The 57421-nt window shown below is 40.1% G+C and carries 62 protein-coding genes, 1 tRNA gene, 1 other RNA gene and 1 pseudogene (2 of these 65 cut by a window edge); 43 read left to right on the top strand and 22 right to left on the bottom strand.

Annotated features, from left to right (window positions below; genetic code table 11):
* A protein-coding gene (locus WA352_RS10190; RefSeq protein WP_241288964.1) for an XRE family transcriptional regulator crosses the window boundary here: on the bottom strand, positions 1–92 show its beginning. The gene continues 568 nt to the left of window position 1, outside the view; 92 of the gene's 660 nt are visible here — the first part of the coding sequence; the start codon lies at positions 90–92; its stop codon lies beyond the left edge, outside the window.
* A 99-nt stretch (positions 93–191) separates the two neighbouring features.
* Between WA352_RS10190 and WA352_RS10185 the strand changes: the two genes are divergently transcribed.
* From WA352_RS10185 to WA352_RS10095, 19 genes are all read left to right on the top strand, one after another.
* Entirely contained in the window at positions 192–392 is a 201-nt protein-coding gene (locus WA352_RS10185) for a DNA-binding protein (protein WP_241288966.1), read from the top strand.
* 43 nt (positions 393–435) lie between these two features.
* Positions 436–609, top strand: a complete 174-nt coding sequence (locus WA352_RS10180) for a hypothetical protein (RefSeq protein WP_275573222.1) — start codon at positions 436–438, stop codon at positions 607–609.
* On the top strand, positions 596–886 hold the full coding sequence (locus tag WA352_RS10175) for a helix-turn-helix domain-containing protein (protein WP_336142423.1): 291 nt from the start codon (positions 596–598) through the stop codon (positions 884–886). The genes WA352_RS10180 and WA352_RS10175 overlap by 14 nt, the downstream gene beginning before the upstream one ends.
* Before the next feature lie 9 nt (positions 887–895).
* Positions 896–1801, top strand: coding sequence for a DUF3102 domain-containing protein (locus WA352_RS10170; RefSeq protein WP_336142421.1), 906 nt, complete (start codon positions 896–898; stop codon positions 1799–1801).
* A 3-nt stretch (positions 1802–1804) separates the two neighbouring features.
* Positions 1805–3571 carry a transposase family protein gene (locus WA352_RS10165; protein WP_336142419.1) on the top strand — a complete coding sequence of 589 codons (1767 nt, stop codon included), beginning with the start codon at positions 1805–1807 and terminating at the stop codon, positions 3569–3571.
* 2 nt (positions 3572–3573) lie between these two features.
* Positions 3574–4758 carry an ExeA family protein gene (locus tag WA352_RS10160; protein ID WP_336142418.1) on the top strand — a complete coding sequence of 395 codons (1185 nt, stop codon included), beginning with the start codon at positions 3574–3576 and terminating at the stop codon, positions 4756–4758.
* Between the two features lie 98 nt (positions 4759–4856).
* Positions 4857–5069: a TraR/DksA C4-type zinc finger protein gene (locus tag WA352_RS10155; protein WP_336142417.1), complete on the top strand. Its 213-nt coding sequence runs from the start codon at positions 4857–4859 to the stop codon at positions 5067–5069.
* 4 nt (positions 5070–5073) lie between these two features.
* Entirely contained in the window at positions 5074–5328 is a 255-nt protein-coding gene (locus WA352_RS10150; RefSeq protein ID WP_336142415.1) for a hypothetical protein, read from the top strand.
* A complete protein-coding gene (locus tag WA352_RS10145) occupies positions 5325–6020 on the top strand; it encodes a hypothetical protein (protein ID WP_005203934.1) in 696 nt (231 codons plus the stop codon). The genes WA352_RS10150 and WA352_RS10145 overlap by 4 nt, the downstream gene beginning before the upstream one ends.
* Positions 6017–6634 (top strand): DUF3164 family protein, encoded by a 618-nt coding sequence (locus WA352_RS10140; RefSeq protein ID WP_005203932.1) that lies wholly within the window; start codon positions 6017–6019, stop codon positions 6632–6634. Before WA352_RS10145 ends, WA352_RS10140 begins: the two co-directional genes overlap by 4 nt.
* 10 nt (positions 6635–6644) lie before the next feature.
* Positions 6645–6776 (top strand): hypothetical protein, encoded by a 132-nt coding sequence (locus tag WA352_RS10135; RefSeq protein WP_005203930.1) that lies wholly within the window; start codon positions 6645–6647, stop codon positions 6774–6776.
* A gap of 6 nt (positions 6777–6782) precedes the next feature.
* A complete protein-coding gene (locus WA352_RS10130) occupies positions 6783–7055 on the top strand; it encodes an HU family DNA-binding protein (RefSeq protein ID WP_336142411.1) in 273 nt (90 codons plus the stop codon).
* Complete coding sequence (locus tag WA352_RS10125) at positions 7056–7241, top strand: hypothetical protein (protein WP_336142409.1); 186 nt, start codon at positions 7056–7058, stop codon at positions 7239–7241.
* An RNA gene (locus WA352_RS10120) (hammerhead ribozyme type II) lies at positions 7241–7309 on the top strand. Before WA352_RS10125 ends, WA352_RS10120 begins: the two co-directional genes overlap by 1 nt.
* A gap of 69 nt (positions 7310–7378) precedes the next feature.
* Positions 7379–8104, top strand: coding sequence for a DUF2786 domain-containing protein (locus tag WA352_RS10115; RefSeq protein WP_336142408.1), 726 nt, complete (start codon positions 7379–7381; stop codon positions 8102–8104).
* On the top strand, positions 8101–8328 hold the full coding sequence (locus WA352_RS10110) for a hypothetical protein (RefSeq protein ID WP_336142406.1): 228 nt from the start codon (positions 8101–8103) through the stop codon (positions 8326–8328). The genes WA352_RS10115 and WA352_RS10110 overlap by 4 nt, the downstream gene beginning before the upstream one ends.
* Positions 8328–8540: a hypothetical protein gene (locus WA352_RS10105; protein WP_336142404.1), complete on the top strand. Its 213-nt coding sequence runs from the start codon at positions 8328–8330 to the stop codon at positions 8538–8540. Before WA352_RS10110 ends, WA352_RS10105 begins: the two co-directional genes overlap by 1 nt.
* Positions 8537–8980 (top strand): gp16 family protein, encoded by a 444-nt coding sequence (locus tag WA352_RS10100; RefSeq protein WP_336142403.1) that lies wholly within the window; start codon positions 8537–8539, stop codon positions 8978–8980. Before WA352_RS10105 ends, WA352_RS10100 begins: the two co-directional genes overlap by 4 nt.
* 12 nt (positions 8981–8992) lie before the next feature.
* Positions 8993–9442 carry a Mor transcription activator family protein gene (locus tag WA352_RS10095; protein ID WP_005203905.1) on the top strand — a complete coding sequence of 150 codons (450 nt, stop codon included), beginning with the start codon at positions 8993–8995 and terminating at the stop codon, positions 9440–9442.
* Between the two features lie 138 nt (positions 9443–9580).
* Here the strand turns inward: WA352_RS10095 and WA352_RS10090 are convergent.
* Positions 9581–9760: pseudogene (locus WA352_RS10090) on the bottom strand (metalloprotease); the annotation flags it as partial.
* A gap of 90 nt (positions 9761–9850) precedes the next feature.
* Between WA352_RS10090 and WA352_RS10085 the strand changes: the two are divergent.
* Both WA352_RS10085 and WA352_RS10080 read left to right on the top strand, forming a co-directional pair.
* Positions 9851–10171 carry an MGMT family protein gene (locus tag WA352_RS10085; RefSeq protein WP_336142401.1) on the top strand — a complete coding sequence of 107 codons (321 nt, stop codon included), beginning with the start codon at positions 9851–9853 and terminating at the stop codon, positions 10169–10171.
* A 97-nt stretch (positions 10172–10268) separates the two neighbouring features.
* Entirely contained in the window at positions 10269–10781 is a 513-nt protein-coding gene (locus tag WA352_RS10080; protein ID WP_336142398.1) for a hypothetical protein, read from the top strand.
* Between the two features lie 71 nt (positions 10782–10852).
* Here the strand turns inward: WA352_RS10080 and WA352_RS10075 are convergent, their stop codons facing one another.
* The 6 genes from WA352_RS10075 to carA all read right to left on the bottom strand — a co-directional run bounded on the left by WA352_RS10075 (position 10853) and on the right by carA (position 17478).
* Positions 10853–11290, bottom strand: coding sequence for a universal stress protein (locus WA352_RS10075; protein WP_004801609.1), 438 nt, complete (start codon positions 11288–11290; stop codon positions 10853–10855).
* 235 nt (positions 11291–11525) lie between these two features.
* Positions 11526–12146 carry a CatB-related O-acetyltransferase gene (locus WA352_RS10070; RefSeq protein WP_336142396.1) on the bottom strand — a complete coding sequence of 207 codons (621 nt, stop codon included), beginning with the start codon at positions 12144–12146 and terminating at the stop codon, positions 11526–11528.
* A 60-nt stretch (positions 12147–12206) separates the two neighbouring features.
* Complete coding sequence (locus WA352_RS10065; protein WP_336142394.1) at positions 12207–12422, bottom strand: hypothetical protein; 216 nt, start codon at positions 12420–12422, stop codon at positions 12207–12209.
* Between the two features lie 99 nt (positions 12423–12521).
* On the bottom strand, positions 12522–12998 hold the full coding sequence (greA, locus tag WA352_RS10060; protein ID WP_004651928.1) for a transcription elongation factor GreA: 477 nt from the start codon (positions 12996–12998) through the stop codon (positions 12522–12524).
* Positions 12999–13090: 92 nt separating this feature from the next.
* The gene (carB, locus tag WA352_RS10055; RefSeq protein WP_336142392.1) at positions 13091–16324 is read right to left on the bottom strand and encodes a carbamoyl-phosphate synthase large subunit; all 3234 of its coding nucleotides are present in this window, start codon (positions 16322–16324) and stop codon (positions 13091–13093) included.
* A gap of 14 nt (positions 16325–16338) precedes the next feature.
* A complete protein-coding gene (carA, locus tag WA352_RS10050; RefSeq protein ID WP_336142390.1) occupies positions 16339–17478 on the bottom strand; it encodes a glutamine-hydrolyzing carbamoyl-phosphate synthase small subunit in 1140 nt (379 codons plus the stop codon).
* A 361-nt stretch (positions 17479–17839) separates the two neighbouring features.
* Here carA and WA352_RS10045 point away from each other — a divergent pair, with 361 nt between their 5' ends.
* Positions 17840–18418 carry a hypothetical protein gene (locus tag WA352_RS10045; protein WP_004801599.1) on the top strand — a complete coding sequence of 193 codons (579 nt, stop codon included), beginning with the start codon at positions 17840–17842 and terminating at the stop codon, positions 18416–18418.
* 55 nt (positions 18419–18473) lie between these two features.
* Here the strand turns inward: WA352_RS10045 and WA352_RS10040 are convergent, their stop codons facing one another.
* Together WA352_RS10040 and yhbY are read right to left on the bottom strand one after the other, a co-directional pair.
* Entirely contained in the window at positions 18474–19010 is a 537-nt protein-coding gene (locus tag WA352_RS10040) for a DOMON-like domain-containing protein (protein WP_033134314.1), read from the bottom strand.
* Between the two features lie 5 nt (positions 19011–19015).
* Positions 19016–19342, bottom strand: a complete 327-nt coding sequence (gene yhbY / locus WA352_RS10035) for a ribosome assembly RNA-binding protein YhbY (protein WP_004651934.1) — start codon at positions 19340–19342, stop codon at positions 19016–19018.
* 228 nt (positions 19343–19570) lie between these two features.
* Here yhbY and rlmE point away from each other — a divergent pair, with 228 nt between their 5' ends.
* The 7 genes from rlmE (at position 19571) to WA352_RS10000 (ending at position 27373) form a co-directional block, all read left to right on the top strand.
* Positions 19571–20221 (top strand): 23S rRNA (uridine(2552)-2'-O)-methyltransferase RlmE, encoded by a 651-nt coding sequence (gene rlmE, locus WA352_RS10030; protein WP_004801593.1) that lies wholly within the window; start codon positions 19571–19573, stop codon positions 20219–20221.
* A 136-nt stretch (positions 20222–20357) separates the two neighbouring features.
* A complete protein-coding gene (ftsH, locus tag WA352_RS10025) occupies positions 20358–22253 on the top strand; it encodes an ATP-dependent zinc metalloprotease FtsH (RefSeq protein WP_004801591.1) in 1896 nt (631 codons plus the stop codon).
* A gap of 133 nt (positions 22254–22386) precedes the next feature.
* Positions 22387–23238 (top strand): dihydropteroate synthase, encoded by an 852-nt coding sequence (gene folP / locus WA352_RS10020; protein WP_336142387.1) that lies wholly within the window; start codon positions 22387–22389, stop codon positions 23236–23238.
* 93 nt (positions 23239–23331) lie between these two features.
* Positions 23332–24090: an SIMPL domain-containing protein gene (locus WA352_RS10015; RefSeq protein WP_004801588.1), complete on the top strand. Its 759-nt coding sequence runs from the start codon at positions 23332–23334 to the stop codon at positions 24088–24090.
* A 145-nt stretch (positions 24091–24235) separates the two neighbouring features.
* Positions 24236–25876, top strand: a complete 1641-nt coding sequence (locus WA352_RS10010; protein WP_241305733.1) for a vWA domain-containing protein — start codon at positions 24236–24238, stop codon at positions 25874–25876.
* An 85-nt stretch (positions 25877–25961) separates the two neighbouring features.
* Positions 25962–26870, top strand: coding sequence for a pyridoxal-phosphate dependent enzyme (locus tag WA352_RS10005; protein WP_336142383.1), 909 nt, complete (start codon positions 25962–25964; stop codon positions 26868–26870).
* A 188-nt stretch (positions 26871–27058) separates the two neighbouring features.
* A complete protein-coding gene (locus WA352_RS10000) occupies positions 27059–27373 on the top strand; it encodes a DUF5713 family protein (RefSeq protein WP_004801585.1) in 315 nt (104 codons plus the stop codon).
* A 34-nt stretch (positions 27374–27407) separates the two neighbouring features.
* On the opposite strand, the gene WA352_RS09995 is transcribed toward WA352_RS10000, so the two are convergent.
* Positions 27408–29009, bottom strand: coding sequence for a CocE/NonD family hydrolase (locus tag WA352_RS09995; RefSeq protein WP_336142381.1), 1602 nt, complete (start codon positions 29007–29009; stop codon positions 27408–27410).
* Between the two features lie 123 nt (positions 29010–29132).
* Positions 29133–30083 carry a DMT family transporter gene (locus tag WA352_RS09990; RefSeq protein WP_336142379.1) on the bottom strand — a complete coding sequence of 317 codons (951 nt, stop codon included), beginning with the start codon at positions 30081–30083 and terminating at the stop codon, positions 29133–29135.
* Between the two features lie 402 nt (positions 30084–30485).
* On the opposite strand from WA352_RS09990, the gene pnuC reads away from it, so the two are divergent.
* Entirely contained in the window at positions 30486–31058 is a 573-nt protein-coding gene (gene pnuC, locus WA352_RS09985; protein WP_336142377.1) for a nicotinamide riboside transporter PnuC, read from the top strand.
* 43 nt (positions 31059–31101) lie between these two features.
* On the opposite strand, the gene WA352_RS09980 is transcribed toward pnuC, so the two are convergent.
* Together WA352_RS09980 and WA352_RS09975 are read right to left on the bottom strand one after the other, a co-directional pair.
* Entirely contained in the window at positions 31102–32244 is a 1143-nt protein-coding gene (locus tag WA352_RS09980) for a glycerophosphodiester phosphodiesterase (protein ID WP_336142375.1), read from the bottom strand.
* 172 nt (positions 32245–32416) lie between these two features.
* The gene (locus WA352_RS09975) at positions 32417–34030 is read right to left on the bottom strand and encodes a phosphoethanolamine transferase (protein WP_336142373.1); all 1614 of its coding nucleotides are present in this window, start codon (positions 34028–34030) and stop codon (positions 32417–32419) included.
* A gap of 329 nt (positions 34031–34359) precedes the next feature.
* Here WA352_RS09975 and WA352_RS09970 point away from each other — a divergent pair, with 329 nt between their 5' ends.
* The 3 genes from WA352_RS09970 to WA352_RS09960 all read left to right on the top strand — a co-directional run bounded on the left by WA352_RS09970 (position 34360) and on the right by WA352_RS09960 (position 39768).
* A complete protein-coding gene (locus tag WA352_RS09970; protein ID WP_336142371.1) occupies positions 34360–37467 on the top strand; it encodes an efflux RND transporter permease subunit in 3108 nt (1035 codons plus the stop codon).
* Positions 37468–37758: 291 nt separating this feature from the next.
* Entirely contained in the window at positions 37759–39096 is a 1338-nt protein-coding gene (gene mgtE / locus WA352_RS09965; protein ID WP_336142369.1) for a magnesium transporter, read from the top strand.
* Positions 39097–39174: 78 nt separating this feature from the next.
* Positions 39175–39768, top strand: a complete 594-nt coding sequence (locus tag WA352_RS09960) for a DUF4112 domain-containing protein (RefSeq protein ID WP_336142367.1) — start codon at positions 39175–39177, stop codon at positions 39766–39768.
* A 58-nt stretch (positions 39769–39826) separates the two neighbouring features.
* Here WA352_RS09960 and htpX read toward each other — a convergent pair whose 3' ends face one another.
* The gene (gene htpX, locus WA352_RS09955) at positions 39827–40732 is read right to left on the bottom strand and encodes a protease HtpX (protein ID WP_033134302.1); all 906 of its coding nucleotides are present in this window, start codon (positions 40730–40732) and stop codon (positions 39827–39829) included.
* A 217-nt stretch (positions 40733–40949) separates the two neighbouring features.
* Entirely contained in the window at positions 40950–41810 is an 861-nt protein-coding gene (locus WA352_RS09950; protein WP_336142364.1) for a lytic transglycosylase domain-containing protein, read from the bottom strand.
* 498 nt (positions 41811–42308) lie between these two features.
* Here WA352_RS09950 and ttcA point away from each other — a divergent pair, with 498 nt between their 5' ends.
* Both ttcA and WA352_RS09940 read left to right on the top strand, forming a co-directional pair.
* Positions 42309–43214 (top strand): tRNA 2-thiocytidine(32) synthetase TtcA, encoded by a 906-nt coding sequence (ttcA, locus tag WA352_RS09945; protein WP_004801563.1) that lies wholly within the window; start codon positions 42309–42311, stop codon positions 43212–43214.
* A gap of 196 nt (positions 43215–43410) precedes the next feature.
* Positions 43411–43794, top strand: coding sequence for an SCP2 sterol-binding domain-containing protein (locus WA352_RS09940; RefSeq protein WP_004801562.1), 384 nt, complete (start codon positions 43411–43413; stop codon positions 43792–43794).
* A gap of 56 nt (positions 43795–43850) precedes the next feature.
* Here WA352_RS09940 and WA352_RS09935 read toward each other — a convergent pair whose 3' ends face one another.
* Positions 43851–44960: a transglycosylase SLT domain-containing protein gene (locus WA352_RS09935; protein WP_336142361.1), complete on the bottom strand. Its 1110-nt coding sequence runs from the start codon at positions 44958–44960 to the stop codon at positions 43851–43853.
* Positions 44961–45333: 373 nt separating this feature from the next.
* Here WA352_RS09935 and greB point away from each other — a divergent pair, with 373 nt between their 5' ends.
* The 3 genes from greB to WA352_RS09920 all read left to right on the top strand — a co-directional run bounded on the left by greB (position 45334) and on the right by WA352_RS09920 (position 47382).
* The gene (greB, locus tag WA352_RS09930) at positions 45334–45822 is read left to right on the top strand and encodes a transcription elongation factor GreB (RefSeq protein WP_005202026.1); all 489 of its coding nucleotides are present in this window, start codon (positions 45334–45336) and stop codon (positions 45820–45822) included.
* Between the two features lie 96 nt (positions 45823–45918).
* Positions 45919–46008 (top strand) — tRNA-Ser (locus tag WA352_RS09925).
* 168 nt (positions 46009–46176) lie between these two features.
* Complete coding sequence (locus tag WA352_RS09920; RefSeq protein ID WP_005150469.1) at positions 46177–47382, top strand: tyrosine-type recombinase/integrase; 1206 nt, start codon at positions 46177–46179, stop codon at positions 47380–47382.
* A gap of 202 nt (positions 47383–47584) precedes the next feature.
* Here WA352_RS09920 and WA352_RS09915 read toward each other — a convergent pair whose 3' ends face one another.
* On the bottom strand, positions 47585–48331 hold the full coding sequence (locus tag WA352_RS09915) for a hypothetical protein (RefSeq protein ID WP_005150471.1): 747 nt from the start codon (positions 48329–48331) through the stop codon (positions 47585–47587).
* Between the two features lie 269 nt (positions 48332–48600).
* Here WA352_RS09915 and WA352_RS09910 point away from each other — a divergent pair, with 269 nt between their 5' ends.
* Positions 48601–49701 (top strand): ComEC/Rec2 family competence protein, encoded by a 1101-nt coding sequence (locus WA352_RS09910; RefSeq protein WP_005150472.1) that lies wholly within the window; start codon positions 48601–48603, stop codon positions 49699–49701.
* A 157-nt stretch (positions 49702–49858) separates the two neighbouring features.
* On the opposite strand, the gene WA352_RS09905 is transcribed toward WA352_RS09910, so the two are convergent.
* From WA352_RS09905 to WA352_RS09895, 3 genes are all read right to left on the bottom strand, one after another.
* Entirely contained in the window at positions 49859–50122 is a 264-nt protein-coding gene (locus WA352_RS09905) for a Txe/YoeB family addiction module toxin (protein WP_005150473.1), read from the bottom strand.
* Complete coding sequence (locus WA352_RS09900; protein ID WP_004671839.1) at positions 50106–50369, bottom strand: type II toxin-antitoxin system Phd/YefM family antitoxin; 264 nt, start codon at positions 50367–50369, stop codon at positions 50106–50108. Before WA352_RS09900 ends, WA352_RS09905 begins: the two co-directional genes overlap by 17 nt.
* A gap of 343 nt (positions 50370–50712) precedes the next feature.
* A complete protein-coding gene (locus tag WA352_RS09895; protein ID WP_005150474.1) occupies positions 50713–50979 on the bottom strand; it encodes a helix-turn-helix transcriptional regulator in 267 nt (88 codons plus the stop codon).
* 203 nt (positions 50980–51182) lie between these two features.
* On the opposite strand from WA352_RS09895, the gene WA352_RS09890 reads away from it, so the two are divergent.
* Positions 51183–52034, top strand: coding sequence for a hypothetical protein (locus WA352_RS09890; RefSeq protein WP_005150475.1), 852 nt, complete (start codon positions 51183–51185; stop codon positions 52032–52034).
* Between the two features lie 260 nt (positions 52035–52294).
* Here WA352_RS09890 and WA352_RS09885 read toward each other — a convergent pair whose 3' ends face one another.
* The gene (locus tag WA352_RS09885; protein ID WP_228129549.1) at positions 52295–53038 is read right to left on the bottom strand and encodes a hypothetical protein; all 744 of its coding nucleotides are present in this window, start codon (positions 53036–53038) and stop codon (positions 52295–52297) included.
* A gap of 275 nt (positions 53039–53313) precedes the next feature.
* Between WA352_RS09885 and WA352_RS09880 the strand changes: the two genes are divergently transcribed.
* The 3 genes from WA352_RS09880 to WA352_RS09870 all read left to right on the top strand — a co-directional run.
* A complete protein-coding gene (locus WA352_RS09880; protein WP_017402191.1) occupies positions 53314–55680 on the top strand; it encodes a hypothetical protein in 2367 nt (788 codons plus the stop codon).
* Positions 55681–56274: 594 nt separating this feature from the next.
* Positions 56275–57201, top strand: coding sequence for an inovirus-type Gp2 protein (locus tag WA352_RS09875; RefSeq protein WP_005150481.1), 927 nt, complete (start codon positions 56275–56277; stop codon positions 57199–57201).
* Positions 57202–57265: 64 nt separating this feature from the next.
* Positions 57266–57421: the beginning of a hypothetical protein gene (locus tag WA352_RS09870; protein ID WP_005202028.1), read on the top strand. The gene runs 804 nt beyond the window's last position; 156 of the gene's 960 nt are visible here — the first part of the coding sequence; its start codon is at positions 57266–57268; its stop codon lies off the right edge, out of view.

The following is a 57421-nucleotide window of genomic DNA, read 5'->3' as shown; positions in this document are numbered from 1 at the left end:
CTTTTCTTGGTTGTACCCGCTAACTCTGCAAATGCTGGTTGTGTATATCCCAGTCGTTCGCGCTCTTCTTTAAGTCTTGCCCCGATAGTCACAAAAAACACTCCAAATATATTGACAGGTAACGTTTTAGTTACTAATGTATCCCTTATGGTTCTACTTAAATCTATTTAAGCCACACAAGGAAACAAATCATGCACCTTAAAACTCCAGAACAGGTAAAGAAAGAGTTCGTGGATAACGGCATTCCTGTATCAACTTGGGCAGAAACACATGGCTTCACATCTCAAGAAGTTTACAAGGTTTTAAATGGGCAATCTAAAGGCAACTATGGTCGTGCTCATAAAATTGCTGTTGCACTGGGTTTAAAACCACAACCAAAAGTCACAGTTTAGTTACTTCGCACATTCTTGCACATTTTTGCACAAGGAAAAAGAGATGACACAAAAAGAAAAGAAAGAAACGGTTCTGACGCACATTTTGATCTTTGTCATTGTCTTCGGCTATTTCGGTTGGTTCATGGCAGAGCTAGACAATCAAACGCTTCAACAACAGCTCACATCACTCAAATACAACAACGAGACTAAGGAGCTAAGCCATGAGCACCGTTAAATCAGCCTCGAAAGTTCTCAAAGTTTTAAAAGCCTTACGTGGGCATAGCTTACAAGGCGTAAGTAATCAAGAGCTTGCAAGACAATTAGACGAGTCACCAGCACAGATTCACCGTCAATTACAAACCCTTGTTGCTGAAGGCTTAGCCAAGCAAGAAGAAGACGGTTCATACACATTAGGTACGGCAGTTGTTCAGATCGCCAAGGCACATGACACCGAAATAGAACGTGCAAAGGCACGTATTGCTGAAATTGAACAACGCACTAGAGTTTTTTAAGAGGTCATCATGGATTTAGAACACGCAGCAGAAGTCATTCCTTCTGATTTTGCAAAGAAAGTTGGTGGCTTAGCCACATCTCTTGGCTATGAAGGTGCTTTAACAGTTGGCGCACTTGAAGATGAAATTCGTTTTTACCAACAACGTTCAGTTGAAGCAGTGCTGGAGCTTGGTAAACGGCTTTTGATTCTAAAAGAAATCACTCCACATGGAGAGTTTACCAAACGCATTGAAATGCTTGGTATTAGCAAACGCACAGCACAGCGTTTTATGTCTGTTGTCCTAAAATTTTCAAAAACGACATCGATGTCGCTTTTAGAAAAATCAGGCAACGGATCAAAATTGCTTGAGTTGATGGTTCTAGATGATGATGACATTGATGTCATTGAACAAGGTGGAAGCATTGGTGAAGTTTCTCTAGACAGCATCGAAACCATGTCAGTACGTGAGTTAAAAAAAGCTTTACGTGAGGCAAAGGCAGATGCTGAGAACAAAGCTCAATCTCTTCAAACCAAAGATCAAATCATTCAGAAGAAAGATCAAAAAATAAATGAGCTTGATGAGAAAGTCACCAAAGCTTATAGCCCACCTGAAATACAAAAACGTGAAGCGACTGAAGCTGAGCAGCTACGCCAACAGGCATTGCAACTCATGCAAAAAGCAGTGCTTACGTTTTTAGATGCAGCAAACCAATTCAATGCAGACATGAACGCAGCTGTTGATTCATGCATGGATTCATTTGTAGTCGAGCAATACGAAGCAAATATCCGTATGACTTACCAAAGTATGGCTCAACGTTGCAATGAAGCTGGACTACCTATCGACTTTGCACAAATGGTCACACCAGATTGGCTGTCTGAAGTCTTATTGGAAAATGAAACTCTAAACACTGAGCTTCAAGGAAGTGAGGCTTAAATCATGGCTGCCAAAATAGATACTGTTGAATTGGCGCAAGCCGAATATTTAAAGGAAGTTAAGCAAAAACTGGAGACTTCAGGTTTTGGCAGCAAGGATGAAATTGTTTCTGAAGCAGCGGCATTTTTGTCGATTGGCCGTAATGAGCTTTATCGCCGACTTAAGGCAATTGGTTACACCACTGGTCGCAAAACCCGAAGCGATAAAGGTAAAAGTGTAGTCGACGCAGATACAGCAAAGCTTATTGGTGGTTTGGTTTATGAAGCAACCCGTGCAAATGGTAAGCGTACAACCAGCATCAAAGGAGCTTTAAAAATTGCACAGGCAAATGGTGTTGCACCCGATGTGAGTGCGGCAACCATTGGCAGACGCATGAAACAAGAGTTCTGTCATCCGACTATGCTTGAAGCGCCTACACCACATCAAAACCAACGTAGCTTGCACCCAAACCATGTATGGCAGTTGGACGCATCAACCTGCATTTTGTTCTATCTTCCAAAAGAAGGTGGTGTGCGTGATATGCACCCTAGCGAGTTCAATAAAAACAAGCCAGAAAACCTAAAACGCATTGAGAAAGACATGGTGACTCGCTATGTGATCACGGATCACTACAGCGGTAATGTCTACCTTGAATATGTTCGTGGAAGTGAGTCGGCTCAAAACCTGATCAACATTATGTTGAATGCTATGCAGCGTCGAGACAATAGGAATCCTATGCATGGCGTACCAATGATCATCTACACCGACAAAGGTAGTGCGATGACCAGTGGCTTATTTACGAATTTACTTGATCGTTTGGACATCCAAATTATTGACCACGCTAAAGGCAATGCACGCGCCAAAGGTCAAGTTGAGAAGCACCAAGACATTATCGAATGCGAGTTTGAAGGCCGTATTAAGTATATGAAAGACAAGATCACAACCTTGTCTCAACTCAATGCCTTCGCCTCAAAATGGACTGCTCATTTTAATGAGACCAGTGTTCATTCTCGCACGGGTAAAACACGCAATGCAGTATGGCAAACAATTAAGCCTGAAAAATTACGAATCGCTCCGCCAATTGAGCTATGTAAAGAGCTAGTCACTACCAAACCAGAGTCTAAAACTGTTACAGGCAATTTACGTGTTAAGCACACAATTAACGGTTATGGCTCATATGAATATGACGTAAGTCATGTATGGGGCGTGCATGTCAAAGCAAAATTTGATGTGGTGGTGAATCCATTCCGTGCGCCTTGCATTGACCTGTTAGGTACAGATGAACATGGCAATCCAATGGTCTACACCATTGAACCTGATCAAATGGATTTAATTGGTGGCTGGAATGAATCTGCGACAGTCATTGGTGAAACACCACGTGCCAAAGCTGACAGCCAACTAGACAAAGTACGGAAAGAAATTCGCCAAAAAGCATACAACGTCAACACAGATGAAGAAGTTGAAAAAGCCATCAAACAACGCAAAGGCGCTTTTTCTCACATCATCGATCCGATGGCAGATGTAAATCAAACCGTAGTACCAGATTACTTGCCACGAGCTGGTGAGCAAATGACTACGCCTGATCAACGTCGTCAAGTTGCACCAGTCAATTTAATCCAAGCAGCAAAACAAATTCGAGGCGTTGTCGGTGATCTATGGACACACGACCACTATAAGGCACTTCAAAAATCCTTCCCTACAGGTGAAGTGCCGCAGGAAGTCATTCCAGAAATCATTGCAGGCATCCAAAACGAATCCACGAAACCTAAATTACGTGTGGTTGGAGAGTAATCATGAGCGAATTAAAACAACTGCTTAAACAACACAACGTTGCCCAAAGCTCACTCTGTAAACCACTAGGAGTCAGCACAGCTACGGTCAATATTTTTGTCAATCACGGTCAACGACCAAAAAAGAACCCTGACCAATTCCAGTCAAAGTTCATTGAGCTTTTAGAAGCTAAAGGAATTGCATCAGATCAAATTTCACAAGCATTAACTACTGCACAGACTCACACCAATAACGACCAAGCCTTGGACAGTGAGTGTGCAGCAGACCCATCAGAGGACGAGCAACTTATGCTACTACGTAAACAGACTCTAACACCAGCAGCTAAGAAACACTTCAAGCTGTTTAAGAATCCATTCACTGAAAACATCCGTAGTTCAGATGAATTATTCATCAATGCCGACATTAATTATGTTAGCGAATCAATGTGGCAAGTCATTAAAGGAAACTCTTCCTTTATCGCAGTTGTCGGTCAGTCAGGATCAGGCAAGTCAACTTTACGTCGTGGGCAAATTGACCGCATTGAACGTGAGCGTGAGCCAGTCATTGTAATTGAGCCTTATGTGCTTGCGACTGAAGACAATGACATTAAAGGTAAAACCCTAAAATCACTTCATATTGCTGAAGCAATATTGGCAGCTTTAGCACCAAGTACAAATGCAAAACGTTCGCCTGAAGCACGCTTTCGTCAAATCCATGAGCTACTCAAAGAAAGCATGCGTGCTGGGCACCGTCATGTCTTGATCATCGAAGAAGCGCAAAGCCTACCAATCCCAACACTAAAGCATCTTAAGCGATTCCTTGAACTTGAAAATGGCTTCACACCTTTAATCAATATCATTTTGATTGGTCAAGATGAACTCAAAATCAAGCTTGCTGAGAACAATCCAGAAGTCCGAGAAGTTGTACAGCGTTGTGAAATTGTCACGCTTGAGCCGTTCACACAAACCAGCCTAGTTGATTACCTCAAACACCGCTGCAAGTCAGTAGATCGCAAGCTTGAGGACTTTATTGATGAATCTGGACTGGATGCTATCTGCACCAAACTTACTCGCAATGTTGGGCGTAAAAATCAAAATGAAAGCCTTTTATATCCTTTGGCAGTTGGCAACCTGATCACAGGTGCAATGAATGTGGCGGCTGAGTTAGGTGCACCAGTGATCACTGGTGATCTAGTGATGGAGGTTTAATCAAATCATGAAATTTAATTTAAGAAATTTACTGGTTTTGAACCTTTTGATTTGGATTGGATTAATCACTGTAACTGTTGCAGTGATTGGAGGTTGTAATGGCTGATTTTGCAGATGTCGCAGCAGATATTGCTCAAACCGATCTTGACCACGCTTTACACAATGCAAAGCGTGTGGAATTTACAAGCTACTTCGATTGCGAGGAATGCGGTACTGAAATTCCCGAACAACGACGCAGACTAGGCAGCGTGACTTTATGTATTGGTTGCCAGACTGCACTCGAATTAAAACAAAAACATTTCCGAGGATAAGCCCATGAGAAAAAGCTCTGACAATACCGAAAAACGTGGTGAGTTCAAAAAGAACTTGAACCATTTAATTGATGGCAAACATGCGGTTATTCCAAATGCTTTGTCGTGGGATCAACTTCAAGCCCTTTCAGACGATCCTGAGTTTTTTGAGCTGTGGCAAGCAGCTTGCTCAGGTGACTCTGGTGAGGATTGCGCATGTTTAGCAATCCAAGCCATTCACAAAGCTTTAATCAAAAATTTCCAAGGGGCTGCTGCATGAAAACTAGATGCCCAGCTTGCGGAGCAACTTGCAGTCTTGATGCATTGCTTGGTCATAGTGATGCAAGTAAAGCATTTGTTTCAGCACTCAGCGTAACTGGTGATTTACAGCACCCATTGATCAAGTACTTGGCAATGTTCCGCTCTGAAAGCCGCGACCTGACTTTTGAGCGTACAGCAAAACTGATCAGTGAAATTGCGCCTGACATTACTGCAAAGGAAATCAAACGAGGTCATCACACTTATCCAGCGCCTCGCGCTGCATGGGTGTGGGCAATCGCCACAATGTTAGAACGTCGAGATCAAGGCAAGCTGCAACTACCACTCAAAAATCATGGCTATCTATATGAAGTCATTACTTCATTTAAACCTGAATATGTACCAGCTCAAGATGCTACTCCACGCCATGGATTATCACGCACAAAAACCGAATCTGAGCGTGCAGCGGATCAAGCTGAGCATGAGCGCCAGAAGCATGAGCGTCCAGCTTTCTCTCTTTCGGAACTGATCAATAAAACCAATGCCGAACGCAAAGAGATCGAACAAAGCTCACTGAAAAACATTCCACAAGAGCAACTATTTGCGTATGTCGCTCAAAACAAACGTGATGGCGAAACCCACAAGCAATGCTTTGACCGCTTAAAAGCTGCGGAATTAGCACAAGAACCAACAACTCAAGGAGCAACACAATGACAACTCACACCAAACCAGAAGGCTTTTGGGAAAACTCACAAGGCGCATTTGTTCCTGAAGCAAACGTCAAAGAAATTGACAAATTGCGCGATCAAACCGTTCGCAAGCTTTTTGAAAAAGTTAATGAACTACATGAACTCTTGAAAGATTTCAAAATCCAAAGCTTTGAAGATGTAGCCAATTTTTGCGCCATTTCAGCTGACCAATACGGTGTAACTGTTGGTGGAAATAAAGGCAATGTCACTCTCATGAGCTATGACGGACGTTTAAAAGTCCAGCGCAATATCGCACAGACCATCAACTTTGATGAGCGTCTTCAGGCTGCTAAAGAACTGATTGATCAGTGTCTTGAGGAATGGACTGAAGGCAGCCGCGATGAAATTAAAGTCATTATCAGTGCCGCATTTAATGTGGATAAAAAAGGAGAAATCAGCACAGCCAAAGTACTCGGTTTAAAACGCCATGAAATCAATCACCCCAAGTGGAAGCAAGCAATGCAAGCCATTTCGGACAGCATCAACATTATCGGCAGCAAAGCTTACTTACGCTTTTACAACCGTGATGACGCAACTGGTGGGTACTTACCACTATCACTCGACATCGCATCCATTTAAAGGCTTAGCAATGAAAGAACTTTCTATTGCAATTGTTACCTGTGGATTTATCGCAGGAAGTTTACACACAACAGGCTGGCCAGAATTTTTATATGTGCTTTTTGCAATTCTGACAGCTAGTTCAACTCACTTAAAAGGTTAATACACCATGAATAAATCAGAACTTATCAACCACATCGCAGCTTCAGCTGGCATTTCAAAAACTCAAGCAACAGCTGCTCTTCAGGCAGTTGAAACAGGTGTCATTGATACCTTGGCAAATGGTGGTCAAGTCGTCCTTACAGGCTTCGGAACTTTCAAAGTTACTGATCGTGCTGCGCGTACTGGCCGCAATCCAGCGACTGGTGAAGAAATTCAAATTGCGGCTTCAAAAGCACCAACTTTCAAAGCAGGCAAAGCACTTAAAGAGGCTGTGAACTAAATGAAATTTAAAGTGGAAATCACATATCGAAGTGGCGTTGATTTAGTCGTTGAAGCGAAAGATGAAGCGGAAGCGCTTGAGCTGGCTCACGCTTTAATTGACTCCGATCCTCAATACGACAAAGCACATCCTGATCGCAAATACTTTATTGATGCTGATTTTAAAGCAACCCCAGTAATCATTTAAAGCGAAACACAGGCATCCGTGCCTGTGTCTGCCAGTCGTCGTGATCCAGTACTGACGAGCAGCGAGGAAACCATGTTGACACACGAAGAACTTGAAAATTTACCTGAAGAAATAAAGTTTAGCCTTGGAGAGATTGTATGAAAAAAACAGAAGTTATCGAAAAAATTAAAAAGTGCTTGGCATTGAGTAAATCAGCCAATCAACATGAAGCCGCTACTGCTTTACGCCAAGCTCAAGCTTTAATGGAAAAATATAATATTGATGCAGATGATGCCGAACTACTAGGCATTAAAGAAGCTTTTATATCAGGTAGTGGTTCTAAAACTCCAACAGTTTTTGAGGCCGTACTTGCAAACTCAATAGCGAAAATTATGGATTGCAAAGTCTTGCTAAACCATGACATTCAGATCACCGCACAATTGGGATTTAAGAAAGTACATCGTTGGCTTTTCATTGGATTTGATCCAGCTCCAGAAATTGCATCTTATGCATTTGATGTATTGTATCGCCAATTAAAAAAGTCACGCCTAAATTATATTTCAACTCAATTAAACCGAGTCAAAGTCAAAACCAATAAGATCAAACGCGCTGATTTATTTTGTGAAGGTTGGGTGTTGGAGGCAACAAAACAGGTATCTGCGTTGAAACCCAATGAAAATAAATTAAATCAAATTGATGAATACATTCAAAGCAAACGCAAGATTAAAGATGGTGAGGCAAAGGATCGAAATAAAAAGACTAATACCAATGCTGACCGTTACCAAAAAGATTTATACGCTGGCTGTCAAGCTGGAAAGGATGCCCAACTCAATCAAGCCATGAATGGTGGACAAGAATTTGAAAAGTTGGGAGCAAGTTCATGACAGAAATTATGAATTGCCTGAGCGTCTTAGCTTTGTTTGCTGTTTTTGGAATCGGCTTGGTGACTTGCTGTACTGAAGCAAAAAAAGCATGGTCTGCACGAAAAATTTCTGGTCAGACAGTCTTTGAACGCAAAGCTTATAGTCTTAAAGCTGGATCATCATTGTGTCTTGCAGCACTGGCTTTGATTGGACTTGCTGATGCAGCTAAAGGAGTGTTCTGGTAATGAGTAAATTAATCCATAAAACCACAACAGTCGCTTTAGAAGAAATTCAAGAAGCACTAGCAGAGTTGCGTAATTGTCAGGATGAAATCCGTAAGGGTCTAACCTGTAAAACCTATGTAGATATTGCAAACCAGAAATTATCTACAGCAATTCGACACATGCTAAGTGCTCAGGACTGGATTGATGCCTTAAATAAGGAGAATAACCAATGAAATTCAATAAAAAACTGAATTTGATCAAACTCATTCACGTAGCAAAAACAAAGCTCGGTTTAGACGATGATGTATATCGTGACATTCTAAAAAGTACGACAGGTAAAGATAGTTCTAAACTTTTAACTCCAGCGCAGCTTGAAGCTGTGCTGGATCGTTTAAAACAACTTGGCTTTTCTGTTGAGCCTAAGAATAAAGACGATATTAAAAACTTGGCAAGCGACTCACAAAGTAAATTAATCCGCCATTTATGGCTTCAACTGCATGAAGCTGGTCACGTTAAAAATGGCAGTGAAAAGGCACTGGCACAATTTGTTGAAAACCGTGTTGAAGTGAGTGCATTACAGTTTTTAAGTAGTAAACATGCAGACATGATCATTAATCATTTACGCCAGTGGTGCAAACGTTGCGGCATTGAGCGTGTTACTTTGGAAGTATAGGAGGTATAGATCATGGCTTATCGTCCGCACATCACCGATGCACAGCAAGTTTTCACAGACGATGAGATCATTAACCTGATGCCTAAAAATTTCATCTTCATTGCACGTTTGATCAAGGTCGAAAATGCGCTGAATTTAATTGATGCCTTCGGTGGTACTAAAATCTACATTCCAATTCGTCAGGCTTTAAACGTAAATTCTGAGCTTGCGCAAGTGATAGGCTTGAGTAAGCTTCAGTTGCTTGCAGATCAGCTTGGCAATGATCACATTGAAATTCCAATGGGCACACCGATCACTGTTGCTATGCGCAACAGAGCGATCCGTGAACAAGCACCAACAATGTCAAAAGAAAAGCTTGCTCGTAAATTCAGCGTGACACTGCGGACGATCCGCAGTATCGTAAACTCTGAAGAGAAGCTTAATGTTCAGGAAGACCCCAATCTTGACTTATTCGATGAATAAAATAAGCGGACAAATAGTCCGCTTTTCTATTTCATAGGATGTAAAACCTTTTCAAAACTTATCCCACTCAGTCCCATTAAATCCCATCAAATCCCACAATTATCTCGTTACTCTTATATATTTATATTATTAGGTATCATCTAGGGCTTTTACTTCTGGACGATTGCTGGTCACAATAAAACTGACATTGACCACAGGTAAATGGTCTGCATCTAGCGGATACTGATAGGGTAATTTTTTTATCGGGGCTTTTTGAGTGGTACAAGATGCACTAAAGATCAGACATAATAGCGTCAGGGCAGTGATTTTTAACCGCATTTTTTGTTCTCTCAAATGGTCGCGTTTTAATTATTGTAAAGCTAGCTTTTCGCATGATTTTGATTATCTTAGCAGATTTTTGGAGCTTGTATGGTGCAAGATACCAATGAACTACATCGACAAATTTTAGAAGTGATTGCCTTGATTCCTTATGGAAAAGTGGCAAGTTATGGACAAATTGCCAAGTTGGCCGGTTTACCTAAACATCCGCGTTTAGTGGGTTATGTACTTAAGCATTTAGATAAAGACAGTGAGATTCCTTGGTATCGTGTGATTAATTCACAAGGAAAAATCAGTGTGACTCGAATTAATGAGAAAGGTGAAAATGTTCAACAGCATTTATTAGAGCAGGAAGGGGTGTATTTATTAAATGGCAAGGTGAGTTTAAAAATATTTGCTTGGCAGCCTTAAATAGTTTTGGACGAATCAGAATTAATATTGAAATTAGCTTACGGTTTATTTACAATTTGGATACATAAAGTTACATTGAAATAATTTTGGTATTTAAATGAAAAAACTGTCTGTTATTTTCGGGGTTGTCGCACTGAGTTTATCTGGATGTGCAAGTATTATCTCAGGTAAAACACAAACCATGACGTTCCAAAGTACGCCAGAACTTAGTGATATTACAATTTTAAATCGTGATGGCAAGAAAATTCATGTTGGAAAAGCACCTATAACCGTGAGTCTGAATCGTGGCGCTGGTTTCTTTGTTCCTGAAAGATATACGGTTATCTTTGAAAAAGAAGGCTATGAAAAGAAAGAAATCAAAGTTACTCCGAGCATGAATGGCTGGTATATCGGGAATATTTTATTTGGTGGGATAATTGGCTTGTTAATTATCGATCCTGCAACTGGGGCGATGTATAGTTTAAATACAAAAGATACCAATGTTGTTTTAAATGACTTAAAGAAAGAAAATCTTCAAGCTAATGCTCAATCATTAACAATCATTTCTACGAATGTGCTTTCTGAAGAAGTTTTAGAAAAAGCAAAACCAATTCAATTAAATACTCAGTAATAACACAATAAAAAAGCATGCTAAATATTTAGCATGCTTTTTTAATATTTCTAAATGATTGATATAAATTATCAACGCACAATTAATACTGGAATGTGACTTTCTGCTAAAACTTTCTGTGCCACACTACCCAGTACAAATTGTTTAAAACCTGTTCGTCCATGAGAACCCATAATAATCAGATCTGCACCTAGGTTTTGCGCCGCACCAATAATTTCCTGATGGACTGAAAAGCCTTCTAAGACTTGAGTGGCGACGGTAAGCCCATGTTCTTCAAACTTTTGCTCAGCTTTCGTTAAATTCTCTTGAACATAGCCTCTGACACGTTCAATCAAATCATTGCTTTGTCCCATACGCACATAGGCATCGGCGAGATAGGGATCTAAGGTCATTACTTCAGCAACCGTGATTTCACTGTTTAAAGCCTTTGCGAGTTGAGCTGCTTCTCGAATGACATTTGCCGCAATTTCAGAGTCATCAATCGCCACTAAGATTTTTTGATAAGCCATGTTGGTTACTCCTTATACTTATGATTTTGCATTGAATTAGGTATTTAAAAATTGTTTAAATTACAAGCTATATTGTTATAGTAACCCTCTTGGAGGATAAATAAAACCTAGCATTTTTATAGGGATAGTTATTATTTATATGAGTATGGTTAAGCGCAGATTTTATTTAAATTACATGAAATTTCTATAAAAAAGGAATATGGATATAACTCTGATTTATCTATAAAAAGTTAGATTAACTTTGCTCGAAGTATTGGCGAAGGGCTTCTACATCATCCGTCTGCAACTGTTCACGTATTTTTAAAATCTGCTTTTCATCCAGATCATAAAGTTTAAGAGCAAGCAATTTTTCAATGTCTTGTTCAGGAAAACGATATTTGATGACTTTGGCTGGGACACCTCCGACAATCGTATAGGGTGGCACATCTTGCGTGACTACAGCACCTGTTGCCACCACAGCACCTTCCCCCAATTTAACGCCTTGCATGATCATGGCACGGCTGCCAATCCAGCAACCATCGGCAATAATAGTATCACCTGCAGCTTGAAAGCTACGTGTATCAAAAGGGAAGGTTGAGATCCAGTCAGGGCGATGCAATTGATTGCCACCCATCATAATCACGCATTCCGCGCCAAAGCAGACAAAGTTACCGATATGTAGTTGATCAATTGGCTTTTCAGGTGTAGCCGCTTTGTCATGCAGATAACGCACCACACAGCGTTCAAAACCCTGATCCCAGTAAGCTGAATAATAGGAGTAATTGCCTTTGATATGGATATTTGGATTGTTTACTGTTTTAGCAATAAATTCGAACTCGCACCAGTGTTTAACAGGTGAGTTGATTAATGGATCCATATCTAGACAAAATATTAAAAGAAAGCCGTGACATTATAGCTTTTATATCAGGAGAGAGTGCTAGTTGGAGAAAAATTTCCAAAGCCAAGTAAACAAACGTTGAATTTGATTGGGAAATACAAAGCCTAGAACTGCACAAAGCAGAGCTTTATTAAAAATAATGAGCGCAGAGCTGGTCGTAGAATTCATATGAAATGCCCATGTGATGGCAATCCCAATACCCAGAACAATTCCTGCAATCGCATAGATCAATGCACTTATGAGTCGATCTTGCATTCTTTATCTCATTTTATTGTATTTAGAAATAGAATGCCTGAAACAAAAGAACTCTTCAAATGATGAAGAGTTCTTTAATCGCTTAATCAGGTGGATAAATTAGATATATTCCACACTCACAATTTCGTATTCAACTTCACCTTGCGGTGTTTGAATTTTTGCTTCGTCGCCTTCGTTCTTACCTAAAAGACCACGTGCAATCGGTGAGTTCACTGAGATTTTATTGATTTTAAAATCTGCTTCATCATCACCGACGATTTTATAAGTCTTACGTTCTTCGGTATCAAGATTTTCAATAGTTACAGTCACGCCAAAGACAACACGGCCATTTTGCTCAAGTGTTTTGACATCAATTTCTTGTACTGCGCCCAGTTTACCTTCGATATCCTGAATACGACCTTCGCAGAAACCTTGCTGTTCACGCGCAGCATGATATTCAGCATTTTCCTTTAAATCACCGTGTTCACGAGCTTCAGCAATCGCTTGGATGATACGTGGGCGATCCACTGTCTTGAGCTGTTGTAATTCTTTCTCTAAGGCAACCTTGCCTTCGGGAGTCATAGGATAACGTTGCATTCTGGTCCCCTCTAAATTGGTTGGGAAAATACAGGATTAAAAAAAGAAAAAGCCCGCCACCGATAAGGTGACGGGACTTTATCGGTAGAGAATTAACCTACAGTTTGTAAATCTTGCAAGCGGTATACATCCATTGGCAATTTCACAGCAAATGCTTGGCAAACTGCTTCTGCACCGTTAATTGTCGTGGTGTAATACACCTTGCCTTGGAGGGCAGCACGACGAATCATGGCAGAGTCATACTGAGCTTGTTTGCCTTCAGTTGTGTTGACAATAAGATGAATTTCACCATTTTTCAAGCGGTCGACAATATGTGGGCGACCTTCGGTCACTTTATTGACGGCTTCGCACTCAATGCCTGCTTCTTTTAATACACGATGTGTACCATTGGTTGCAACAAGCTTAAAGCCATACTCGATCAACTGTTTCGCGATGTTGGCAATGTATTTCTTATCTGATTCACGAACCGATAAGAATGCATGCTTCACTTCGCCTTCAGTTGGTAAACCTGGTAAACGTTCGTTAGAACCAAGAACCGCTTTATAGAATGCTTCGCCAAATGTTTTACCAACGCCCATCACTTCACCTGTAGATTTCATCTCAGGCCCAAGCATTGGATCTACACCAGGGAATTTAGCGAATGGGAATACTGCTTCTTTAACCGCAAAATGTGTTGGAATGATTTCTTTGGTGAAACCTTGTGATTCCAACGATTGACCCGCCATACAACGTGCCGCAACTTTTGCTAAAGAGTCACCAATACATTTAGAAACGAAAGGAACGGTACGTGATGCACGTGGGTTCACTTCAAGGACATAAATGTCGTTGCCTTTAACAGCAAACTGAACGTTCATCAAACCGATTACGCCAAGTTCTTTTGCCATTGCAACGGTTTGACGGCGCATCTCATCCTGAACTTCTTGAGAAAGAGAGTAAGGAGGGATCGAACATGCTGAGTCACCTGAGTGGATACCGGCTTGTTCAATGTGCTGCATGATACCACCGATCACAACATCTTTACCGTCAGATACGCAGTCCACGTCAACTTCAGTTGCATCGTCAAGGAAACGGTCAAGCAGGACAGGGGCTTCATTCGACGCTTGTACTGCTTCACGAAGGTAACGTTTAAGTTCTTCTTCGTTATACACGATTTCCATTGCACGACCACCCAATACATAAGATGGACGAACAACCAGTGGATAACCCACTTTAGCTGCTTCTGAAATACCTTCTTCAGCAGATTTTACAATGCTGTTGTTTGGTTGACGAAGTTGTAGACGTTGAATCATTTGTTGGAAACGTTCACGGTCTTCTGCACGGTCAATCGCATCAGGAGATGTACCAATAATTGGTGTACCTGCTTCTTCCAAAGCACGTGCCAATTTCAAAGGTGTTTGACCACCGTACTGTACGATCACGCCTTTAGGCTTCTCGGTACGTACGATTTCAAGTACATCTTCAAGTGTTACTGGTTCGAAGTAGAGACGGTCAGATGTGTCATAGTCGGTTGAAACCGTTTCAGGGTTACAGTTCACCATGATGGTTTCATAACCGTCTTCACGCATTGCAAGCGCAGCGTGTACACAGCAGTAGTCAAACTCGATCCCTTGACCAATACGGTTAGGACCACCACCAATCACCATGATCTTGTCACGGTTTGATGGATTTGCTTCACATTCTTCATCGTAAGTTGAATACATGTAAGCAGTACCCGATTCAAACTCGGCTGCACAAGTATCAACACGTTTGTAAACTGGATATACACCCAAGTTCCAACGTTGCTTACGGAATTGCTTTTGTGAAATACCCATCAAGTCAGCAATACGCAGGTCAGATAAACCTTTGCGTTTGAATGAACGGATATTGTCAGCGTTTAAGTCACCAAAACCTAATGCTTTTACTTGAGCTTCAGTTTTAATGATGTCTTCGATTTGGATCAAGAACCAACGGTCGATCTTGGTCGCTTCAAATACGTCATCTAAAGAGAAACCATGACGGAATGCATCGGCAACATACCAGATACGCTCTGGACCAGGAACTTTAAGCTCTTTTAGGATAATGTCTTTGGCATTGGCAGTACCAGCTTCAACTTTCTCGTCAAAGCCACTAACACCCACTTCAAGACCACGAAGTGCTTTTTGTACAGATTCTTGGAAGTTACGACCAATTGCCATCACTTCGCCCACAGATTTCATCTGAGTCGTTAGTACTGGCTCAGCTTGTGGGAATTTTTCGAAGTTAAAGCGTGGAATCTTAGTGACAACATAGTCAATCGATGGTTCGAAAGATGCTGGTGTAATACCGCCAGTGATGTCGTTTTTCAATTCATCAAGGGTATAACCGACTGCAAGTTTCGCTGCGATTTTCGCAATCGGAAAACCTGTTGCTTTAGATGCAAGTGCAGATGAACGAGAAACACGTGGGTTCATCTCGATCACAACCATACGACCGTCTTTCGGGTTAATACCGAATTGAACGTTAGAACCACCAGTCTCTACACCGATTTCACGAAGAACTGCAACCGATGCATTACGCATTAATTGATATTCTTTGTCTGTCAATGTTTGCGCAGGTGCAACCGTGATTGAGTCACCTGTGTGTACGCCCATTGGGTCAAAGTTTTCAATCGCACAGACGATGATACAGTTGTCGTTTTTGTCACGAACAACTTCCATCTCGTATTCTTTCCAACCAATTAACGATTCATCAATCAATAATTGTTTGGTTGGAGAAAGATCGAAACCACGTTCACAGATTTCTAGGAATTCTTCGCGGTTATAAGCAATACCACCACCTGAGCCACCCATCGTGAATGATGGACGGATGATGACTGGGAAGCCAAAACCTGCTTGGATTGCCAAAGCCTCTTCCATTGTTTCTGCAATGGCTGCTTTTGGACATTCCAAGCCAATTTTACGCATTGCGATATCAAACAGTTTACGATCTTCTGCTTTTTCAATCGCGTCTTTTGATGCGCCAATTAGTTCTACATTATATTTTTCGAGAACGCCGTGCTCATCTAACGCAAGGGCACAGTTCAATGCCGTTTGACCACCCATGGTTGGGAGGACTGCATCTGGGCGTTCTTTTTCAATGATTTGTGCAACTGTCTGCCAAGTGATTGGCTCGATATAGGTCGCATCCGCCATTGCAGGGTCAGTCATAATGGTCGCTGGGTTAGAGTTCACCAAAATAACGCGATAACCTTCTTCACGAAGCGCTTTACATGCTTGCGCACCAGAATAGTCAAATTCGCAGGCTTGACCAATGACAATAGGACCGGCACCAATAATTAAGATGCTTTTAATATCCGTACGTTTAGGCATTATTCGCTCCGTAATTACTTCTTAGCTGCTTCGATAAGTTCGATGAAATGATCGAACAATGGGGCACAGTCATGTGGACCAGGGCTGGCTTCAGGGTGACCCTGAAAACTGAATGCTGGTTTGTCAGTGCGATGAATACCTTGGTTTGTACCATCAAACAGTGAGCGATGTGTCACTTTTAAGTTTGCAGGTAAAGTACTCTCGTCAACAGCAAAGCCGTGGTTTTGAGAAGTAATCATCACTGTACCTTCCTCAAGGTTTTGTACAGGATGGTTAGCGCCGTGGTGACCATGATTCATTTTCATGGTTTTCGCGCCAGAAGCGAGAGCCAAAATTTGGTGACCCAAGCAAATACCGAATACAGGTAGATTGGTTGTATCAACAATGGTTTTCACTGCTTCAATTGCATAATCACATGCTGCTGGATCACCAGGACCATTTGATAAGAACACGCCATCTGGATTGAGTGCGAGCACTTTTTTAGCAGGGGTTTGTGCAGGAACAACAGTCAATTTACAACCACGGTCTGCAAGCATACGTAAGATGTTGGTTTTGACACCATAATCGTATGCAACAACATGAAATTTTAATTCTGGTTGAGTGAAACCTTCGCCCAAAGTCCAAGAGCCTTCAGTCCATTCAAAACCTGTTGGATCACAGCATTCTTTCGCAAGATCTAAACCGTTTAAACCACCAAATGCACGTGCTTTTGCAATTGCTTCTTCTTCTGTAATATTTTCGCCAGCAAGGATGCAACCATTTTGTGCACCTTTGTCGCGTAGAATACGAGTCAATTTACGCGTATCAATATCAGCAATCGCAACAACATTATTTTGTTCTAAATATTCACTCAGTGATTGTTCGGCACGGAAATTACTATGTAATAAAGGCAGATCACGAATAATTAAACCATTCGCCCATACTTTATGGATGCGACCTGATTCAACGTCTTCACTATTACAGCCAGTATTTCCAATATGAGGATAAGTCAACGTCACAATTTGTTGTGCGTAGCTTGGGTCGGTCAAAATTTCTTGATAACCAGTCATGGCAGTGTTAAAAACGACTTCACCAGTCGTACTACCCGATGCACCGATAGACGTTCCTTTAAAGATCGTTCCATCTGCGAGGGCTAAAATGGCGGGGGTGCTCAAACCAAAGCTCCTGAACTAAGACCACAAAAATAGGGCTGTAAAAAAGCGAGAAGACATAAAAAAAGGCAGGCCGTCTTTAAAAAAACATGCCCCTCCTTCCAGTCTGCTCGCTTGTAACTTAACAGCGCATTATACGCATGAGTCCGTGAAAAGTCTATGTGTTTTATTTATTAAAGTCAGAATTTACCAATTTCTTTTATAAGCATTCGCTGGGCAGTGTCTATTGCAAAATCAATCATCCTTCTATCGATATCATGAGATATTATGCAAATTGTCAGACAATTTTTTTTGTGTTTGGGATGTGGCCGTTTTATCTTATATCTAGCCAAAAAATCAACAATCAATAAAGAGGGTAATCAAAATGGCTGAGAATCAAACGACACCTGCAACTGCTGAAGAAGTAAAAACTGCTGTAGTTGAAAAAACCACGAAAGCGAAAGAAGCTGTTGCTGAAAAGACTGCTGAAGTCAAAGAAGTGGTTGCTGAAAAAACTGCAAAAGCGAAAGAGGTTGTTGCAGAAAAAACAGCAAAGGCGAAAGAAGTGATTGCAGAAACTCAAGAGCAAGCCAAAGAAGTGATCGCTGAAACTCAAGGTCAGGTAAAAGAAGCTTTAGCTGAAACTCAAGAAAAAATTGAGGCTGAAGCGAAAGAATTGAATCAAAACATTCAAAACCAACTGACTCAAATCAAACAAGATCTTCTAGAGCGTATTGAAGTAATTAAGACTCAACTTAATTCATCGCAAGGTAACTTACTTGAACTTAAAAATGCATTGAAAATTGAATTAAATGCATTGATTGAAGACCTGACCAAGGTAAGCAAAGAACTGAAAGATGACATCAGCCAGATTTCAGTGAAGCACAAAGATACATTAGTGGGTAGCTTTAAACGCACTAAAGAACAAGCGGTTGAAGCTTGGAATAAAGTACGTGCTAGCTAATTAATTGCAGGCATAAAAAAAGCGAGAATTTTTCTCGCTTTTTTTATTTTTAAATTTAAAACTGATGTAACCAATCACGTTTGTTATGAAAGTCAGCTTGAGGACTACTGTGTTGCATCGCAAAATACTGCATACCTTGCGTAGTTTCCAGAACAGCAGTCAAACCAAGATATATGTCAGCCCATTTTAATTCATGCTCGCGCATAAATTGCGACAAATCTAAACTGACATTTAAGCCATAATGGGTGCGCTGTAAATGATTCAATTCAATGTCATATGCTGCAATCGGCGGCATATTTTCAGGAAAACGGTATTCTTCAAATTGATAAACTTGCCAAGCCTGAGAAGGGGAAAGGTTGATTTCACGATAGAAATCTTGATCTTTCACACCGACAAAAATTTCAAAGCAAGTCTGTTCCCATAAAAAGTCTTGACGTGGATGTGCTGTGACTTGATTTGGGTAAATCAGAAATTGATTTGGGTCACGAACCCAAAAACCAACATTTAAGGTTGCTGGTGTTTGTTGTTCAATCGCTCCAACGACCGTAATGGCACTAAAGCGATCAAAGGCAGACAGTTCATAACTTGCCATCGTAATTACTTATTATTTAAATGAGCAAAACGAACCAAGTTAGACAGGTGTTGGTTTTGTTTCGCTGCTTTTTTATAGAGCAAAACAATTTTACCAATTTTCTGTACAGATTCTGCACCAGTTGCTTCAACAATCGCGTCAATCACTGCTGCACGTGCGTCACGATCTTCACCTGCAATTTTGACTTTAATGAGTTCATGATCATTCAGCGCACGATTTGTTTCTTCAATGACGTTTTCTGTAAGACCTTGGCCACCAACCATTACCACTGGATTAAGTGCATGACCAATTTGACGTAAACGTTTACGTTCATGGATAGATAAAGCCGCCATTAAAAATACCTGATTGGAAAAACGACCTAGTATAACTTGCATCCCGATTCTAAGATAGATTCAGAAGACAAGCACTTGAAACAAATATGTGAAAATTGCTGAAATATCCAATGATGATGATCGAAAAAAATCTGTAAAAGTTCGTGTGAATGAAGTACATCCGTACTGTAATGAGAGTAATTTTCACGTACAATGACTCATCAGAAGTTTTTTGAAATTTAGTGAGTTATGGCGACACGCATTACCAATCAAAAATTGTCTAAAAGCAGTCGTGTGTGGATGCGAGAGCACTTAGATGACCATTTTGTGAAGAAAGCACAAAAGGAAGGTTATCGCGCACGCGCGGCATATAAGTTACTTGAAATCCAAGAAAAATATAAAATGATCAAACCTGGGATGACGGTTGTCGACTTAGGCGCGGCACCAGGTAGTTGGTCGCAAATTGCAGGTAAATTGGTCGGATCAAATGGTTTAGTGATTGCTTCAGATATTCTGGCAATGGATGCTCTTCCAGATGTGACCTTCTTGCAAGGTGACTTCCGCGAGGAAGAAGTTTTCGAAAAATTGTTAAATATTTTAAATGGACGTCAAGTAGACGTTGTAATTTCGGATATGGCCCCCAATACATCAGGTAATAGGGCTGTTGATCAACCGCGTCAAATTTACTTATGTGAATTGGCTTTGGATTTTGCTCAGAAAGTACTCGGACCCAACGGACAGTTTCTTGTTAAAGTGTTCCAAGGTTCAGGATTTGATGAGTTCAGAAAACAAGTGGTCGATGGTTTTGATGTATTAAAAACAGCCAAACCTGCGGCTTCACGTGCTCGATCGAAAGAAGTTTTTTTGATTGGCCAAGGTCGTAAAAAGGCATTGCAATAAAAGTGTACTTGCCAAGTTGTTAAAAATTGTGCATTTTGTACCTTTTAAGTTTTTTGCAACGCAAATTCATTGCTGTTTTTGTGAAGGTCAGCCAAGATTAGGTATGATCAAATTAGATTGATATGGGAATAAAGCCTTGAGCGATTACTTCAAGAATGCCGTATTGTGGCTCATCATACTCGGTGTTCTGATTTTGATTTTTAGCAACGTCAGTGACCGCAATAAGCCTGCAGCGATGAAATATTCTGATTTCGTTGCAGCGGTGAATGCTGGGCAAATTAAACAAGTCACAATTGACGGTTTAAATATTAATGGTGAAAAAACCAATGGCTCTGCCTTTGAGACGGTTCGTCCTCAAGTAGAAGACACTGAGTTGCTACCAAGCTTGAATAAACAAAATGTAGTTGTTGAAGGCACAGCGCCACAACGTCAAGGCATTTTGATGCAACTTCTCATTGCGAGTTTCCCTGTATTGCTCATCATCTTATTATTCATGTTCTTCATGCGTAATATGGGCGGTGGTGCAGGTGGCAAAAACGGTCCTATGAGTTTTGGTAAGTCAAAAGCAAAAATGTTATCTGAAGATCAAATTAAGTTAACATTTAGTGATGTTGCAGGCTGTGACGAAGCAAAACAAGAAGTGGTTGAAATCGTTGATTTCTTAAAAGACCCTGCTAAATTCAAACGCCTTGGTGCAACCATTCCACGTGGTGTACTTATGGTTGGTCCTCCAGGTACTGGTAAAACATTATTGGCGAAAGCCATTGCTGGCGAAGCTAAGGTTCCATTCTTTAGTATCTCTGGTTCTGACTTCGTTGAAATGTTTGTTGGTGTCGGTGCATCTCGTGTCCGTGACATGTTCGAGCAAGCAAAACGCCATGCGCCATGTATCATCTTTATTGATGAGATTGATGCAGTCGGTCGTCATCGTGGTTCGGGTACAGGTGGTGGTCATGATGAGCGTGAACAGACCCTGAACCAGATGCTTGTTGAAATGGACGGTTTTGAAGGCAATGAAGGCGTTATCGTTATTGCTGCAACCAACCGTGTTGATGTCTTGGATAAAGCCTTGCTTCGTCCAGGCCGTTTTGACCGTCAAGTAATGGTGGGTTTACCAGACATTCGTGGTCGTGAACAAATCTTGAATGTTCACTTGAAGAAACTTCCTTCTGTTACAGGTGTAGATCTTAAAGTTCTTGCACGTGGTACGCCAGGATTCTCAGGTGCGCAACTTGCAAACTTAGTCAATGAAGCTGCATTGTTTGCTGCTCGCCGTAATAAAAACACGGTAGATATGCATGACTTTGAAGATGCAAAAGACAAGATATACATGGGTCCAGAACGTAAATCTATGGTGATTCGTGAAGAAGAACGTCGTGCGACGGCTTACCATGAAGCTGGTCATGCGATTGTTGCTGAAATTTTGCCAGGTACAGACCCTGTGCATAAAGTAACGATCATGCCACGTGGTTGGGCGTTGGGTGTGACTTGGCAGTTGCCTGAACAAGATCAGACCAGCCACTATAAAGATAAGATGTTGAATGAACTTTCTATCTTGTTTGGTGGTCGTATTGCAGAAGAAGTATTCATTAACCAAATGTCGACAGGTGCATCGAACGACTTTGAACGTGCAACCAAAATGGCACGTGCAATGGTAACTAAGTACGGTATGTCAGATCGCCTTGGTGTCATGGTGTATGAAGATGAAAACCAAAATGGTTTCTTCGGTAATGTGGGTAGCCGTACGATTTCTGAAGCAACTCAACAAAAAGTTGATGAAGAAGTACGTCGTATCTTGGATGAACAGTATAAAGTTGCACGTGACATCTTGGAAAATAACAAAGATATCGCTCATGCAATGGTGAAAGCGTTGATGGATTGGGAAACAATCGATCGTGACCAAATCCGTGACATCATGGAAGGTCGTGAGCCGCAACCACCTAAAGTTTATGTTGCTGAAAATCCAGTGGCTGCATTTGAACCGCCGAAAGATGGTCCATCTACTCCACCACCATTACCAGCAATGGGCTAATCAAAGATAAAATAAAAAGAGCGACTCCGGTCGCTCTTTTTTTGTCTCAATTTTGGCCCAAACTGAAAATAAATCAGCTATGCACCAAGCTCTGTCTTGTTAAAATAAGCCTATTCCAATATGGAGCGTTTTGATGCAGTTGATGCCCTTAGCACAATGTCAGTTACAGTGTGGCCGTTTTAGCTTAGACCTCTCCCAACCCCAAGTGATGGGGATTTTAAATGTCACGCCTGATTCATTTAGTGATGGTGGGCAACATCATCAAAAAGACCAAGCCATTCAACATGCATTGCAGATGATGCAAGATGGTGCCAGCATTATTGATATCGGTGGTGAGTCGACTCGTCCGAATGCTTCAGCAGTTGCATTGGAAGAAGAAATTCGTCGTGTGATTCCTGTGGTTGAAGCATTATCTAAATACGATGTGATCATCTCGATTGATACCAGTCAGCCGGAAGTGATGCGTGCAGCCGTTCAAGCAGGAGCGCATATCTGGAATGATGTGCGTGCATTAACTCGCCCACAGGCCTTAGAAACGGCTGCAGAATTAAATATCCCTGTGGTGCTCATGCACATGCGCGGTGAACCCACCAATATGAACCAGTTGGATCAATATCAGGATGTGACCGAAGAGGTAATTTACGAGCTACAACAACGCTTAGATCAAGCGATTGCAGTTGGGGTGAGAAAAGAAAATATTATTATTGATCCAGGTTTTGGTTTTGCTAAAAATGCACAGCAAAACTTTCAATTACTGAATGAGTTCTGGAAGCTTAATCAAATGGGCTATCCGATCTTATCAGGCTTATCACGTAAACGTTTTATTGGTGAAGCCTTAGATGGTGTGCCTGCACAGGAACGTGCTGTGGGGAGTGTAATGGGGCATCTGTTGAGTATTCAGCAGGGGGCCAGTATTGTTCGGGCGCATGATGTTAAAGCCACTAGCGATGCGATTAAAGTCTGGAACAGGATGCAAAATCATTAAGCTTGTATGCGTCAGTAGGGCCCAAGGGCTCTATTGACTTGCTGAATCAGATTAAATATAACAAATGTATAATGAAGATGAGTAATATTAAAAATGGAAAATAAAACAATCACATATAAAAGTTTATGGGTGTTTGCCCTGATTCTGAGTCTTGGTTTTATTGTTTCTGCCGGTGTGATGGGTTATGCGCTTAAACAGTTTAATAGTACAAAAAATTCAATTACAGTCAAAGGCTTAGCTGAAAAACCGATTCAAGCCGATTCCGCACGATGGGAAATCAACTTACAAACCAACCACACTTCTGACACGATCCCAGAAGCCTATCAATTACTTGACCAACAAATGAAAGCATTACAGGCCTTCTTTGTTGAACATGGCTTTAAAGCCGCAGATATGCAACTTGGAAATAAACGTTCGGATTCTTATTATGAGGAAGTCGATACAGGTGAAGGGCGTACCAAGCGGGAGTTTAAAGGCTATATTGCCTTGCAGTCTTTGGTGATCAGCAGTCGAGATATCAAAAAAATAGAACAGGCGGCAAAAGATGCCTATTTACTGGATGAAAAAGGCATTTCGATTGAGCAAAAACCTGAATATCTGGTGTCGAATTTAGAAGAAATCAAAATGTCCTTGATTGCTAATGCCACCAAAAATGCCTATAGCCGAGCCAATGAGTTTGCCAAAGTCGGTGGGGTAAAGGTCGGGATGATGCGTTCAGCCAGCCAAGGTGCATTTTATATCCTGCCTGAAAGCGGTTCTGACGATGACAGTGATTATGGGGGCGCTTATGACAAAGCCACTATTAATAAAATTGCCCGCGTGGTGGTCACTATCAATTATGCGATTGAATAGTGTTTCAGTCTTGAATTGAACCAAGAGCCGCTAAATCAATCGAAGGAAGGATACATACAAATACCATGTATCTTTCTTTTTTTGCATACAATCTTTGAATATCACCTTCATTTGAAAAGACAAAATAGAATTTAGGAATTTAAGCATGCACCAATCCACAAAAATATTAACACTAAGTTTGCTCAGTTGCATGATCATGGCTTGTAGTAGTCCTGTCAAACACAATGACCAAGTGATGATTGAAACAACGATGCCTGTATCGCCATCACCGATTACTCAGTCAAATCAAGGCTTGGCTCAGACGCGTAAAATGATTGCACCTGCATCTTATATTGCAGTGATGCCAACGATGGAGAGACCACGGTTAGAGCAGAATACTGAAAAATACCAAAAAAATGAGGTCAATCCGGTTCATCGCGTGGCGGATCAAGCTGTTTCAACTTTTAGTATTGATGTGGATACGGGCAGTTATACCAATACCCGCCGTTTTTTGAATGATGGTCGTTTGCCACCTGTTGATGCGGTTCGTGCTGAGGAGATGATCAACTACTTTGATTATCAATATCCACAACCCAATAGCATTCATCCATTTTCTGTCACCACGGAAACTGTAGATTCGCCTTGGAAGGAAAATGCCAAGCTGATTAAGATTGGTATTCAGGCTAAAGATCTCACCACTAAACAATTACCTCCAGCCAATCTGGTATTTTTGGTGGATGTCTCAGGGAGTATGGATGCGCCTGATAAGTTACCTTTAGTCAAACAAACCCTGCGTTTACTCACCGAGCAATTACGTCCTCAAGACAAAGTCACTATTATTACTTATGCCAGCGGTGAAAAACTGGTTTTAGAGCCTACGTCTGGAAATGAAAAAGACAAGATTTTAGCCGTGATTAATGCTTTGCAGGCAAGCGGGGCAACCGCAGGTGAACAAGCGATTCAACTGGCTTATAAACAAGCTGAAAAAGCTTTGGTAAAAAATGGCATTAACCGAATTCTATTGGCGACAGATGGTGACTTTAATGTAGGCATCACCGACTTCAATACCTTAAAAGGCATGGTTGCTGAGAAACGAAAAAGCGGGATCTCGTTAACGACTTTAGGTTTTGGTACCGGTAACTATAATGAGCAGCTGATGGAGCAACTGGCAGATGCTGGGGATGGAAACTACAGCTATATCGATAATAAAAATGAAGCGAAAAAAGTGGTACAGCGTCAGCTTTCCTCGACATTGGCAACCGTCGCTCAGGATGTCAAAATTCAGGTGGAATTTAACCCTGCAACGGTGAAAGAATATCGCCTAGTCGGTTATGAAAATCGGATGCTCAAGCAGGAAGATTTCAATAATGATAAAGTTGATGCTGGTGATATTGGCGCAGGGCATAACGTCACTGCAATTTATGAAATCATTCCAGTTGGTCAGCAAGGTTGGCTCAATGATTCACGTTATCAGGAATCTTCGAAAACAGATACAGCAAAAAAGTCTGAATATGCTTTTGTAAACTTGCGCTATAAATTACCAAACCAAGAAAAAAGTATTTTGCTCAATCAAGCGGTGAAAGCTGAAAGTAAAACCCTTGCACAGGCCAATAACGATACCCGTTTTGCCATTGCGGTGGCATCTTATGCCCAGCAGTTAAAAGGGGGACAATATAATGGTGCCATGGGCTGGGATCAAATTATTCAGTTGGCACAACAATCTGCCAAGCCTGATCCTTATCAAATGCGAGAGGAGTTCGTAGAGCTGGCGAAGATTGCCAAAAGCTTGAGTGCGAAAAAAGATTAAACATTGTTTTAAAAAAGCGGTCGGAAATGTTAAATGACTGGCCGTGAATAATGTTGATTATTAACAATACAGAAATGATACCAATATGAAGACCCCTCTGATTAGATCAAGCAAGTTAAGTGAGCTGAATGGTTGCAATGTGTGGTTAAAAATGGAGTCTGCTCAGCCTACAGGTTCTTTTAAGCAGCGTAGTATTGGCAATGCTTGCCTAAACTATGTTGAACAAGGCGCAAAGAAATTTGTGAGTTCTTCTGGTGGTAATGCTGGAATTTCTGTTGCGTATATGGGCAAGCTATTAGGTATTGCAGTGACCGTAGTTGTCCCGAAAACAACGTCGCAAACAGCGATTGATTTAATGCGACAGGAAGCTGCTGAAGTGATTGTTCATGGTGATTCTTGGATTGAAGCCAATGAACGTGCACTTGCTTTTGTTAGCGAGGAAGCGGTTTATATTCATCCTTTCGATGACCAATATTTGTGGGATGGTGTTGCCTGTATTATCGATGAAGTGATTGCCGAAGGGGTACGTCCTTCAGCAGTAGTTTTATCGGTTGGTGGGGGGAGTTTACTGTCTGGTATAGCTCAAGGATTAGAAATGCATCATCTGGATATTCCTATTTATGCAATCGAAACTGAAGGTACAGCCTCTTTAAATACCTCAATACAACTCGGGCAGCATATTAGCCTAGACCATGTCACGGGCATTGCAACCACACTTGCAGCAAAACGGGTCTGTGAGCAAGCATTTAAGATCGCTCAACAGCCAAAGGTTCAGACAATAACGGTTGCTGATCAAGATACAGTAAGCGCCTGTTTAAAATTTTTAGATGATCACCGAACCTTGGTCGAACCTGCGTGTGGTGCAAGCTTGTCCATTTTATATGATCAAAAAGTTAACTTTAGTCCATCTGACGATGTACTGGTGATTGTTTGTGGTGGTGCATCGATCACTTTTGAGCAGCTTGCAAAATATGCGCAACAATTTGTCATGTAAATATGGATTTGAAGGCAGTTTTTCTTTGCAAATTGTCTTTTGCTCGAGGTGAAAGGGTATGGTTTGGCAAAGTTGATTATCTTCCACTTTAAAAAGCGGTTAGAAAAACCGCTTTTTTTATGGCTAAATATCGTGATTTCGGCGAGATTATGTTATAAGCATGGCGTTTTATTGGCATATTATTTTTTATGTTTGAAAATTTACTCCTCCCCATGTTTGACGATGAATATTATCCCGATATTCTCGTTGCCGAAGTGAAACAGCATATCCAGCAGTTTTCAAAAAAGGTCAGTCGTACCGATCTATCTGAAACGGAAATCTATCGTTATGCACATCAGACCATGATTGAAATTAACGAGATGAAGCCGCAGTTTGAAGATTTGGAATCAAGCTTGGATGACACCGCCGCAGATTATATTGCTGAAGCGATGATGATGGTGGTGCAAGATGTCGGCTACCTAGATGTTGAAATGGAAGAATTGATTGCCAATCGAGAGTGGTAAATTTCACTCTCGTTGGTTTTTATAATAACAACAATTAATTCGCAGCTGCTCCATGCCAAAGTTTTGGTAACACAATTTTCCCTGAAATCCATGCTTCAATTTTAGGCTGTTGTATTTTTTGATAATACAGACTTTCGCTATTGATCAATAAGCCTAGCGTATCCCCCTGATTGAGTTGCCCATACACACTCGGTAATTCGATGCTTTGTGTTTTGCTGTTCTGAGCCGTTAAACCCAATCGAATCTGATCATAGCTTGCTTTCTTGGCTGGATTAAATGGGGCCGTTTGATCATTTAAAACGGTATATTTTCCTGTGATCTTTGATTTGATCGCAACTGAGATAAATAAGGTTGCATCTGCATATTCAGGCGTTGTTTCCATATTTAAGGAAATAACTGGCGAACCTGCCATCGATGCTGATTGCTGCGCTGTGTGAATCGGTATAAATACCGCTTGGCTTGCTGTCGGTGCGATCCATGTTTTTTTCAGATCGTAGCTGGTTACAGGTTTAAGATCGGCAAAATGATTGACAGGGCTTTGATCGACACATAATTCAGGTAATGATTCGGCTGGTGGTTGATCTTTTAGCTTCTGGTTAAACCAAGTCAAAATGGTTTTTTGTAGATTGTACTGCTGTTGATTGCCACAGCGAACCGATTTGCCAATATACCAAAAAGGGGTACTGCCTAAGGGAGAGTGCTGGGTAAAGGGCTGTAAATGGCCGCCTTGTACCCCAATCAAATGCACTTCATGTTGCGCCTGTTGGATACATTGAGCTGCTTTAATTCCTTCATTAAAAGGGAAGAGCACATCTCTGAAGCCTTGAATAATTAAGGCATCTGCCTGAGGGGCTTGATTGTGACTGCAAAACCAGCTGGCTTGATGGGTGTTGAGAAAATCATAAGTCGATTGCTTTAATTGACCTTGCTGCGTATCCAGATAGGCCTGTTTCAATTCAGGATCAAATTTATTCCAATTCCACCAGTCACCTATTAGATTGAGGAAAGCAATCCAGTTACTTTTAGGCACGCCATTGGGGGTGAGGCTATGCACAATGTCATACCACGTGGTAATCGGTACAATCGCCTGTAAGCGTGGATCTAAAGCTGAAGCTAGATACTGCACTCCGCCCGCATAGGATTCACCAATCATACCGGTACGGACGCCGTTTTGATTCTTGGCCAGTTGTGGCAGGTTCCTTTCTGCCCAGTCCATAATGGTGATGACATCTTGCGCTTCTTTTTTTGGATCAGTCAGACGAATTTTACCCTGACTGTCTCCATGTCCACGTTGGTCATAGCTAATCACCCAATAACCATTCTGCCAAGCGGTTTTTGCCACTTGGCCTGTTGGCAAAAGAAAGCCATATAAACTGAGTTCAGGCCGTTTCATTCGAGACAGACCAAAGCCATGGGTATGTAAAAGTAATGGAGCTGTTTGACTGGATGTTAAATGGGGTTGATACACGGTAAACGCGAGTACCGTGCCATCAGCTGCAGTGGTTTTGGCTTGATAATAGCGCTGCTTGAGTTCTGTGGTTTTAAGCGTTATTGAATTGGGCTGTGTCGTCGCATGTACACAACCCTGTAACACCAATACCAGACTACAGCAAAGCCATAAAACGTAAGAACGCATCGATTATTTCATCCTTGAACAAATCTTTGAGATGTCACGCAGAGCGTTAGGATAGTGTACTTGAGCCGATCAATAGATACTATCACGGATCGGAGGTGTTACCTGACCGATCCGTTTGCATATTTATTGTGGGCGTGGTCGGTTGCGATAGGCATAAAGAAACAGACCGAAACACAGCAGCATTAAACCCATGATCAGATGTGAACTGAGAGGTTCATGATTGAACAAAAAGCCCCAACAAGTGGCAAACACAGGCGTCAGAATGGTAATTAGCATCACGGTAGTTGGGTTGAGTTTCTGAATTAAATGAAAGTAAAAAATCATGGCCAGCACAGAAGAAAATAAGGCGCTATACAGCAGGGCCAAACTGGTTTGTAGACTAGGGAACTGCGTTGGTGCCTCAGCGAGAAAAAAAGGCAGTAAACACAGATAGCCAAACCATGAAACCAAAGTTGAACCTGTAGTTTGGACAATAGGGTGAATCTCGGCGCCAACTTTGGCAACGCTAAACATTGAAAGTACATAGAGTAGAACCGCAATGATTTCATATAACACCCCAACCAAATCCAGCTGAATATGGTCAGTACCAATACCAAGTGTCAGAGACAAGCCAAAAATTGCCAGTGAGAGTCCGTACCATTGACGTTTTAAAAAATGTTCGCGTTTTAGAATAAACACGGCAATCAAACCTGACCAGAGTGGCGCCGTACCATAAATAATCGAAATCATACCCGATGAAACACGGGTTGCGCCCATATAGCAGAAGGTCATAGAGCCAAATAAGCCAACCGCACCTGCGCTATAACTGATCAAAGCCTGAGGCGTCAAAATAAGTTTTTGTCGGAAATAAAACAGGCAAATTAATGCCAACGGAATGGCGATACTAAATCGGAAAAACAGCCCCCAAGCCCAATGAATTTCGTGCACCGTCAAAACAGCGGCCAAAGGCGTGAATGACCAGATCAGCACGACTGCGATAAATTGACCGACTGTGGCAAGGCGAGGGGAAACGAGGGCCACAGTCGGTTGCATCTGTGTGCTGGATATAAAATTCTTTTCGGGTAACTGGCTCATGTTGAGGTTCCTGTTATAACAACGGTAGATGGGGTTAAAAAATTTAGGCAACAAAAAAGGTCGCTGTTGAGGCGACCTTGGGATTCAAATGATGCTTTTTTAAGGGGTCATCGGATGAAGCAGTACAAAGTCTCCTCGCATAAAAATGCAGACACGTCGCCATGCTGCATGGGCAGAAATAGCATGCGAAATCACGATGACGGGTGCGAAAGACACTTTGTTGCTGAACATATCAATATTCTGAAATAAGCTTTAGATTTTTATAACATAGGCTTTGGGTGAAAAATAGTCGTTTTCTCAAATAAAGATAAAAATATAAGCAAAGTAAATAAACAATTGGGCATTGCTAAAATTGCAGATTTTTCCATAATGTTGCCATCAAATTCTGAAAGAAGTTTGCTCTTGTCTGCCTTTGAAATTTTTGCGGTAGTGATTAGTCTGATTGGTGTGACCTTGACCATTCGACGCAATATGTGGTGTTGGTGGTTTAACTTTCTGGCGTGTAGTTTGTATGCCTATTTTTTCTTTACCATCAAGTTATATGGCGAAACGATCCTGCAATTTTTCTTTATTGCGATGAATGTTTATGGATTCTATTACTGGCTTAAAGGCAAACGTCAAGACCATGATATTCGGATTGAACCGATTGCCAAGAGCACTGTATTGGCGCAAATGTGCTTGGCGCTGATTTTTGGTCTGTTGTTTGGCTTGATTCTTAAACACTTTACCGATGCTGCTGTACCGATGTTAGATTCACAATTGGTGGCATTTAGTTTACTTGCTACCTACTGGACCAGTCGTAAGCATATTGCCACTTGGATTCTCTGGATTTTTGTCAACATTATCTATGTCGGTATGTTTATTTACAAAGAGGTTTTCCTGACCGCGGGACTCTATGCAGCTTTTGTTGGATTGGCAGCCTATGGTTGGTGGCAATGGCAACAGGTCAAACAAAAACAAAAGTTTCAGCTATAAATAACAAGGGCAGCTAAGCTGCCCTTGTTATTGTGGATAAAGATTATTTCGTCGTTGCCTGATAGGTCTGTACAGCTTGACGGCCTAAGGCTGGATCATCGGTAAATACGCCATCGACCCCCGCTTTAAAATAAAGCTGCATTTCTTTGATGGACCCTGTGCTGCAGCGCTCAGCTGCTTTTGCAACATCAGCACTACATTTTAGTGTATCGGGTAGGAAGTTGTTTTCTGGACGGAAGGTATAAGGATGTACTTTTAAATTGACTTTATGTGCGTCTGCAATAAACGAGGTGGTCTGTGTCATTGCGGCATCTTTAAAGACATAGACTTTCCATGGACCGACACCATTGGCGTAAGCTGAAACATCTTTAAGGCCCTGTGCTGTTGCCAAATCCGCATAGGTTTTAGGGTTGTTTTGCACAACATAATCTGCCGGTCTTGCTTCTGGCGCATCATAGAGCTGAATTAATTGTGCATGCTTAACACTCTTGTGTAAGTCGAGTTGGCTTTTTAAATATTTTAAATTTCCAACTTCAAACGACTGTAAATAAATAGGTGCAATATCTCGGCTGTATTGATACTTGGATAAGGTTTTTAGTAAAGCATCTTCCATCGCCAAATTCTGTTGCTGGAAGTAGGTCGGATGTTTGGTTTCAATATATAGACCAATGATTTTGCCTGTTTTTTTATAATGTGCTTCTGCCAGTTCAATGATTTGTTCTAAGGTTGGAATGGCATAGAGATCATTATATTTTTGGTTGTCTGGTCGGAATTGTGGAATACGTTCACGGGCTTTGAGTTGCTGTAACTCTTTTAAAGTGAAGTCTTCGGTAAACCAGCCTTCTAAAGTGACCCCATCAATGACTTTGGTTTTTTTACGGTCAGAAAATTGAGGTAGAGTGGAAACATTGGTGGTCCCACCAATTTCATTTTCATGGCGAGCGACCAAGACACCATCTTTGGTTGAAACCAAGTCGGGTTCAATAAAATCAGCGCCGTCATCTATGGCTTTTTGATAAGAGGCGAGGGTATGTTCTGGTCGAAGCGCACTGGCACCACGATGTCCAATCACTAAAATTTTTGGCAGTTGATATTCAGGTGGAGTGGTCTTACTTTGATTATTATTGTCATCATTACAGCCTGCAAGACTGAGCAGGCAGAGACAAAGCGCAGCTTTTTTAAACATGAACAAACTCATCAGTTTTTATTTAAGCGGCTAGTTTGAAAGCTAAAGTTATCAAATCAATGACAGTTGCATGATGCTTTTATGAAATTATCAAGAATTTTAAAATGTCTGTGTGATGTATAGCAAACATCCAGTCGGACAATTGAGCACAACTGGATGTCTAATCATGATTTTAGGATTTATGCTTCCAATACGGCCAATTGATCTCAGGGATAAACTGATAGTCTTTATCTTGCCAATAAGATTGTCCAAGCGATGATTTATCTTTCAGTCCCATAATGTGCATTAAATTGTTATCAAGTTCGGCGGTATTGATGGTTCTGTCTTTGTTAACCCCAGTGGCGAGCATTTTATCTGCCCACATGATTACAGGAACCTGATAGCCTGCTTTGGTATTGGGACTATGTCCAGCATAGTCAATCTCATGCCCCACTTCATTGCCGTGATCTGATACAACGGTGAATGATCTAAAATCTGGGACTGTATCGGCTTTCAATGTATCTAAAAATTGTGCTAGCAGAGAATCCTCATATAACACGGCATTATCATAATCATTACGTAAGGAACGAATCCAAGGGTCAATATCTCGATTCTTCAGTTCTGTTTCTACAGTATCATTACTTTCACTGCTGAATTTATTGAAGGCGGCAGAATAGCGCTCTTTATAATTCGGATGTGCACCAATCAGATGAAGAATAATTAACTTCTTGGGATCAGGATCTGCAAGTGCTTGCTGATAATCAGGCAATAAGCTTTCATCTAAAGAGGTACTACTCCGTCCAGAGCGGGTGTTTTTATAAACCGCTTTATCGGCATAGGAACCAAATAAAGAAGACAGATAAGTATCATCTTGGTTACTGAGCCAATAAATTTTATATCCTGCAGCACGTGCGTAAGCCAGCACACTCTCAGGCGAATATTTATCATGTTCAGAAGCCGGACTTTCGGTCAACAAGACCCGTAATGCATTAATCGTAGATGGTGATGGTGAGAAGGCATTACAGAATACTTTGATGTCAGCCAGTCGTTTGGCTAATTCAGGTGTGGTATCGCGTGCATAACCACACACCCCTAGATTCAAACTGGTTAGGCTTTCAGAAAGTACCAGTACATGGGTTTGTTTGCCTACTGCTTGTTGGGTCAGTGCGAGATTTTGTTGAGCACTGACATCCCATTGCTGATGGACATCTTTATGTTGCTTAATTCTATTTTGGAAATCTTTAATTTTAGTCTCAAACTCAGTCCAAAAAATAATGGGGTGGACTTTTCGTGAAGGTTTCATCAAATAGCTGGTCACGGTCAGTAACATCAATAAAATAATACAACTGCGATAAATGCGACTGTGCCAGAGTTGACTAAAATGGGCAGGCTGAACCAGTTTAAATACAGAAAAACTATAGATAGTCAACACACTGAGTAAAGCAAAAATTACTGCAGCAATCGTGACCAGATGCAGTTGTAAGAATCCCCAAATTTCTTGATGATTGGTATTGGCTATCGCTTCAATAACAAAATAGGCTTCATTATCACTATTAAATAAAAACCAGGTACTTGAACGTAGCAAGGCGTCTAACCAAGCAATAAACCACCAAGCAATGGTCAGGATATACCAATATGTTTTTTGGCGCGTAATTGCCAAATAAATAAACAAAACACCAGGTAGAGATAAAAAGCCGAGCCTTAAACCATCAGATAAATTACCTGCGGCAATCAGCAAGCCGCCTGTAATGAATGCAGGCAGCAAAATCAGCAGCAGAATATTCAAGTTTTTTAAGCTGGCCTTCATATATGCCTAGTACTGTGAGGGAGAAAAGTTAAGCGGCTAATATCGGTTTAACGGGGGAGTGTGTCAATTCTAAATTAAGAAGTATTTGATTGCACAGTAAATTAAATTAATTAGCACAGCTAAACTGTTAAATTAGTGCAAAGATCGTGCATGAAGTTATGCAGAAGTATCTAAAATCCATTATTTCTCCTCAATTTCTGCTTTTTGAAATGATATGTTAATAGGGATGGTGTTTGCCTGAAAGCTCGGTAATGATCATAGTTTGAACGTACTCGTATTCTCTCTATCTTTTTGAAAAATTGACTGTTTCTAGAATGGAATAAACAGCCATGTTATCTAAGTTTTTTATTCATCGCCCGATCTTTGCTGGTGTACTGGCAATCATCGTCATGGCTGTGGGTCTCTTTTCAATTCTAAAGTTACCAGTGGAGCGTTATCCCGATATTGCGCCACCACGAATTACTGTTGCGGCAAATTATAGTGGTGCAGATGCACAAGCGGTTGAAGACAGTGTTACCCAAGTCTTAGAACAACAAATTAAAGGCATTGATCATCTGCTGTATTTCAACTCCAGCAGTGATGCCAGTGGTAATAGCCGAATCAGTCTGTTCTTTGATCAAGGTACAGATCCAGATCAAGCACAAGTTCAGGTACAAAATGCGATTAATGGCGCGATTAACCGCTTACCCGAAGATGTACAACGACAAGGCGTTAATGTTCGCAAGTCGCTGAGTGATTCATTTATGGTGATCGGTCTGGGAGATAAATCAGGGCGTTCAACCAATTTAGATATTTCAGATTATTTAACCAATAACTTTGAATTAAATCTCAGTCGAATCGAAGGGATTGGTGAGGTCAGTGTATTCGGATCGCAATATGCCATGCGTATTTGGCTCGATCCACAACGCTTAGAACGTTATCAATTACAAGTCAGTGAAGTGCGCACTGCCTTGGAAAACCAGAATGCACAGGTAGCAGCAGGTGCGATTGGGGATTTACCTGCCGCTCAAGATCAATATTTAAATGCCAAAGTCACATCGGGTTCTTTATTACGAACACCAGAACAGTTTGAAAATATCATTGTCAAAGCCAATACAGATGGTAGCTTTGTTTACTTAAAAGATGTCGCTCGTGTCGAAGTCGGTGCTGAAAACTATCAGGTGTTTAACCGTCTAAATGGTTATCCTGCATCGGGGCTTTCACTGTCCTTGACGGTCGGGGCCAATGTGATGCAAGTTGCTGATGCAGTGTATAAGGAAGTGGCACGCTTAGAAAAAGCGCTTCCTGAAGGCTATTTTGTGGTCTATCCACGCGATGATACGCCTTTCGTAAAAGAATCCATGTCGCAAGTGGTATCAACCCTGATCGAAGCAATTGGGCTGGTGGTCTTGGTGATGTTTATCTTCCTGCAAAACTGGCGGGCTACTTTAATTCCAGCGGTTACCGTGCCAGTGGTAATTCTCGGAACTTTCGCCGTTTTAGCGGTTTTAGGGATGAGCATCAATACCCTGACTTTGTTTGCGATGGTGTTGGCGATTGGTTTGTTGGTCGATGACGCGATTGTGGTGGTGGAAAACGTTGAGCGGCTGATGCATGAACAGCAACTCAGTGCCAAGGAAGCCTCAATTCAGTCCATGCATGAGATCAGTGGTGCCTTGGTCGGGATTACTTTGGTACTGACCGCCGTATTTATTCCAATGTCTTTCTTTAGTGGTGCAACAGGGATTATTTACCGCCAGTTCTCTATTACGCTTGTGGTCGCGATGGGACTTTCATTACTGGTGGCTTTGATCCTAACCCCAGCCTTATGTGCGATTTTATTAAAGCCTCAGCAGAAACAGGCGCGTTGGGCGATCAAGTTCAATCAGGGTTTGGACTATATTAAAACGCGTTATCTCAATGTTTCACAAAAAGTCATTAACTTAAAAACCATTTCTCTATTGGGTATTGTACTGCTGATCGGTAGCTTTATTTGGGTTTATCGTGATCTGCCAACCAGCTTCTTACCTCAAGAAGATCAAGGCTTGTTAGGGGTTCAATTTCGTTTACCGGAAGGGACACCAATGAGCAAGACCGAAGAGGTTGGAAAACAAATTTCAGATTATTTCCTTGAACATGAAAAGGCCAACCTGAATGGGGTCATGGTGATTCATGGGCGTAACTTTTCAGGTACAGGACAGAATTTGGGTCAGGCCTTTGTATCGCTTAAACATTGGAATGATCGTAAAGGTTCAGAAAATAGCGCACAGCAAATTCGTGCGCGTGCAATGAAGTATTTCTCCCAAAATAATCAAGCACGTATTATGGTACTGATGCCTTCGGTGATTCGTGGGCTCGGGAACTCTGACAAAATGGAGTTTTGGCTACAGGATACCAAAGGCTTGGGTCGAGAAAGTTTATTGAACTCTTTCCGAAGTTTGCAGCAACAAGGGAATGCACTACCTTCGGTCGAAAACCTTGATAAAAAAGGCAATGATGATCAGGCCGTATTGAATATCAAGATTGATCATAAAGCTGCGATGATTCATGGTCTTAATGTCAGTGAAATTAACCGCACACTCTCGACAGCGTGGAGTGGCAGCTATATCAATGACTTTATTGATCGTGGGCGTATTAAGCGGGTCTATTTACAGGGTGATGCGCCGTATCGTGCTAAGCCAGAAGACCTGAATTACTGGTATGTCAAAAATGCCAATGGGCAGATGGTACCCTTCTCGCAATTTAGTCAGATTGCTTGGCAAGGTGCACCACCGATGTTGGAACGTTTTATGGGCTATCCTGCCATCAGCTTGGAAGCAGATGCAGCCAATGGCTTTAGTAGCGGGCAGGGGATGCAGGCCATTCGTGGTCTGGTGGATCAAATGCCTGATGTCGGTTTGGAATGGAGTGGATTGTCTTATCAAGAACAGGAATCCAGTAATCAGGCAATCTGGTTATATCTGGTGTCTGTAGCCTTTATTTTCCTTTGTCTTGCCGCGCTGTATGAAAGCTGGTCGATTCCTTCAGTGGTCATGGCCGCGATTCCACTTGGGATTGGTGGTACGATTCTATTTAGTTATTGGTTTGGTTTTGCCAACGATATTTATTTCCAGATTGCATTGTTGACCACCATTGGCCTGTCTTGTAAGAATGCGATTTTGATGGTTGAGTTTGCAGCAAGTTTACAGCAGCAAGGCCGAACAGCATTAGAGGCTGCATTACATGCAGCTGGGCTTCGCCTCAGACCAATTTTAATGACTTCAATTGCATTTGGTGCAGGTGTGATTCCATTGATGTTCTCCAGTGGTGCGGGCGCATTGAGCCGACAAGCGATTGGCTATAGTGTGTTTGGTGGAGTTGTATTTGGTACGATTCTGGTGCTGATCTTTATTCCATTCATGTATGTACTGGTCAGAACCTTGTTTAAGCCTAAAGATAAGGTTGAGTTGGCTAAATAAGAGCACTATAAATTAGTGGCAGACATGAATAATTCGTTCCTCTAATAAAGGTTCGAATTGTTCATTTTTGTTGTCTAAGTTGAGAATATAAAAAAATATTTGTAGTATTGCCGTGCCGTATAAGCGGCCTAATGAGGTTTGATTCCCTAAATGGACACGCAGAGTTGTAGTTTATTTCAAATTACACATTTTTATATTAATCAAAATCTGAATGAAGTTTTCTATTCGATCGTAAAATAATACGCTGCGTTTAGTCCTTCATTGCAGATACTTTGTAGTGAAGAGGCGAATATGAGCTACAACAACTTTTTATATTTATTAAGCGACGCACTTAAAAATAATCATATTGAATTGGCACTTGCATCAGTTGAAACATTTCAAGCCGTCGATATTGCAGATGTTTTGACACAGCTCTCGGCTGAACAAAGTCAATTGCTGCTCACGCATTTACCCGATCGAGCCTACGTATTTTCCTATCTTCTACCCAATGAACAAGTCAAATTGGCTCAAGCGATGCCTAGAAATATTCTGGCAGAGATTATTGGAGAAATGTCATCGGACAAACGCGCTGACGTGTTTAAGTGTTTAGATGAAGAGCAACAAAATGCGCTATTACCAGCCCTAGCACAGGCCGAGAGAGAAGATATCCGTCAACTGTCATCCTATTTAGAGGGAACAGCAGGGGCAATCATGAGCTCCGAATATGCGACCTTAAAACCGAATATGACGGTCAATGATGCGATTAAAATGCTACGTCTCGAAGCTCCTGATACCGAAATGATTTATTTCGCTTATGTGTTGGATGAAGCACGCAAAATTCTCGGGGTTTTATCTTTAAAGCAATTGATACTTGCACCTGAAGAGCAAAATATTAATGAGCTCATGGAAACCAATGTCTTAACCGCTTATGTGGATACCGACCAAGATGAAGTGGCAAAAACCATTGCACGTTATGATTTATTAGCGCTGCCGATTATTGATCATCAAAACAAGATGGTCGGGATCGTGACCTATGATGATGCGATGGACGTGGCCAGCGAAGAAGCAACAGAAGACTTCCTAAAAGTCGGTGCGGTCAATGCATCATCTAAACTCAGTATTAAGTCGGCACCCATTTTGCAACTTTATCAGAAGCGTGTTTTTTGGTTGGTTTTCTTGGTGTTTGGTAGCTTGTTGTCAGGGATTGGTATTGCCCACTATGAAGATGTGATTGCGAAAAATCTGGTATTGGTTTTCTTTTTGCCATTATTGGTGGGAAGTGGCGGCAATGCAGGTTCTCAGTCTTCAACATTGATGGTCCGTGCTTTAGCAACGGGTGATGTGCAATTTAAAGACTGGTTTTATTTACTCGGACGTGAAAGTTTAGTTGCACTGTGCTTAGGTGGCACCATGGCGGTTGCAGTGTCATTATTGGGTTATTTCCGTGGTGATGAAATGGTGGCATTGGTACTGGCGCTCAGTATGATGGGCATTGTATTGATGGGCTGTCTGATCGGAATGAGTTTACCGTTTATTTTAAACAAAGCTGGACTTGACCCTGCCAGTGCTTCCGCGCCGTTGGTCACTTCAATTTGTGATGCGACAGGTGTGTTGGTGTATTTATTTATCGCCTCGATGATTTTATTCTGATTGGTAATAATAATCGTACCGACAAAACGGAAAATCTGCTTTATTCTCAAGCATAAACATGGTTTTTAGGTTGAGTGAATGACGGTTCCAACAGAACAAAAAAAATTAACTCAGCAGCAAGCGATTGCTGTTGAACGTGATTTAGCAAAGTTTGCCAATACCATGGACAGTTTGGTTCGGATTCCTTTCACCAAACAAGGTGTCGGAGCCGATGCTGCACTGAGCACCATTCCTTTTGCAGGTGATATTGCAGGTTTTATTTTAACCCTGTATGCGTTTAAAAAGGCGAGGGAGGTGGGTGTACCACAGCATAAACTGAAGGGTGTGGTCAAACTGGCAATTATGGATATGCTGGTCGGATTTATCCCCATTATCGGCACGGTATTCGATGTCTTTATTCGTCCAAGTCGAAGAACTTTGGAAATCGTACATGCGCATATTCGTGAGGAGTATCAGGTGCACAGTGATATTCATGTGGTCCATCCATTCTTACATGAATCACTGGAACAAAAGCAGAAGACTTCAGCTTTCTGGCGTAATCCAGTTGTCAGCTGGATTTGGTTAAGAATCCCCGATTTATTGGGAACTGCAGTCCTTATCTTATTGATTGTCGCGGTTTGGGCCGGTTTCAGTTATCTGTGGCAGTTTTATCAATCTTTCCAAGCACACTAGATTTTTAAGCAAAAATAAAGCCTCCGTGATGGAGGCTTTATCATGTATCTGATACTGATTATTGAACATTTAATTGCTGTAATGCAGCAACACGTTGTTCAATGGTTGGGTGAGTTTGGAATAAAGCAGCTAAGCTAAAGCCTTGTTCCTTACCTTCCGCAATCGCAAATGCTTTCATTTCTTTCGGCATTTGATCTGGCATTTCTGATTCTGCTTGTAAACGAAGTAGAGCAGAGATCATTGCTTGTTTACCTGCTAAACGTGCGCCGGCTTCATCTGCGCGATATTCACGTTGACGAGAGAACCACATCACGATGGCAGAGGCCATAATACCGAATACGATGTCGAGTACGATCGTAATAGCAAAATAAGCAAGGCCTGGTGCTTCACCTTCTTCACGACCAAATACATTACGGTCGATGAAGTCACCTGCAATACGTGCAAAGAACATGACAAAGGCGTTCACTACACCTTGAATCAGCGCAAGGGTCACCATGTCACCGTTTGCAACGTGACCGATTTCGTGCGCGAGTACTGCACGAAGTTCATCTTTGTTCATACGCTCAAGTAAGCCAGTTGAAACAGCTACTAATGCGTCATTTTTATTCCAACCTGTCGCAAATGCATTGGATTGGTAAGAAGGGAAAATACCCACTTCAGGCATTTTAATACCTGCACGTTGAGATAATTGCGCCACTTCTTGTAATAACCAAGCTTCTGCTTGACTACGGGGTGCATTTGGGTCAATTAATTCTGTCCCAGTGGTTTTTTTAGCCATCCACTTCGACATGAACAGGGAAATAATAGAACCCACCATACCAAAGACAAAACAGATGACTAAAAGGTTGCCTAGATTCAAGCCCCCTGCGCCATGGTAACTACCGACACCGAAGAGTGACAAGATAATGCCAGCTACAACCAGTACCGCGAGGTTGGTTAGCAAGAACAAACCAATCCGCATCATTGAGAAAACCCTCTTATAAAGAAAAAGTGATCTGATTTATAAATTATAAATCATAACGCTAATATGCAGGGCGAATTGTAAAAATTCAAGCAAAAAATAGGCATAGATACATTTAGCCTATAAAACGATGAACTGGCTGATAAACAGTGACTTAAAACAATTTCTTTATAAAAACAAGCAGCTAAAATCACGTTGTGAGAATAGCATTCTTAAATTGTTAATCACTTAGACGGATTCGAGCAGATGCTGTGGCATTTGTGGTGGTATAGGTACCTGATGGTGCATCGGTAAAGGTGCCGTCTGCAAGGGTAATGATCTGACGATTATATTGTTTCGGGGCTGGTGCAACTTCTACAGCTTCGGTTGATGGCGTGGTGTAATTGGTCGATTGTGCAATCACCTGTGCATTTGAGCTCGATGATGAGCCGATGCTTGATGCATATAGGTTTTGATAACGGCTAGTGACACGACGGACATAATCTTGGGTTTCACGAAACGGGGGAATGCCTCCATATTTATCGACATTACCTTCACCTGCGTTATATGCCGCGATTGCAAGTCGGGTATCACCATTAAATCGCTTAAGTAACCAACTTAAATATTTTGCACCAGCAAAAATATTTTGTTGCGGGTCGTAGGCATTATTCACATTAAAGCGACGTGCAGTTGCTGGCATCAGTTGCATTAAGCCTTGGGCACCAACTGGAGAGCGGGCATTGATATTAAAGCCTGATTCAGTGTGCATGACCGCTTTAATTAATCCCTCAGAGACACCATGTTGCTGTGCCGCTTGGCGAATCAATGGATCGAATGCATTTTTATTACGGCTATAGCTCGGAAGCACTGAAGCCTCACTTGCACCCCAGTTACTATAACTATGGATATTACTGTCGGGATAGTAGGTTGCTTTCACCACTTTTAAATGGCTATATTCTGCTTTCTTCTTATTGGTCAGCAGCGTTGTACCATTGTTGTCTTTAAATTGATAAATCGTCTGCCCAGCATAGCTTGGTGCTATGCCATTAAAAAAACCGATTGTCCCCAAGCAAAGGGTAAAAAAATATGTTGTTTTGTTCATCATTATAATATTCACGAAAGGATGAGCATAAGTTCTTCACAGCAGTGTAACAAAAAAAAGTAAAAAAAGAACTTTCGCTACAATTTTTTTATTTTCGACTGTTAGACAAAAATCAAGTCATTTTGTTCGAATGTTCAGCAAAAAAAATTAAAATATTTTTTTTAAAAACTAAGTCTTGACTTATATAAGTCATTGATTTTGCTTTTATAAAATCATTGGTTAAAAAATGATCAATTTAATCGGAAGCCTTATTTTAAGATAAAAAGAGTTTGTCAATAGCGAAGAAATCCACAAATTTATCCACAGCTTTTGTGGACAACTGTGGAAAAGTTTGAAATATAAGCAATCCAGCCGAATCTGAATTTTTTTGATCAGAATTTTACCAGTATGAAACTCAAATATGACGATTGGAAGAAATTGAAAAATTCTTTAGATGCGCATTTTTTCGGAATGAGATAAAATCTTGCGGGTATTTTTGTTTATGAGTAAATCACGTCTATGTACGCGCCAGTGGAATCCAACCAAGGATTTAATTTCAAGCCAGAACTTCCGACAAGTTCAGCGTATTATCGCCTGTTGAAAAAGCTTCGTCGTCAGGTTGGGCATGCAATTCGTGATTACAACATGATCGAAGACGGTGATAAGGTCATGGTTTGTGTGTCTGGCGGTAAAGACAGCTATACCTTATTGGATATCTTGCTGCAGTTTAAACGGATTGCACCTATCAATTTTGATGTTGTGGCTGTGAATCTGGATCAAAAGCAACCGGGCTTCCCAGAAGATATCTTGCCGCGCTATATGGAAGAGAACAATATTCCATATTACATTCTTGAAAAAGATACTTATACCATTACCAAGCGCTTAACACCTGAAGGCAAGACCTACTGTGCAGTATGCTCTCGTTTACGCCGTGGTTCGCTGTATGGCTTCGCTCAAGAAATTGGTGCAACCAAGGTTGCATTAGGTCATCACCGTGATGACATCATGGCAACGTTTTTCTTGAACTTATTCCATGGTGGTAGTTTGAAGGCGATGCCGCCAAAATTACTTTCATCGGATAAAAAGAATATTCTGATTCGTCCTTTGGCTTATGTCGAAGAGAAAGACATTATCAAATATGCGGATTTACGCCAGTTCCCGATTATTCCGTGTAACTTGTGTGGCTCACAAGAAAACTTACAACGCGCCATTATTAATGACATGTTGCGTGAATGGGATAAACAGCATCCAAAACGTTTACACAGTATTTTTGGTGCCTTACAGAATGTGTCTCCATCACAATTGGCGGACCGTGAGCTATTCGATTTTGAAGCGTTGGATGCTCAACGTGAATTTGATATGAAAGACCCAGAAGAGTTGAAAAATCGCTTAGATGTGGTCAATCTCAGTTTTGCTGCTGAGTAAAGTGTAAAAGTTTTTGAAAAGGTACTTGTTAAGTACCTTTTTTTTATCAAAATTTTAAAAATTGAATCACGCGTACAAAAAATCATAGCCTAAAATAAAAATTACATGCTATAACAGGGCACGAGCAAATTGCTTCATGAGATGTCGTCTGGATAGATGGCACAAGAAATTGAACAAATACATTTGAGGAATAATCATGGCTGCATTTTTAACTGATGATTGGTTTGCAACTGTTGAAAAACTTACTGCTGAAGCAGGTGATTTAAACTTGCCACCAGCACTTGCGAATTTAGCGATTAACTTGGTTGTAACAGATGCAGCTGGTAATACAGAGTTGGCTTTAGATGCGGGTAAAATCCAAAAGGGTTTATCTTCAAATGCTAAAACAACTTTGAACATGGATGCTGAAACTTTACGTAAAGTATTCTTGGAATTTGATATGGCTGCTGCGATGCAAGCATTCATGACTGGTAAAATCAAAGTGCAAGGCGATATGTCTCAGCTTATGGCTTTACAAACAGCTAAGCCAAGCCAAGAGCAAAAAGATTTATTCAAGAAAGTACTTGAGCTTACTGCTTAAGTCTTTCTGAATAAAAAAAGCTTACCCAGAGGTAAGCTTTTTTTATATCTATTCAGTTATACATCAATACGGCTATTGGTCTTGAGATGTTCTAAATAGGTACGAATACGCGTCACATATTGTACGGCTTGTTTATAGCGACCATTTCGAGCTTGGTTACGCTGTAAATAGTCATATAAATTGACCCACTGATTTGGGTCTTTGCCTTGTGCACGAATACGTTTCTGAATCTGGCTGACTGCACCAGGACCCATATTGTATGCAACCAAAGCATACCAGTTACGGTCTGGATAAGGCACATTGCCAAATTGATCTAACATCAGATCAAAGTACTTTGCACCACCTTGAATACTTTGCAGTGGATCTGAGCGATTGCTTACGCCCATCGCTTTGGCTGTACTGTTGGTCAACATCATTAAACCACGTACGCCAGTGGGAGAAACTGAGCTTGGTTTAAGATAAGACTCTTGATAGCCAATTGCTGCGAGTAAGTGCCAATCTAAATTATATTTAGATGCGCTTTGTTTAAAGCTGGCCTTATAAATCGGTAAGCGTTGTTTCAAATCTCTTTGAATCGTAGACCAAGACTCTGGTTTAACCACATTGCGGTTATAGAATGAGGCCAATTGCTGGGTTGTACCCGATTGCTTACTTTGACAGATAAAACCACTCGCCGTAAGTGTGAGGGGATCATCAGCTTGCTTAAACACCCAGTTTAGCTGAGGATTTAAACCATTTTTACTTAAGCTTGCTTGATCGCCACAACTTGCTGAAAATGAAACCAGTTGTTTATTTTCAATCGCAGCCAGATTGGCTGTTGTCATAGCAATGTTCGCTTTACCTTGAGCAACCCATTTCAATGCCGTGGCATTGTCAGGAACGGTTTTGAAATCAAGCTTTACATTTAAGCTTTGTGCGTAATTACGCACTAAGTCATAACCAAAACCATGTTGGAATTGACCGTCTTTAAAGACCGTGGTTGGACTTTCAACTGCAACGACAGTTAAAACGTTGGTATTCACAACCATATTGTATTGATGTGATTTTTCAGCATTCAAGCTATTGAAAGGAAGAATTGCAGCTCCTAATGCTAAAGCTTGAAAAGGTCGTTTGGAAGATAAAGAGTTAAGGCTAGGCCTCGACCCAGAACTTGAATTACTGTGCATGTTGTCTCCGCTACAGGTAATTTATGCCCAAAAAGTTCAGCAAAACACTGCCTTAACTTTTAAAAGTTGATAAATTCAATAAGGGTGGGCAAGTCATGAACGTCATTCAGTAATGACATTGAGTTAAAAGGAAGATGGTGCAAATGTTTCACAACATTTACAAAGTGTATAAAAAATAAACAAAAACAAACTTAGGGGCGCATATTAAGCGGCAAAACCAAGAATGTCAAATTTTGCACAATAAAAAATTGAGAGTTACATCACAAACCTATGATTTGGAAAAGAATAAAATTTATACACTTTAGTCGTGGCGAAATAAGGCATACAATGCAAAAACTTGTAAATGGACTGTTGTATTAACGTATTTGGGCTTATGAAATCGAATTTAATTACGCGTACTGGGCATGACCTTTTGGTTGCTGAGCTAAAAAAGCTTTGGCATGACGAACGTCCTGAAATAACTAAAAAAGTAAATTGGGCGGCAAGCCTTGGTGATCGTTCGGAAAATGCTGATTATCAATATAATAAACAAATACTTAGAAAAATAGATCGTCGGGTTCGTTACTTAGGAAAACGTTTAGAAGAATTAAAAATTGTCGATTATGTGCCTGAGCAAGAGGGAAAGGTCTACTTTGGTGCTTGGGTTGAAATCGAAAATGATGCAGGGGAGCAAAAAAAATTGCGTCTCGTGGGTGTCGATGAAATCTATGATCACCATCCGCAACATATTTCGATTGAGTCACCTATGGCGCGTGCTTTACTGGGGAAACAAGTGGATGATGAAGTTGAGGTGCATACGCCGTTGGGCAAAAAACTGTGGTATATCAACTCAATTCGTTATGAAAAACCTGAAAATGCTTAAAATTACAGAGCGTTGATTTTATTTTGAGCGGTTGATGCATTATTTTGAATAAAAGATTTGCCAAGTTGAACTTTTATTTATATGATAGCCGCCATTGGAAGCGTGGCAGAGCGGTTTAATGCACCGGTCTTGAAAACCGACGAGGGTGTGAGTCCTCCGTGAGTTCGAATCTCACCGCTTCCGCCAAATTCAAGTTTCTGACACTGTTTAACACTATATAAGTTTATGATTTGTAAGGTTAAAGTTGGGAATGTACGATATAACAAGCCGTGACGCACTACGCCAATCGGTGGTTATAAAGTAGTAAAAAATGCAGTAAGATTATTTCTTACTGCATTTTTTTATGTCTGAACTATGGCAACTCGTGGAATCAATAAGCTTAGTGCTTTACAAGTTAAAAAAGCCAAACCTGATCCTGATAAGATGTATAAGCTGTCAGATGGTGGAAATCTTTATCTGCGTATAGATCAGGGCGGTAGCAAATATTGGATATTCAATTACACACGCCCATTCTTAGGCAAGCGTAACGATTTATCTTTAGGCACTTACCCAGAAGTTTCGTTAGACGATGCTCGTACGATTCGTGATGAATATAAAAAACTTATCAAACAGGGCATAGACCCTGCAATGGAAAGGATTGAAACTAAGTCTCAGAAACAGAAAGAAGCAGAAAACACCTTTCGTATTGTTGCTGAAGCATGGTTATATAAACGGGAGTTGGAACAAAAGCAGGATGAAGAAACTGTTCGTCGTTTAAAGCATGATGCTTATCCTTATATTGGTGATTTAACTTTTCCACAACTCACATTAGAGATACTAGAAGCTAAGGTCTTTAAGCGCATCATTGAACGTGGTGCATTGTCAGTAGCCAAGCGTCTTAAATCAGACCTGAACCAAATCTTTAAGTCAGCGCGTAAGAAAAAGCTGATTCAGTATAATCCTATTGAGGATATAGAATTACCAAAGCCACAGGGCGGAAACTTTGCAGCTGTAACAGAAGAACAGGATTTAGCTCCGATGCTGAATAAAATTTGGAACTACTCCAAACTTTATACACGTTGTTTATTGACCACGCAGGTAGCATTGAAAATCTCTGTGCTGACATTTCAGCGACCTGGGGAGATACGCAAGCTGAAAAAGGAGTATTTTTATCGTGAGGAGCGCTGCTTTAAATTTACAGCCAGTAAAACCAAGCAGCTTCATATTGTACCCTTGTCAGATCAGGCTTTTGGTCTAATTGAGTCAATCATTGATCTACATCCATACTGCGAATATATCTTTGTTGGTCGAGATGGCAAAAACATTATTTCTGATAATACCATCAATTCAGCTTTAAAGCGTCTAGGTTACGGTGGTGAACAGACAGCACATGGCTTCAGGGCAACTGCACGTACTATGCTGGATGAAATTCTAGAGCAGCGTGTGGACTTTATTGAGCATCAACTGGCACATAAGGTAAAAGACAACAATGGTACAGCTTATAACCGAACCAAGTTTCTGAATAATCGTCGTGAGATGATGCAGGAGTGGGCAGATTATTTGGGGTCTTTACTTGAATAAAGTGAATTGAAGCGAGAAGAATGTTGATCTTGTAATTAAATTGCTAGTCAAAATATTACCGAGAAGTCTAAGAGAAGCCAATTTGTAATAAATTGGCTCTGTGTACTTTAAATAAATGAGATATTTATGTATAAGTAATTAATTTTATATAATGACCATTGTCTTAAATGGCAGTTGTAATGAGTGCTGAGTGAGTAATTTTTTAAGCTATCTCTTCACAAGAGGATAAAAGACGTTTTGCATATGCGTATGCCCTAACTTTTACCCATGTTTCATTTATCATGAAACACCAAATTAATAAAAAAATAACGTGTAGGATGATTAGAACATAGTATTCAGATGGTAATAAGATTAGAGAGTTTATATCCACATATTTATCTTTAAATTTAACATAGATTATTGAAAGACTTATTAGTAATGAGGCTAAAATAATTATTATAGCTGTGGTTTTAAAAGCTAATAGATTTCTGCTAAATCCATAATTCATGTTTTCTTTAAGAATTAAAGGATATTTTTTACTATCTCTTGTTTTTTCTTTTAGGTAGTTAATTGCTGAAATATAGTATTGATCAGCATTGGCAGGATTAGACCTTTCAGCTCTTTCAGTGACATTTTTAAAGTTTGATACTAATGAAACTAGCTTTTCTCTATATCTTTGTTTTGTATATTTGTCAAGTTCATTGTTTGAGTGGCGTAAAATAAGAGTTGTAGGAGCGCCACCCCATTTAGTAAATAACGTTTGTTGAATTACATTTCCTTTTGATGACATTTGATTGGAAAAAAAATTAACTACTCCACAAGTCAATAAGATTGTTAACAGAGAGCCTAATAGTGTTCTAAGTGGTTCAAACAGTATATATGCCGTTAATATTATTGGTAAAACAATAAAGAGTGCAGGTCTTACTCGTGCAGAAAGTGAGTATTGATCAAAATAGTCTGATAGTTTCACTATATTTTCTCATTCTATAAAGTATATATGGTTTCGGTTGGATGCAGGTTTTCAAGTATTTGGTGCTTAGATATTCCTACATGAACTCTAAAGACTTACCCTCACTCTCCAAGGTTATCAGTAGAAATTATAGCTAACTTCAGGGATGGGGAAATTTAAAAAAAGCCCAATAACGCACAACTTGCTAACTAAAATAAATCATTAAATTTTAATTGAAATATCAAAAATAGCTACCACTTATTATACAAGAATGATTATGGGGTTTTAAGATGATTACAAGTTATGAGATAGAGTTTTTGCCTGTTGGGAGTGGGGAAAAAAGTGGAGATTGCATTCTTTTTCATTACGTTGAAGATAATGTAGGAAAAATCATTGCCTACGATGGTGGCACTCAAACATCTGGCAAAGCTATGGTTGAACATATTAAAAAATACTATGGTATGGATAAGATTGACTATCTTATTAATTCACATCCGGATGGTGACCATGTTTCTGGATTAACTTATGTGTTGGAAAATATGCAAGTTGGTGAAGTTTGGATTCATCAACCGTGGAAATATAGTGCAGAGATTCTAGATCTATTTCATGATGGACGTATGACTGCAAATAGTCTTAGTGAACGTATGAAAACTAAATTGAGACTGGCTCATCGTGTGTATGAACTAGCTATAGAACAATCTATTCCAGTGTATGAACCCTATGCAGGCGCAAAAATTGGACCATTTACAGTTCTGTCTCCTGATGAGGATTGGTATAAAAATACACTAGTACCAGACTTTTCAAAAACTCCACCAAAAGCAAAAATGGTTTTTGAAAATATTATGGATGGCATGGAAAATTTTGTTGAAACAGTTGCTAAGCTACTAGAGGAATCTTGGGGTGATGAGAATCTTCCTAATAACGTTCAAACTTCAGCAGAAAATAATAGTAGTGTAGTGCTATATGCCAATTTATTAGGACGCGGATTCGTACTTACTGGTGATAGTGGTGTCGAAGCTATTGATAGGGCTTGTATTTTTGCTGAACGAAACAATTTAAGACTGAAAGAAGATTTAAAGTTTGTTCAAGTACCACATCACGGTAGTCGGAGAAATGTATCTACTACTGTACTAAACCGTTTATTAGGTGAGCCGATCAATTTTGATGCGCATAATCTTACTTTAAATAAGACGGCATTTGTTTCAGCATCCCAATCCTCTAAAAAGCACCCTAGAGACCGTGTTGTGAATGCTTTTATGCGTAGGGGATTTAAAGTTGTTGCAACTAAAGGAAGTACAAAACGACATTATAATGGAATGCCTGAACGAGCTGGCTGGGGTTCAGTAACCCCATTAGAGTTTTCATATGAAGTAGATGATACTGATAATTAACTTTTTCTAAAATTAGCTACAATACTGCTTAATTATTTTTCTGCTTGAGCTAGGTATTAATTTGACTTTCAGTCCAAGTAGGCTTATTGCAGTTAAGTGGGCTATATAGTAAATGATTTATGTAAAGAAGCCCCAATGCTAAGTTAGGGCTTCTCTTTTATTCGTAGTGATAACGACAAGAAATGATAGTTATCGCTACATCACTTACTTCATAGACTAATCTATTTTTTTCATCTATTCGTCTGCTCCAAAACCCCGCTAAATCACCGAGTAATGGTTCAGGCTTGCCAATACCTTCAAAGGGAGTACGAAGACACTCTTTGATTAGTGTATTGATACGCTTAAGAGTTTTTTTGTCTTGGCTTTGCCAGTACACATAATCCTCCCAAGCTGTTGGAGTAAAACTAGTCTTCCGTTTCATCTAAAAGTTCTCTTTCGATTGCTTTAGATGCCCGTAATTCTGCAATTGATTTCGCTAGGTGTGCTGCGTTACTTGGAGAAGACATGAGGTACAATGTTTCCATTATACTGTTGTAATAGTCTTGGCCCATTACAACTGCATGTTGACCTTCTTTCCTCGTAATTACTGCAACATCTGAATCATCAATAACACGGTCTAAAACCGTTTTCAGATTATTGCGAGCATCGGTATAAGTGAAAATTTGCATAGTCTTAATTTTCCTATTACTCAAGCATTACAAGTCATTAATTACGATATTCATTCGCCACTATATTTTGACATTTCATTTAACACTATTTTTGGTCACTTCTTTAGATACATTGATCATTACATTTGGACACTATGGCTGGCTGTATTTTCGTCATTCAATTTTGGGCATTAAATTTAGATACTTAGATAGACACTAGTTAGCTTATTACTCTTACAATTGCGACTAAGCATACTAACTATAAGTCTCTTTAATTTAAGTGTCAATATTCTGTACAGACAATATTTTGTACATAATGTGAAAGTATAAGAAAAACAGCCTGTCATCGACAGGCTGTTTCCTTTTATGCCGCTTGAAGTACTTTCTGCTCAAGCCAAGCATTGATTTGGCTTTCAGTCCATGTTGGCATACTTGTGGTCAAGTATGTCGGTTCAGGAAAATCACCACGACGAATCATCTTCCAAAAAGTAGATTCTGCGATATTCAACAAACCTTTGCTGGCAGGCTTGTGTGAAACTCTCCGTCTACGACCACTACGATCCACATAGTCCTTTGCTGGGCGTTCAGGGTAGTTCACTAAATCTTTTACACGATAGCGTAACTCTAACATTTTACTGGTTTCCATTAAGCCAAATTCTACTCAATCATCAATTCAATTTCATCAGACTTTTCGTGTGATGCCGACTTAATGACTGTCCATGACCTGATGGTAGTGACTCAGTGAGTTTTTTTTTAGCATACTACAAAGATAATAAAATATTATACTAGAATATGTGTTAAATTTATAATTATTATAATATTTTTATTTTGAGCATGATGAAAGTTACTAATGAAGACATCAATATTCTAGAGGTGGAAATGCTTAATTGTTACCTTTACCATGCAGGTGGTGTAAGGGCTTTGAAAGAGCAGAGGGAATTTGCCTCTGACGAAATTGAGTTTATAAAAAAATGTATGGCTGATGAGATTGCACTCAAAGGAGAAGCTCAACTTTCACAGTTTTATGGGCTGAATCAGTTATTAGATCGTATTGCTCAATTAAAAGAAGAATTATTGGGGGCTAATGATAAGCAAAAAAATAAACATAGTGTTGCTGGCTATAAACCAATACTTTATGCATACCTAGCACTTGATTTTGATCAGCATGTTTTTCAGCATCCTAAGTTACAACGCCGAATCAATGGTATAAAGAATGTGAAAAAGCGCTATGAAGGTAATCTCTATGAAAAGCGAGAGATCATTTATAGGGTATTACGAGAAACTGCAAAAATAAAAGGACGCTGGAAATCTGTTACGGCTGCAATTAATGATGTTTATCCGACACTGGAAAAAGAGCTTAAAGCTTTTGATCAAAATTGGATTAAAAATCGTATAGCAGAAAATACCGGCAAAATTGCAGAATTACAGGATGCTTTAGAAAATAATAAAAAACGATATGAGGGATCTTGTGATATCAAAATTCAGGATCGAACCTATATTAGCTACATTAAAAGTCTGGAAGAAGAAAACAGAGAATTTATACGAGCTTTAAACGCCCATAATGTTGCAGATATTTTGAAGAAAAAAATGGCTTTTAACTCGAATGATCAAGAACAGACACTTCTTAATCATGTACGGAACTGCCCAGAGCTGCTTGCAGAGATTATTGAAAAAGATTCCAAATAGGGAGGAGTGTTGGTAATGGGGTGGTGACGAATAAACGTTTAGGCCAATCGATGGTGCTGATTTAGTAGATGAATTACGATGGATATTACAGAATTTAAGTTACCCTTAGCAGCCGATAGAGACTAGGAATTTACTTATTCAACACTTACATTAGTTAAGCAGTTCAATGTAAGCGAGGTCATATTTAAATAAATGGTGGGTGATGATTCCTATAGATTGGTTCCCATGATTCTTAATCCTGTTTTTACTGCTAATACTCTTTATGTTTTTTTAGGTGAGGGTGGGCGGCGTTCTATGATCAGACCTCTTCTTAATTTTTCTGGGTCTACTTTGGTTGTGGCTTTTGTGCGTGTATATAGAGTTCGTTGACCTGTTTGGCCTTGGGTAGGTGATTGCATGCCAAGAGCATCGTCTTTTTGTTCAATAGCTTCTTTTTTTTGTTCTGTAGATGCAGTCTTTCCACGTTCTGTCTCGGATAAGGTCATTTCATTTTGACGGGGGGCTGTAGGGAGGACGTGGAGACTAATCTCATTTGTAGATTGTATTTCTTCATTGATGCTTTGACACGATTCTGTCGGGGTATGATTTTCGCTCTCGGGCGGCATTCCGTTTAGACAATTTTTATCAATATTGTCTAAATCATTTTCTAGTTCTACTTGTGAATTATTCTCATCTATAAATGGGGTGAGAGATGGTTTCAGGCGTAAACTCTGCCGATAGCTTGCAAGTTCTGCCAAATAGGTTTTTTCACGCTCATAAGCTAAATCTAGCTGTTTCTGTAAGGTGATATTTTGCAAATGCATCATGTTTAATATATGTCTAAAATTTTCTTGATTGTTTATCTTCGTTTTCTTAATTACTAATGAAGTGATAACTTGTAGCGCATCTTCATAATTTATTTTACCATTTAAAATCATTAATTTACCTTTTTTATTGAGATAGTAGATTTTTGATCTAGAGAGACCTGTCAGTTCGCTCAGTTCAATAACAGTCACTTCTTTCATGATTAAATTATGTCTAAAATAAGTATAATTAGACATAATTTTATAAAAAAATTGACCGATTTGCCATAATTAAATTAACTCTTTAAGTGAATTAGAGATTTAAAAAGATGTAGTTATATTACTCACAGTGCATAATGTTTTTATTCATTGTTAATGATGGTAAAATTTGATGTGAATAATAGTGAAAATAACTGTGATTAATGGGATGGAATTTATTGTTTAGTTCGACTCGATCCAGCTAATATAAAGGATATTTACTGGTTTTGGGTATGTTAATGGATAATTATAAGCTAATAATTAAAGATAAAGATCTATTTGATTTATTTTTTAATCAAGTTCCTTATATCTGGCAAGCCTTAGATCGCTCCGTGAAGGAAGATCAGGAGTACCAACCTGCTTGTTTATATAAAGAATCTGTTCAGGTTATTCGGGCAATCGATAAGTTTGTAGATGATTTGAAGTCTGGAAGTTTACCTCGGGCGACTCAGTTGAGAATTAGTGTGACTGGGCATGCTGAATTTGACCCTTCATTCCTTGTTTATTTTAAAGCCCTTCAATTTGAGCGCAAAATGTTCGATATGACTTATCTTGGGCTTGGGTTAAATTGGGTTTATTATCAAAAGTTTTTAGAAGAAGATGCAGTTAAGCTACCAAATAATACTGCTTGTATTGAACAGGTTCTGTCGGGTTCTGGTGGTTTGCAGGAACGAAAGCAACAATGGTCACCTTCAAAATTCCATTATCAAAAAGCATGGAGATTGATGAATTTTTTTTCTGAGTTGCAGAAAAATCCATTATATATCGAAGAAACTAATAAGCAGACTCAGCAGGTTGTAGACGAGATCAATCATGCTTTCGCACATTTTGATACGCTTTTATCAATACATCAGGAAGTGTATATCTTGGTGATTGATGTTCGTTTCTTGCGTATAGTGAGTCAAACTGAGAATGAACCGTTAGTGCAATTGATTGAAAAAGTACTTAGAGATCGGGCTGAGATACAGAATACAATTTTTAAGATGATCCCTGGTTGGCTGCGAGCATATACCAAGCTTGGACATGATTATCAAAATGGTTTAAAGCTTTCATGTGTTTTTATACTAAGAAGTTATAGCATTGATCAGGAAGAAGTGATTGTTACTCGTCTACAAGCATTATTGAGGAATAATTTTAGTCACTATACTGCGATTGATGTCGTTAATGGAAATGAGTTTGTACGAACACATGGTAAGAAACATGCTGTTGGTTCTGTCGGAATAAATACGCCTGTTCGGATTGAACAATTTAAGTATTGGGTACTCAGCTATTTTTTTAAAATGGATTCAATAGCAAAGCTTATACATCCTGAAAAATCTCTTGAGGTGAATAAGGTTTATATGCATCCGAGTGGGCAACAGCCAAAGATAAAGAAGCAGGCTGTGTCATCCAAGATAAGCCCTCCACCTAAAAATTTTGCACAGGTATTGCAGGAATGCAAAGTACTCAAAGGTATCTGGGATGTTAAACATCTTGCGAAGCGCGTAGCTGATCGTCTGCTCGTTAGCCAGATTTACTACAAAGAATTTTGTGCTGAACAAGGTATTTCAAAACAGTATGGTGAGTGGTTGTTCCAAATTGAAGTATTTATTGAGACTTTGTTAAATAATCAACAACCCGTCTTTAATGAGGTGAGATCAGCGCATCAGACCTACTTTTTGAATGCTAAAGATATGCAAGAATCCGCTACACAGCTTGGTCAGCAGTATTTATCGCTTGTGAAGCAGGTTGCAAGTGATTTTAATTTTTTTAGGCAGATTGATCATTTAATTCAAAATTACGGTTTACGTACATGGTGGTTTGGGCATGAAGACAATTTGAACTTGTGGATTGGTTTTCAGCAGATTTTTACAGGATTTATATTCAATCAGCCTGTCGACTCTGTTGTGTTAGGCCAGTTAAATACAAACCTCCAAGCTGTAAGGAATTATTTTCTTGAACAACAAAGACTAGAAGTAAATAAACGTGAACTTCTGGAAAAGCATTATGCTCAAGGTGTACGGAGGTATACAGATACACGAGAATACTTGAATAGCGTATTAGAGCACAATTGTTGGGCTTATCGTATTACTGTCAATGCGAATTCATCAAAGGGGTGTTTGAAACAGTCTGAGCTATCAAAATTATTTACTGAATTCATGCGCTTAGCAAAGCGAGCGAAACCTTGTTATTGGTTGCGTGGCTACGTAGGTATTTGGCAAGAGAAGAACTGGCCGATCGCTTCAGAATTTACAATAGATGTCGTATTGTTTTTTAATGATCGTTGTCAGGCGCAATTACAAACTCTAGTCTATGATCTAGATCAGCGCTGGAACAACTTTCTTGATACTAAAGCTGCTCAGACTTTAAAGCTGCAAGATGCAGAAGATATAAAGTACTATGGCTCCATTAAACCGAAAATATTAATGTGTTCGGTTGATGGATTGAATACAGAAGATAAGACTCAGAGTACGTATCATGTCTGTCTTGAAGCACATGATCGTAAAATGAAAAAAAGAGTCATTGAGCATGTCATACCCTATTTCGCTTATCGGGATGTATTCCACGCTCGGTTTAGTCAGACAGTTCCTAAAGCTTTTATTAAAGGTGTGATACTTAAAAAATAGTTGGCCTTAGCGTTGAGCAAGTTTAGTTTCATCCACTCATTAATTTCAAAGGCGGACCTGCCAACAGGATTTGTGGTTAAGTGAACCTGTTTGTGGAAGGGGGATCATGGTAATCGGATTTATAGTCTAACAAGCTGTAGAACGTGACACGACTTAGGTTTGCAATAAAAACTAATTTCTGCCTTAACTCTCGTAAATGAGATTTTTTCTAAAAATACAGGATTTGTAGGGTGGGGGAAATTGGATAGACCTATGAATCGATTGATTTTGCAACTACTGAGTCTTGTGATAAGTCGGTAAATAATATTATTAATTAAATACTTAATATTAATTAATATTCAATATTCAATCATAAATACTTCACTAAGATACTCATAGTGAAATAATCAATTGATATTAGAGACTTAATAGTGATGTCTACTGAATCTTGATATAGTCAATCAATGTGCTACAATCCCTAAATGCAACTTATAGCTATCAGTCCTGAGATCGATCTGAATCTTGGTGTAGGATTCGCCATATAGGTATCTTCATACATAAAAAAATAATGTTGTCTCCTTAGTTATGTACCAAACATAACGAAGGAGCATCTCAATGCAATATGACTTATCTCATCAAGCTGGCGTCATGACAGCCGTACATGGCTTTGTTGACTGGGTGCTGAATCTGGAGCTAAATCAATCTTCCTTTATCACGCATCTTTGCTCACTGATTCCTGCATTTCAGATCTTTGATCAAGACGGCATTGAGTACAGTGCATCCATTCAGGCTTTTAAAGATATGACTCAAGCCATTGAAGCACTAAGAGGGACTCTATGTCTAGAGGATTACTTGCTACGGCTATCTTCTGTTGAGGTAGTAAAGTTAATGCGAAGTTTGAGAGATTACCGTAGTCTGATTCTAGATGAGATTCGCTTATTCAGGCAGCAGGAATCAGATAATCAAATCAGCTTTTTGACTTATGTTCAGCAAATGATTCAAGATCATTATCAAGTTCTGATTGTCCGTGTGGATTTAGGTTATTTAAAGAAATTTATGTCGAATGTCACAGTTCATGACTTCTATCTCCATATTCAGTTTCTATGCAAGTACCTAAAAGATAAGAATGGCTGTTTTAAGCATATATTGGGTTATGGTTTAGCTTTAGAGCAAGGGTGTTATACAAAGGGCTATCATGCGCATCTGATGTTGGTCTACAACGGTTCAGAACGTTGTCAGGATTGGTTTCTAGGGGATCAGGTCTTACAAAAGTGGCAGACTATTACCCATGGTTGGGGTTATGGGAGGAATGGTAATACTAAAGAAAACAAGGAGCAGTTTGCCAATAAAGGCTTACTGGGTATTGGTTTGATTCACCGTAAGCATCCAAAAGAGCTTCAAAATGCTTTGAATGTTGCCAGATACTTAACCAACCCAGAAAAGTATCTACAACAGATGTTAGTTAAACCGATTAATAAAAGAACATTCTTTAAAGGCATTTACCGAGTGCATGGGCGTAACTATCAACTCATATCCGATTAAGTGCCTGTAAAAAAATATGGATGGAGCAGTTCTATGAAATCCACAACCTTGTAGAACGACTTCCATGGATATTACACACATTGAACACCAAACAGCACCACGCCTAGAGAAAGATGTGCATGACTTTTTTACTCAGGCACGCTATGGGGCTTCAGGTCCCAAGAAAAGCGATGTTGAAAATGAAAAGAATCTGAAACAGGAATGGTCACAGGTTTTTTTA

It is taken from the genome of Acinetobacter sp. 102 (genome assembly GCF_037028485.1).
GTDB classification, from domain to species: Bacteria; Pseudomonadota; Gammaproteobacteria; order Pseudomonadales; family Moraxellaceae; genus Acinetobacter; species Acinetobacter higginsii.
The sequence above is the reverse complement of the archived record's forward strand: the minus strand, read 5'-3'. Positions and strand labels throughout refer to the sequence as shown.

Bases quoted from the DNA above. Each gene is read 5' to 3' on its own strand.
- WA352_RS09970 (WP_336142371.1), top strand. From the start codon at position 34,360: ATGTTATCTAAGTTTTTTATTCATCGCCCGATCTTTGCTGGTGTACTG.
- WA352_RS10005 (WP_336142383.1), top strand. From the start codon at position 25,962: ATGAAGACCCCTCTGATTAGATCAAGCAAGTTAAGTGAGCTGAATGGT.
- WA352_RS09900 (WP_004671839.1), bottom strand. From the start codon at position 50,369: ATGCAAATTTTCACTTATACCGATGCTCGCAATAATCTGAAAACGGTT.
- WA352_RS10140 (WP_005203932.1), top strand. From the start codon at position 6,017: ATGACAACTCACACCAAACCAGAAGGCTTTTGGGAAAACTCACAAGGC.
- WA352_RS10165 (WP_336142419.1), top strand. From the start codon at position 1,805: ATGGCTGCCAAAATAGATACTGTTGAATTGGCGCAAGCCGAATATTTA.
- mgtE (WP_336142369.1), top strand. From the start codon at position 37,759: ATGAGCTACAACAACTTTTTATATTTATTAAGCGACGCACTTAAAAAT.
- WA352_RS09890 (WP_005150475.1), top strand. From the start codon at position 51,183: ATGATGAAAGTTACTAATGAAGACATCAATATTCTAGAGGTGGAAATG.
- WA352_RS10150 (WP_336142415.1), top strand. From the start codon at position 5,074: ATGAGAAAAAGCTCTGACAATACCGAAAAACGTGGTGAGTTCAAAAAG.
- yhbY (WP_004651934.1), bottom strand. From the start codon at position 19,342: ATGGCGGCTTTATCTATCCATGAACGTAAACGTTTACGTCAAATTGGT.
- WA352_RS09885 (WP_228129549.1), bottom strand. From the start codon at position 53,038: ATGAAAGAAGTGACTGTTATTGAACTGAGCGAACTGACAGGTCTCTCT.
- WA352_RS10000 (WP_004801585.1), top strand. From the start codon at position 27,059: ATGTTTGAAAATTTACTCCTCCCCATGTTTGACGATGAATATTATCCC.
- WA352_RS09975 (WP_336142373.1), bottom strand. From the start codon at position 34,030: ATGAAGGCCAGCTTAAAAAACTTGAATATTCTGCTGCTGATTTTGCTG.
- WA352_RS10065 (WP_336142394.1), bottom strand. From the start codon at position 12,422: ATGCAAGATCGACTCATAAGTGCATTGATCTATGCGATTGCAGGAATT.
- WA352_RS10070 (WP_336142396.1), bottom strand. From the start codon at position 12,146: ATGGATCCATTAATCAACTCACCTGTTAAACACTGGTGCGAGTTCGAA.
- WA352_RS10115 (WP_336142408.1), top strand. From the start codon at position 7,379: ATGAAAAAAACAGAAGTTATCGAAAAAATTAAAAAGTGCTTGGCATTG.
- greA (WP_004651928.1), bottom strand. From the start codon at position 12,998: ATGCAACGTTATCCTATGACTCCCGAAGGCAAGGTTGCCTTAGAGAAA.
- WA352_RS10010 (WP_241305733.1), top strand. From the start codon at position 24,236: ATGCACCAATCCACAAAAATATTAACACTAAGTTTGCTCAGTTGCATG.
- WA352_RS09880 (WP_017402191.1), top strand. From the start codon at position 53,314: ATGGATAATTATAAGCTAATAATTAAAGATAAAGATCTATTTGATTTA.
- ttcA (WP_004801563.1), top strand. From the start codon at position 42,309: ATGTACGCGCCAGTGGAATCCAACCAAGGATTTAATTTCAAGCCAGAA.
- WA352_RS10015 (WP_004801588.1), top strand. From the start codon at position 23,332: ATGGAAAATAAAACAATCACATATAAAAGTTTATGGGTGTTTGCCCTG.
- WA352_RS09950 (WP_336142364.1), bottom strand. From the start codon at position 41,810: ATGAACAAAACAACATATTTTTTTACCCTTTGCTTGGGGACAATCGGT.
- WA352_RS09920 (WP_005150469.1), top strand. From the start codon at position 46,177: ATGGCAACTCGTGGAATCAATAAGCTTAGTGCTTTACAAGTTAAAAAA.
- WA352_RS09960 (WP_336142367.1), top strand. From the start codon at position 39,175: ATGACGGTTCCAACAGAACAAAAAAAATTAACTCAGCAGCAAGCGATT.
- WA352_RS10110 (WP_336142406.1), top strand. From the start codon at position 8,101: ATGACAGAAATTATGAATTGCCTGAGCGTCTTAGCTTTGTTTGCTGTT.
- rlmE (WP_004801593.1), top strand. From the start codon at position 19,571: ATGGCGACACGCATTACCAATCAAAAATTGTCTAAAAGCAGTCGTGTG.
- WA352_RS10175 (WP_336142423.1), top strand. From the start codon at position 596: ATGAGCACCGTTAAATCAGCCTCGAAAGTTCTCAAAGTTTTAAAAGCC.
- WA352_RS10135 (WP_005203930.1), top strand. From the start codon at position 6,645: ATGAAAGAACTTTCTATTGCAATTGTTACCTGTGGATTTATCGCAGGA.
- WA352_RS09995 (WP_336142381.1), bottom strand. From the start codon at position 29,009: ATGCGTTCTTACGTTTTATGGCTTTGCTGTAGTCTGGTATTGGTGTTA.
- WA352_RS10180 (WP_275573222.1), top strand. From the start codon at position 436: ATGACACAAAAAGAAAAGAAAGAAACGGTTCTGACGCACATTTTGATC.
- WA352_RS10105 (WP_336142404.1), top strand. From the start codon at position 8,328: ATGAGTAAATTAATCCATAAAACCACAACAGTCGCTTTAGAAGAAATT.
- WA352_RS09990 (WP_336142379.1), bottom strand. From the start codon at position 30,083: ATGAGCCAGTTACCCGAAAAGAATTTTATATCCAGCACACAGATGCAA.
- WA352_RS10155 (WP_336142417.1), top strand. From the start codon at position 4,857: ATGGCTGATTTTGCAGATGTCGCAGCAGATATTGCTCAAACCGATCTT.
- carB (WP_336142392.1), bottom strand. From the start codon at position 16,324: ATGCCTAAACGTACGGATATTAAAAGCATCTTAATTATTGGTGCCGGT.
- greB (WP_005202026.1), top strand. From the start codon at position 45,334: ATGAAATCGAATTTAATTACGCGTACTGGGCATGACCTTTTGGTTGCT.
- WA352_RS10130 (WP_336142411.1), top strand. From the start codon at position 6,783: ATGAATAAATCAGAACTTATCAACCACATCGCAGCTTCAGCTGGCATT.
- WA352_RS10185 (WP_241288966.1), top strand. From the start codon at position 192: ATGCACCTTAAAACTCCAGAACAGGTAAAGAAAGAGTTCGTGGATAAC.
- WA352_RS10080 (WP_336142398.1), top strand. From the start codon at position 10,269: ATGAAAAAACTGTCTGTTATTTTCGGGGTTGTCGCACTGAGTTTATCT.
- WA352_RS09905 (WP_005150473.1), bottom strand. From the start codon at position 50,122: ATGAAACGGAAGACTAGTTTTACTCCAACAGCTTGGGAGGATTATGTG.
- WA352_RS10125 (WP_336142409.1), top strand. From the start codon at position 7,056: ATGAAATTTAAAGTGGAAATCACATATCGAAGTGGCGTTGATTTAGTC.
- WA352_RS10170 (WP_336142421.1), top strand. From the start codon at position 896: ATGGATTTAGAACACGCAGCAGAAGTCATTCCTTCTGATTTTGCAAAG.
- WA352_RS09980 (WP_336142375.1), bottom strand. From the start codon at position 32,244: ATGTTTAAAAAAGCTGCGCTTTGTCTCTGCCTGCTCAGTCTTGCAGGC.
- WA352_RS10160 (WP_336142418.1), top strand. From the start codon at position 3,574: ATGAGCGAATTAAAACAACTGCTTAAACAACACAACGTTGCCCAAAGC.
- WA352_RS10095 (WP_005203905.1), top strand. From the start codon at position 8,993: ATGGCTTATCGTCCGCACATCACCGATGCACAGCAAGTTTTCACAGAC.
- htpX (WP_033134302.1), bottom strand. From the start codon at position 40,732: ATGATGCGGATTGGTTTGTTCTTGCTAACCAACCTCGCGGTACTGGTT.
- WA352_RS09895 (WP_005150474.1), bottom strand. From the start codon at position 50,979: ATGTTAGAGTTACGCTATCGTGTAAAAGATTTAGTGAACTACCCTGAA.
- WA352_RS09875 (WP_005150481.1), top strand. From the start codon at position 56,275: ATGCAATATGACTTATCTCATCAAGCTGGCGTCATGACAGCCGTACAT.
- WA352_RS09910 (WP_005150472.1), top strand. From the start codon at position 48,601: ATGATTACAAGTTATGAGATAGAGTTTTTGCCTGTTGGGAGTGGGGAA.
- WA352_RS09940 (WP_004801562.1), top strand. From the start codon at position 43,411: ATGGCTGCATTTTTAACTGATGATTGGTTTGCAACTGTTGAAAAACTT.
- WA352_RS09935 (WP_336142361.1), bottom strand. From the start codon at position 44,960: ATGCACAGTAATTCAAGTTCTGGGTCGAGGCCTAGCCTTAACTCTTTA.
- WA352_RS10085 (WP_336142401.1), top strand. From the start codon at position 9,851: ATGGTGCAAGATACCAATGAACTACATCGACAAATTTTAGAAGTGATT.
- WA352_RS10100 (WP_336142403.1), top strand. From the start codon at position 8,537: ATGAAATTCAATAAAAAACTGAATTTGATCAAACTCATTCACGTAGCA.
- WA352_RS10145 (WP_005203934.1), top strand. From the start codon at position 5,325: ATGAAAACTAGATGCCCAGCTTGCGGAGCAACTTGCAGTCTTGATGCA.
- WA352_RS10040 (WP_033134314.1), bottom strand. From the start codon at position 19,010: ATGGCAAGTTATGAACTGTCTGCCTTTGATCGCTTTAGTGCCATTACG.
- folP (WP_336142387.1), top strand. From the start codon at position 22,387: ATGCAGTTGATGCCCTTAGCACAATGTCAGTTACAGTGTGGCCGTTTT.
- WA352_RS10045 (WP_004801599.1), top strand. From the start codon at position 17,840: ATGGCTGAGAATCAAACGACACCTGCAACTGCTGAAGAAGTAAAAACT.
- WA352_RS10075 (WP_004801609.1), bottom strand. From the start codon at position 11,290: ATGGCTTATCAAAAAATCTTAGTGGCGATTGATGACTCTGAAATTGCG.